Origin of the sequence: Pelagicoccus sp. SDUM812005, from assembly GCF_031127875.1 — a bacterium.
In the GTDB taxonomy this organism is placed as follows: Bacteria; Verrucomicrobiota; Verrucomicrobiia; order Opitutales; family Opitutaceae; genus Pelagicoccus.
In genome coordinates this window covers 57,672-115,342 of record NZ_JARXIA010000019.1, presented here as the reverse complement: position 1 = coordinate 115,342, position 57,671 = coordinate 57,672, and the positions used below count along the sequence as shown (strand labels likewise).

General features: G+C 56.8%; 33 protein-coding genes (2 of these 33 cut by a window edge). 16 read left to right on the top strand and 17 right to left on the bottom strand.

Annotated features, from left to right (window positions below; all coding sequences use genetic code 11):
• Window positions 1-825, top strand: partial view of a sulfatase gene (locus QEH57_RS19755; protein ID WP_309008515.1) — the 3' portion only. Its footprint begins 552 nt before the window's first position; the window shows 825 of its 1,377 coding nt (coding positions 553-1,377); the start codon falls outside the window, past its left edge; it ends in the stop codon at window positions 823-825.
• A gap of 70 nt (window positions 826-895) precedes the next feature.
• Here the strand turns inward: QEH57_RS19755 and QEH57_RS19750 are convergent, their stop codons facing one another.
• Both QEH57_RS19750 and QEH57_RS19745 read right to left on the bottom strand, forming a co-directional pair.
• Window positions 896-1,885, bottom strand: a complete 990-nt coding sequence (locus tag QEH57_RS19750) for a ThuA domain-containing protein (RefSeq protein WP_309008514.1) — start codon at window positions 1,883-1,885, stop codon at window positions 896-898.
• The gene (locus tag QEH57_RS19745; RefSeq protein ID WP_309008513.1) at window positions 1,878-4,478 is read right to left on the bottom strand and encodes a discoidin domain-containing protein; all 2,601 of its coding nucleotides are present in this window, start codon (window positions 4,476-4,478) and stop codon (window positions 1,878-1,880) included. The genes QEH57_RS19750 and QEH57_RS19745 overlap by 8 nt, the downstream gene beginning before the upstream one ends.
• 228 nt (window positions 4,479-4,706) lie before the next feature.
• On the opposite strand from QEH57_RS19745, the gene QEH57_RS19740 reads away from it, so the two are divergent.
• From QEH57_RS19740 to QEH57_RS19730, 3 genes are all read left to right on the top strand, one after another.
• The gene (locus tag QEH57_RS19740; RefSeq protein WP_309008512.1) at window positions 4,707-6,308 is read left to right on the top strand and encodes a sulfatase-like hydrolase/transferase; all 1,602 of its coding nucleotides are present in this window, start codon (window positions 4,707-4,709) and stop codon (window positions 6,306-6,308) included.
• A 241-nt stretch (window positions 6,309-6,549) separates the two neighbouring features.
• Window positions 6,550-7,047: a hypothetical protein gene (locus QEH57_RS19735; protein ID WP_309008511.1), complete on the top strand. Its 498-nt coding sequence runs from the start codon at window positions 6,550-6,552 to the stop codon at window positions 7,045-7,047.
• 125 nt (window positions 7,048-7,172) lie between these two features.
• On the top strand, window positions 7,173-9,977 hold the full coding sequence (locus QEH57_RS19730; RefSeq protein ID WP_309008510.1) for a LamG-like jellyroll fold domain-containing protein: 2,805 nt from the start codon (window positions 7,173-7,175) through the stop codon (window positions 9,975-9,977).
• Between the two features lie 39 nt (window positions 9,978-10,016).
• Here QEH57_RS19730 and QEH57_RS19725 read toward each other — a convergent pair whose 3' ends face one another.
• The gene (locus QEH57_RS19725; protein ID WP_309008509.1) at window positions 10,017-12,167 is read right to left on the bottom strand and encodes a response regulator; all 2,151 of its coding nucleotides are present in this window, start codon (window positions 12,165-12,167) and stop codon (window positions 10,017-10,019) included.
• A 292-nt stretch (window positions 12,168-12,459) separates the two neighbouring features.
• On the opposite strand from QEH57_RS19725, the gene QEH57_RS19720 reads away from it, so the two are divergent.
• The 5 genes from QEH57_RS19720 to QEH57_RS19700 all read left to right on the top strand — a co-directional run bounded on the left by QEH57_RS19720 (window position 12,460) and on the right by QEH57_RS19700 (window position 22,091).
• A complete protein-coding gene (locus QEH57_RS19720) occupies window positions 12,460-15,186 on the top strand; it encodes a hypothetical protein (protein ID WP_309008508.1) in 2,727 nt (908 codons plus the stop codon).
• Window positions 15,187-15,221: 35 nt separating this feature from the next.
• Window positions 15,222-17,531, top strand: coding sequence for a glycoside hydrolase N-terminal domain-containing protein (locus QEH57_RS19715; protein WP_309008507.1), 2,310 nt, complete (start codon window positions 15,222-15,224; stop codon window positions 17,529-17,531).
• An 88-nt stretch (window positions 17,532-17,619) separates the two neighbouring features.
• Window positions 17,620-20,022 carry a PDZ domain-containing protein gene (locus QEH57_RS19710; RefSeq protein WP_309008506.1) on the top strand — a complete coding sequence of 801 codons (2,403 nt, stop codon included), beginning with the start codon at window positions 17,620-17,622 and terminating at the stop codon, window positions 20,020-20,022.
• Between the two features lie 126 nt (window positions 20,023-20,148).
• Window positions 20,149-20,976, top strand: a complete 828-nt coding sequence (locus tag QEH57_RS19705) for a hypothetical protein (RefSeq protein WP_309008505.1) — start codon at window positions 20,149-20,151, stop codon at window positions 20,974-20,976.
• Between the two features lie 281 nt (window positions 20,977-21,257).
• Window positions 21,258-22,091, top strand: coding sequence for a hypothetical protein (locus QEH57_RS19700; RefSeq protein ID WP_309008504.1), 834 nt, complete (start codon window positions 21,258-21,260; stop codon window positions 22,089-22,091).
• A gap of 167 nt (window positions 22,092-22,258) precedes the next feature.
• Here QEH57_RS19700 and QEH57_RS19695 read toward each other — a convergent pair whose 3' ends face one another.
• The 11 genes from QEH57_RS19695 to QEH57_RS19645 all read right to left on the bottom strand — a co-directional run bounded on the left by QEH57_RS19695 (window position 22,259) and on the right by QEH57_RS19645 (window position 40,303).
• Window positions 22,259-24,133 carry a hypothetical protein gene (locus QEH57_RS19695; RefSeq protein ID WP_309008503.1) on the bottom strand — a complete coding sequence of 625 codons (1,875 nt, stop codon included), beginning with the start codon at window positions 24,131-24,133 and terminating at the stop codon, window positions 22,259-22,261.
• 63 nt (window positions 24,134-24,196) lie between these two features.
• A complete protein-coding gene (locus tag QEH57_RS19690; protein ID WP_309008502.1) occupies window positions 24,197-25,744 on the bottom strand; it encodes an arylsulfatase in 1,548 nt (515 codons plus the stop codon).
• Window positions 25,745-25,749: 5 nt separating this feature from the next.
• A complete protein-coding gene (locus QEH57_RS19685) occupies window positions 25,750-27,624 on the bottom strand; it encodes a hypothetical protein (RefSeq protein WP_309008501.1) in 1,875 nt (624 codons plus the stop codon).
• A gap of 366 nt (window positions 27,625-27,990) precedes the next feature.
• A complete protein-coding gene (locus tag QEH57_RS19680; RefSeq protein ID WP_309008500.1) occupies window positions 27,991-30,273 on the bottom strand; it encodes a TonB-dependent receptor in 2,283 nt (760 codons plus the stop codon).
• A 1,029-nt stretch (window positions 30,274-31,302) separates the two neighbouring features.
• Complete coding sequence (locus tag QEH57_RS19675) at window positions 31,303-32,355, bottom strand: FecR domain-containing protein (RefSeq protein WP_309008499.1); 1,053 nt, start codon at window positions 32,353-32,355, stop codon at window positions 31,303-31,305.
• A gap of 96 nt (window positions 32,356-32,451) precedes the next feature.
• Complete coding sequence (locus QEH57_RS19670) at window positions 32,452-32,979, bottom strand: sigma-70 family RNA polymerase sigma factor (protein ID WP_309008498.1); 528 nt, start codon at window positions 32,977-32,979, stop codon at window positions 32,452-32,454.
• Between the two features lie 177 nt (window positions 32,980-33,156).
• Complete coding sequence (locus QEH57_RS19665; protein ID WP_309008497.1) at window positions 33,157-33,981, bottom strand: hypothetical protein; 825 nt, start codon at window positions 33,979-33,981, stop codon at window positions 33,157-33,159.
• Window positions 33,982-34,011: 30 nt separating this feature from the next.
• Window positions 34,012-34,821: a hypothetical protein gene (locus QEH57_RS19660; RefSeq protein WP_309008496.1), complete on the bottom strand. Its 810-nt coding sequence runs from the start codon at window positions 34,819-34,821 to the stop codon at window positions 34,012-34,014.
• A gap of 470 nt (window positions 34,822-35,291) precedes the next feature.
• Window positions 35,292-38,309 (bottom strand): hypothetical protein, encoded by a 3,018-nt coding sequence (locus QEH57_RS19655; RefSeq protein ID WP_309008495.1) that lies wholly within the window; start codon window positions 38,307-38,309, stop codon window positions 35,292-35,294.
• A gap of 272 nt (window positions 38,310-38,581) precedes the next feature.
• On the bottom strand, window positions 38,582-39,103 hold the full coding sequence (locus tag QEH57_RS19650) for a thermonuclease family protein (protein ID WP_309008494.1): 522 nt from the start codon (window positions 39,101-39,103) through the stop codon (window positions 38,582-38,584).
• Window positions 39,104-39,220: 117 nt separating this feature from the next.
• Window positions 39,221-40,303: a M20/M25/M40 family metallo-hydrolase gene (locus QEH57_RS19645; RefSeq protein ID WP_309008493.1), complete on the bottom strand. Its 1,083-nt coding sequence runs from the start codon at window positions 40,301-40,303 to the stop codon at window positions 39,221-39,223.
• A 239-nt stretch (window positions 40,304-40,542) separates the two neighbouring features.
• Here QEH57_RS19645 and QEH57_RS19640 point away from each other — a divergent pair, with 239 nt between their 5' ends.
• On the top strand, window positions 40,543-43,251 hold the full coding sequence (locus QEH57_RS19640) for a PAS domain S-box protein (protein ID WP_309008492.1): 2,709 nt from the start codon (window positions 40,543-40,545) through the stop codon (window positions 43,249-43,251).
• Window positions 43,252-43,262: 11 nt separating this feature from the next.
• Here QEH57_RS19640 and QEH57_RS19635 read toward each other — a convergent pair whose 3' ends face one another.
• Complete coding sequence (locus QEH57_RS19635) at window positions 43,263-44,210, bottom strand: AEC family transporter (protein WP_309008491.1); 948 nt, start codon at window positions 44,208-44,210, stop codon at window positions 43,263-43,265.
• A 114-nt stretch (window positions 44,211-44,324) separates the two neighbouring features.
• Here QEH57_RS19635 and QEH57_RS19630 point away from each other — a divergent pair, with 114 nt between their 5' ends.
• The 3 genes from QEH57_RS19630 (at window position 44,325) to dapF (ending at window position 52,416) form a co-directional block, all read left to right on the top strand.
• Window positions 44,325-45,449, top strand: coding sequence for a hypothetical protein (locus QEH57_RS19630; RefSeq protein ID WP_309008490.1), 1,125 nt, complete (start codon window positions 44,325-44,327; stop codon window positions 45,447-45,449).
• A 72-nt stretch (window positions 45,450-45,521) separates the two neighbouring features.
• Window positions 45,522-51,548: a DUF3857 domain-containing protein gene (locus QEH57_RS19625; RefSeq protein ID WP_309008489.1), complete on the top strand. Its 6,027-nt coding sequence runs from the start codon at window positions 45,522-45,524 to the stop codon at window positions 51,546-51,548.
• A gap of 55 nt (window positions 51,549-51,603) precedes the next feature.
• On the top strand, window positions 51,604-52,416 hold the full coding sequence (gene dapF / locus QEH57_RS19620) for a diaminopimelate epimerase (RefSeq protein WP_309008488.1): 813 nt from the start codon (window positions 51,604-51,606) through the stop codon (window positions 52,414-52,416).
• Window positions 52,417-52,459: 43 nt separating this feature from the next.
• On the opposite strand, the gene QEH57_RS19615 is transcribed toward dapF, so the two are convergent.
• Window positions 52,460-53,524, bottom strand: a complete 1,065-nt coding sequence (locus QEH57_RS19615; RefSeq protein WP_309008487.1) for a quinone-dependent dihydroorotate dehydrogenase — start codon at window positions 53,522-53,524, stop codon at window positions 52,460-52,462.
• 240 nt (window positions 53,525-53,764) lie between these two features.
• On the opposite strand from QEH57_RS19615, the gene QEH57_RS19610 reads away from it, so the two are divergent.
• Window positions 53,765-54,535, top strand: coding sequence for a hypothetical protein (locus QEH57_RS19610; RefSeq protein WP_309008486.1), 771 nt, complete (start codon window positions 53,765-53,767; stop codon window positions 54,533-54,535).
• A gap of 94 nt (window positions 54,536-54,629) precedes the next feature.
• Here QEH57_RS19610 and hemB read toward each other — a convergent pair whose 3' ends face one another.
• A complete protein-coding gene (gene hemB / locus QEH57_RS19605) occupies window positions 54,630-55,655 on the bottom strand; it encodes a porphobilinogen synthase (protein WP_309008485.1) in 1,026 nt (341 codons plus the stop codon).
• 87 nt (window positions 55,656-55,742) lie between these two features.
• Here hemB and cysS point away from each other — a divergent pair, with 87 nt between their 5' ends.
• Window positions 55,743-57,176: a cysteine--tRNA ligase gene (gene cysS, locus QEH57_RS19600; RefSeq protein ID WP_309008484.1), complete on the top strand. Its 1,434-nt coding sequence runs from the start codon at window positions 55,743-55,745 to the stop codon at window positions 57,174-57,176.
• Window positions 57,177-57,289: 113 nt separating this feature from the next.
• On the top strand, window positions 57,290-57,671 hold the start of the coding sequence (gene thrS, locus QEH57_RS19595; protein WP_343224820.1) for a threonine--tRNA ligase. The gene runs 1,451 nt beyond the window's last position; the window shows 382 of its 1,833 coding nt (coding positions 1-382); its start codon is at window positions 57,290-57,292; the stop codon falls past the right edge of the window.

Below are 57,671 nucleotides of genomic sequence, written 5' to 3'. Positions count from 1 at the left end.
CGAGCTATCGACTTCCTCTCCCGCCAAGCGAAAGCCCAATCGCCCTTCTACCTTCAGCTCTCCCACTACGCCGTCCACACCCCCTTCGAGGCCTTGAGCGAGACCGAGGCGGAGTACCGCAAGAAGAGCAAAGGAAAGCGCCACAGCGACCCCAGCTACGCGGCCATGACCCAAAATCTGGATACAAGCATCGGACTGCTGCTCGCCAAGCTCGACGAACTCGGGCTCAGGGACGAAACCTATATCGTGCTCATGTCCGACAACGGGGCCGGCTCCAACCGACGCATCCAAGCCAATACGCCCCTGCAAGGCGGAAAAGGAACCTTCTACGAGGGCGGAATTCGCGTCCCGCTGATCATAAGCGGTCCCGGCATTCCACACGCCTACTCGCAGGAAAGCGTTTCCGGATGCGACCTCTATCCGACTTTCGCCGCCCTCGCCGGCATCGAGCTCGAACACCGCATCGCCGGTACCAGCCTGACGCCGCTGCTCGCAGACCCCACCGGCCGCTTGACCCGCGAGCAAACGCCCTTTCTCTTCCACTTTCCGCACTACGGGAAAGGTCCCCTCCAGAAGCCGCAGTCGGCCCTGATCGCAGGCGACTACAAATTGCTCAAGGACCTTGAAACCGGAACCCTTCAGCTCTTCAACCTGAAGCAAGACCTCGGCGAAACGAAAGACCTTTCCAAACGCCAAGCGGAGAAAACGGCCGAACTGGCGAAACGCCTCGAGCAACTTCTCCGGCAAGCGAACGCCCAAATGCCGACCGCCAACCGGACCTACGATCCCAACGCGGCCCCGCCCAACCGAAACCGCCGCAACTAAGCCGTCAATTCATAGAGGCGTGTACCAAAAAAATGGGCACCAGATTTCCTGGCGCCCAATGCAATAAATTCTATTTGCGAACGAATGGCCTAAACGTGGCCTCCGTCTCGCTTGGGAAATCTTCGGGGAGCTCCTGAGTGACCTCTCCCGTAGCTGCCCATTCCGCTCCGCGCTGGAGGGTGGCGATGAAGCCCGCCCCTTGGAAAGCAAGTTCGTCGTGCCCCAATGTCATATGGAAAACGCGGCCTTCTCCGTAGCCGATCGTCATCAACATCGGCTCGTGGCGTCCGGTCCCTTTCGTATTCGGATCTGAATACGCAGTCGCGAGGATTGTCATGTTTTCCGCCGGACCGCGCAACTTGCCGTAGCACTCGTCTTCGGTATGCAGCCAGCGAGCAGGCATGCCGCGCGTGATGGGGTGCTCCGGATCCCGGATTTCGATCAAAAACTCGCTGCGAGCTCCGTGGGTTCCACCCTTGCCTTCGGAGTGGTCGACCACCTTCTCGCCTGCCTCGTTATAAAAAACGTAGGGCCCGTGCGTCTCGTTGCGACCGCCCCAGCCACCGAGACCGATCATGCGATTGTACTCATCCCATTCTGGGAAGGAATTGTCGGCCGCGTGCACTACGATCAGGCCTCCGCCTTGCGACAAGTATTGCTCGAAGGCCGCTCGCGTCTCATCCGGCCAAAGCGCCGCTTTCCATCCGAAATTGGAAATCACCAAATCGTACTGGGAAAAGTCCGGAGTAAAGTCGGGATCGGGCTTGGGCTGCTTCACCGCCTCGCGTTCCACGCCGTCGTTCAAAGCGTACTCGGGCAAGAAGCGTTCGCCTTTCCAAACGTAGCGTACTCGATCGATCTCGGCTTCGAAAAGCCCCGTCTCCTCGAGATACTGCTTCATCATCTGCGAGGACTTGGGCCAGACGTCGTGGTTGTTTTGTCCATCCACGATCAGCACACGCATGCGCTCCTGACCATCGGCAGAACTGCAACCCGCTTGGAAAGCGAGAGCCAAAAGGGTTGCGGCAAGGGTAATTGTCTTAATTAGGGTATTAGTCATCGGTTTTGCTTCCATACAGCTCTAGTTCGTTTACTGCCCAACGTCGTTCTGGGGGGCCAGCCAGTAGAGTGACTTTAATGAAGCGCGCCGCAAGCCCCAAGGCTTCCACCGTCGAAACGGTTTGGCCCACTTCGTTCTCCTCCAAAAGCTCCCAAGTGTCGCCATCTTGCGAATACTCGACGCGGAACGCGCGAGCGAAGTCCCTCTTGGAGCGACCGCTGTTGAGGACGATCCGACTCAGACGACGCGGCTCCGGAAACTCGACCTGTAGCCATTGCCCGGAAACCATTCCCTCATCTCCCTGCCAAGCAGTACGAGTATCCCCATCCAGCAAGTAAGAGAGCCGATCCTCGCCGGAGCTGGCGCTGACCTCCCAAGTCTCGTCGGCGACCAGGCGCTTGCCGTAACGTTCCACCAACTCCTCGAGAGTCCACGGTTCGGAACGATCGGCATCCAAGCTCGCCACCTTCGCGATTTGCTCTTCGCGCACCACTTGCTCCAAGTCGCCGTATTCGGCACGTAGATACGTAAGCACGTTGGCAACCCACGCGTCTCCGTTGCTACCCATGCCGGCCATTACGCCCCCGCCATAGGTCTTGCCATCGATAGGGCCTTGCAGGCCATCCCGAATAATGCGGGCCAAGGTGCCGATACCCCCCTTTACCCGCGGACTATCAGCCAAAGAAGGTGCGAGCTTGCTGCCATCCGGCAACGCTACGCCTGTGCCGTCTTCGCCATGGCAGGTATAGCACAGGGTACGATATATCGTCTGCCCCGCCGCATAGGCCTCTGAAAACTCTTCGCCGAGCGCCGCCATTTGCGCTTCGCGCTCCTGCTCCGCCTTGATCCAATTTTCATGCTCCTCGATCGCAGCCAAGCCGCGCGCTTCGGGATTTCGGGCTTGCGCGTACTCCCGAATCTCGTTCCGCAAGTCCTCGCTCTTGTCCAGGTAGAATAGCGATAGAAGCACTTGCTGGCTAAGCTCCACGTCGTCGCCTTTCGCGATCTGTACCCAAAGCTTAAGTACATCCTCGTTTCCTTCTTTCACCAACGCTTCGGAAATGCGCACCGCTGCGGAACGCACGTCCGAGTCCGAATCGTTCAGCATTAGCTTGGTCAATAAATCTTCGTCGATCGCTCCTAGACCTTCCAAGGTCCAAAGCGAGTGCAAGCGGCCCAAGGCGTTTTCGTCCGACAATGCCTTGCGCTTCAGCGCCTCGACCACCGACAAGTCCTGCGAGAGCACGATCAGCTTTTGGGCAGTCATACGCCACCAGCCATTGGGATGCGAGAGAGCCGATACCATTTCCTGCGGCCTCATGCCGTAGAAGCGCGGCTGTTCGCCATACGCCGCTCCGTCCCGCGTCAAACGGTAGATACGTCCCCGGCCGATATTTCGGTCAAAGCCGTACTTGTCGATCACCTCCCGCAAGTAGCTGCCCTTCTTGGTCCAATTCCCTTCTTGGATAATGCCGCGATACATGTCTACGAACATCAAGCCGCCGTCGGGAGTCGTGCCGCTCCAAACCGGACGGAAATTCGCGTCCCGCGTTGCGATGAACTCCTTCTTTTCGTCCTGGTAGGGATGCGTCAGCTGCGTGTATCCGTTTTCCCGGTTCACTTCCGCGCGGCGAATCAGGTTACCCACTGGCTCCGGCAGGAAGAGATTCCCCTGCAGCTCAGGCATCGCGTCCCCCAGGTAGATGCTCTGCCCTCCCACTCCGGTAAACTTGTTCAAGGTGTTGTCATCGCGCAATCGCTTCAGACCACCCTGCACGTCCGGCGTTTGGTCCAAGGGAAAAACCTCGCGAAACCCCTTCGCCTGCTCGTCTTCCACCACTACTCGGCCGTACACGATGGGAAACTGGAAACCGAACGCCGGGTCCTCGCCGCCAGCGGTCGAGTAGTAGAGCCTTCCGGCCGCGTCCTGCGTCAAGCCCCATTGGCCGCCGCCGTACAAGGTCTCCTCGGTACGCATCCCCTCGCCATCGATCCGGTATCGACTTTTCGTATACGTTTCGTAAATCCAATTGTCGATCGACCAAAGCAAGCCACTGGGCTGGTGCTCCAGGTTTCCGCCGCGTCTACCGCCTTTGTAGAATACGCTTCGCTTGTCAGCTACGCCGTCGCCGTCCGTATCCTCGATCAGAAGCAGGTCCAAGGTATTCGTTTCACGAACCAAAATCCGCCCGTCCTCCAGGGTCAGGATCATGCGGGGCAAGAGCAGGTTGTCCGCGAATATCGTAAACGTATCCATCACGCCATCACCGTCCAAATCTTCTAGGCGCTTGATACGACTGGTCGATTGCATGGTCCCCGTACGGTCCGCGTCCTGCATGTACGTCAACATCTCCGCCACGTACATGCGACCGTTGCCGTCAAACTCGAACAGCACCGGCTCCTCCACCATCGGCTCGCTGGCTACCAACTCTAGCCGATACCCATCCTGCACCACCATGGAAGCAAGGCTGTCCTCGGCTTCCATAGGCTTCACCTGCTCGTGAAGCTCCGGATCGAAGTCGGCGAACGCCGCGGGAGCAAGCGCCAGCAAAGCGACTTTAGTACACTGTTCGAAAAAGCGTGAGAATAACATGATTGATAAAAAAGGAAGGGCAATGGGGCTGAAACGGGAACAGAGGTCGAAAGGGCCGCCGCTCGCTGCAGCAAGCTCGCAAGCTAGAGGAAACCTTCGAAGCAACCGAGCAACCGCCCCCCAGTTTACACTGGAAAGCGACTCAGGACCGCCACGTTACCAAGGTAAGCAAAGGAAGGATTGAAGGCTGTTCGGACACTGGGCCCAGTGGTAAGCGAATACACCCCGATGAAAAAACCTTTCCTTTCGCAAACACTCTTTTGGGGGGTAAACGTTTTCCTTGCCCCCTTTTTCCTGCTCTCTCTCTGCCTGTTCAGCAGCTCCGCCGCGCATGCCGCGGCAAGCGCTTCAGAGGAAATCGCACGCGACGCCTCGAAGCCGAACATCATCTTCCTGATGACCGACGACCAGCGCTGGAACCAGCTCGGCTGCTACGGGAATACGGAATTCAAGACTCCCAACCTCGACCGCCTCGCCGCCCAAGGAGTCACTTTTGACAACGCCATCCAAGCGGTCGCCATCTGCATGCCCAGCCGCGTCACCGTACTGACGGGACGCCACTACTCCAGCCACCGCGTCGGCTTCGTCGCCCCCAACGACTACACGCTTTCGCGAGCCGACTTCAACCAAAGCTACCCTGCCCTGCTCAAGGCCGCCGGCTACCGCACCGGCTTCATCGGCAAGGTCGGCTTCACCGTCACCGAAGAAGCCACCCGTCCCAGTACCCCCGCCCAGCACTTCTACGAAGAGAACATGCGGCACGTCTTCGACTACTTCGCTGGAGCCGAAACCGTCGAAAACAAGAAGTTCGAAATGTGGCCCGCCGAGGATCCCGGCCTGCAACGGATCTACCAAGGCGAGAAGCAGAAGGGTGAAACCCGAACCCTCAGAACCGGCAAAGCCATTCTCAACTTTCTGGATACGCAACCCGAGAACCAGCCCTTCTGTCTCTCCGTGAGCTTCTATGCGGTCAAGCACGACAGCAACGACCACGTCTACATGCCGCACTACGAGCTCTTCAAGGACCACGTCTTCTCTGCCCCCGAAAACTGGGTCGAAGGTGAAAACGAAGAGCTGCCAAAGGTCGTCAAGGAAAACGCCCGCGGCGTCCCTCTCCACAAGAACCGCACCTCCACCCCCGAGCTCTACCAACGCCAGGTCCGCCGCTTCGCCACCCAAGGCTACACCGTAGACCAGCAAGTCGGGCTCATGGTGGAGAAGCTCAAGGAAAAGGGCCTGCTCGAAAACACAATTATCATCTACACCAGCGACAACGGCCGCCTCATCGGCTCCCACGGACTCTTCGACAAATGCATCCTTTACGAAGAATCCGTCAAGGCCCCGCTCATCGTCTTCGACGGACGCGAGCCCGTATCCACGCCAGGCCGACGCGAGCACGCCCTCATCTCCTCCGTCGATCTCGCCCCCACCATCCTCTCTCTAGCCGGAGTCAACGCGCCTTCCCTTTCCCAAGGCCACGACTTCACCGGCCTGCTGCACCAAACCCAAGACCGATCCCAGTGGCGGGACGCCGTCCTCATGGAAAACCTCTTCCTCGTGGACCTGTTTCGCTCCCGCCACGATCCCGACGTGGACAAGATCAACCAGCAGCTCATCGACGCCAACAAATCCTATCGCTCCCGCGGCGTCCGCACCGACCGCTGGAAATACTTTGTCTACTACGAGCACACCCCACCGATCGAGGAACTCTACGACCTCGAACGCGACCCGCAGGAGATGAACAACCTGGTCGGCAATCCCGAGTTCGCCGAAGTTCTAAAGAAACTACGGCAGCGAACAGAGGAGCTATACCAAGAGGCCGCCCAATAGCCCGAAGGCGGCCACCCGCCACGCCGCGAGCAGCATCGTCATTCGAGGAATGCCTTCGACCGACGCTGCCAGCTAGCCCCCTGCGGAGCGGCGAATGGACACGCGTTTCGCCACTCCGCAATCGCAAATTGCATCCCTATCCGCAGCTAAATCCTCTCGCGTTCAAAAGCGCCTCCTTCCAGCATGGAGATCTATGGAAGAAGAAAACATATCACTTCCTCTACCGATATACCTCGCATCCATGCTCCTAGCTACGCGACTCGAGGGCCTTGTCCTGCAGGCTCCCCAAGAGGTCGTGCTCAAGGCGATTTCGGAGCGTCCCGAGCTTTTCCACTACCGGGCCCTCCGCAGCGGAAAGCTGCTCATGTGGGACCTCCAAATCGAAAACGCGCTTCCCGAGATCGAGGAATACGTCCCCGACCTAGCCGACGCCGTACGCGAGGCAGGACTCGACCAACAGGGCCCCTTCTACGCCTTCGAACAGGAAGGCACCATCCCGCACCAGATGTGGATGCAACGAAAGGCCAAGATCGAAGAGCCGATCGTCGACACCACCTTGCCCGATTGCGAGCCGATCTTCGGTGGCTCCGACCTCGAACTGGAGTTCATCGATACCGACACCGCCCTCGATATGCTCAACCAAGCCTTCGAAATGGCCGATGGCCCCGAAAAGGAGCACGCCATCGCTCGAGCCAAAGAGCTCTTGAAGGACGCCAGCAGCCAGACCGACGAGGAGTAGCGGAGCCGCGCGGCGACCGCTAGCAGCGCTCGCCGTTTCCAGTGTAACATCGGAACAGTTCGCCCCACACTTCCTCACTCGAGAGCCTGATCGGATCCCCCTAAATCATCCGACTTTCAGGCCCGATGAATACACGAACACGCCCCCTCATCACCCTCCTTTTCATTGCCTCGATCCTGACGGGCGCCGTATCCGCCCAGCGGAACTTCGTCCACCCAGGCATCTCGCACAAGAAGTCCGACCTCGACCGCATGAAGTACATGGTCGAGGCCAAGATCGACCCGTGGTACTCCTCCTACCTCGAAATGGTCGCCGACTCGAAGTCGAGCTACGACTACACCGTCCGTGGCGACAAATCCTTCACCGAGCTCGGCCGCGACAACAAGGTCAACTACAGCGCTTGGAACAGCGACATCCGGGCAGCCTACTACAACGCCATCCGCTGGTACCTATCCGGCGACACCCGCCACGCCGACAAAGCGGTCGAAATCTTCAATTCCTGGACCGGTCTCACCGCCGTCACCAGCGGCGGTACGGACGCCCTCAGCGGCGGCGTCGGCTATATCATGATCGAAGCCGCCGAAATCATCAAAAGCACCTACGACGGCTGGGCTCCGGAAGATATCGAAGCTTTCAAGGCCATGCTCATCTATCCTGGATATTCGAATACAGAAGTTCCACCCACCGTTTCTCGAACCAACGGAACCTTCTACTGGAAATCCTACCAAGGCGACTCCGGTCGCCACGGCAACCAAGGACTCTCCGGTTGGCGAACCGTTATGGCCATGGGGATTTTCCTGGACAACGAAATCATGTACGACCGGGCCTTGCGCTACATCCAAGGCCTTCCCCACCGCCCCGACGACTTGCCCTATCCGCCCGGTCCCAGTGAAAGCTCCGAGCTCCTCTCCTCCAACGAGTACGCCGACACCTATCGTCACAGCCAAGGAGACAGCATCGAGGATTATGGATACAACGAAGTCATGACCCACTACATCTGGGAAAACGGACAATGCCAGGAGAGCTCCCGCGACCAGCAGCACGTCTTCTTCGGCATCGGCCTGCTCTGCTCCATGTCCGAAATGGCATGGAACCAAGGCGACGATCTCTACAGCCACGCCGACGACCGCCTCCTCCTAGGCCTCGAATACAACAGCCGCTACAACGTTACCTACCGCAAATCGTATCCAGACCAGGAAACGCACTGGGTGCCAACCGTCGAATCCGGCGAATTCATACAACGCCTAGACCGCACCGGTCGCTGGTTTTCCAAAGCGATCAGCCCCATCGGAATCGGCGACTTTCCCAACGTCCGCCCAATCTTCGAAATGCCTATCGCCCACTACCTCGGCAGAGGGCTCAAAACCGAGGATGAACTAAAATGGATCCTGCGAGCTCGCGACATCGCGATCGAAGAAGCGGGCTATGAAGCCGCTGGCTGGACAAACGACGCCATCGGCTGGGGCGGACTCGGCTTCCGCCGCCCCGACAGCTGCTACGGCGATCCAATCGTAGGCTTTGCGAACGGCCTCCCTCAATTCCATCTGCACGTACTCCCTCAGAGCATCGAAGCTGAAAACTACGACCACTTCGCCGGCGATGCGGAAGGCCGTACCTATCACGATACCAGCCCGAGCAATACAGGAGGATCCTATCGCTCCGAGGAAGGAGTGGACATCGCCACGTGCTCAGAAGGTGGATACGCGCTCACCGACCTGCAAGATGGCGAGTGGGTCACCTACACCGTCGCAGTGCCCGCTACCACCACCTACGGTATCTCCATCCGCTACGCAGCGAGAGCCAACGGAGGAAAGATCAAATTCAGCTTCGGCGGAACGGACGTCACCGGCGAAGTTACTCTACCCTACGGAACCACAGGCTCCAACGGTCCCGACGACTGGCAGGACCTGACCGTCGCCACGGACATCCCGCTCACGGAAGGCGTACAGAGCATGAGAATCAGCATCAGCGGCGCCTCCAACGCCTTCGAACTCAACCGCATCTCCTTCGAAAAGGGCCCCGACCCTGTCGAGCCTCAACTCTCCACTCGGGCCCACTGGAGCCTCGACGACCGCAGCGGGTCCACCGCGCTCGACTCCTCGGGCAACCAGTTCCACGGCAGCGTCGCCGCCCCCAGCTGGATCGACGAGCCCGACCGCAGGGCCCTCGCCATGAACGGCAGCTCTACAAGCATTGAAATTCCCGCAGCTGTCTTCGACTCCATCGACGAGGAAATCTCCATCGCCTTTTGGGCTAAAGGCAGTGACTCGCAGCCACTCGCCGACTCGATCTTCTACGCCGTCAACGCATCCAACCAGCGGATACTGAACATCCATCTTCCCTTCGAAAACGCGACCGTGTATTGGGACGCCGGTTACGACGGTAGCTACGACCGTATCAACAAAAGCGCTACCGACGAGGAGTTCAAGGGAGCTTGGACCCATTGGACCTTCACCAAAAACGCCAGCGTGGGAGCCATGTTTATCTACCGCAACGGCGAACTCTGGCATTCCGGAACCGGAAAGAACAAAGCTATCACCGGCATCACCGCCGCTCGCATTGGCAGCGCCATCGACGAACGCTTCTACACCGGCGCCATCGACGACGTACGCATCTACGACAGCGCCCTCACTCCTAGCGAGGTGGTAGAGCTCTACAACATTAACGTGAACTCCTTCGAATCCCCGGTTCGGACCGGCCGTGTGGAGATAAGCCGCGACACGCTCGGACAGCAATACCTGCTGCTCTCCATTCCGGACTCGAAGCCCGAATATATCTACCAGGTAAAAATCTGCGAGGACCTCAGGAACCCCAGCTGGACGAAAATGCCTCTATATCAAACCGGAACGGGAGCCTTGCTACAGCTAAAAGTCCCGCTCCCCGCCCACAAGGACGAACGCTTCTATCAAGTTTTCGAAAAGCAATTGTGAGGTAGAGGGATCGACCGCAACGCTTTAGAAGCCAGAATATCAGTTGCAGTCGTTACCAACCCAGCGCTCCAAGGTCGCTTGGATTTCCTTTATAGAAACCGGCTTGGAAATGTGGTCGTCCATTCCAGCCGCTTTGCATTCCTTCTGATCTTCCTCCATCGCGTTCGCCGTCAGGGCGATAATCGGAATGCTCCGATTCTCCTCGCCCGCTAGGCCTTCGCGAATGGCGCGAGTCGCCTCGTAGCCGTCCATTTCCGGCATCATGCAATCCATAAGAACCATGTCGTAACGGTTGCCTCGCATGAGGCTTAGAGCGTCGAGCCCATTTTCCGCAGTATCCGCATCGATACAATACTTCAGCTTCAACAGCTTGGTAACGATCATACGGTTGGTCAGATTATCTTCCACGACCAATACGTTTGCCCCGCTGAAGTCAATTGTCCGGACGCTCGCCAACTCGTCGGGCGACTCCGCTTGATCTGTATCCACTTTTCGAGCGCAAACTGCCGCATGAAGTTGTCGAATCCTTAGCGGCTTATTCAACTTGCCCGAAGCCCAGTCGGGCATCTTCCGCAGGTCATCGCTGGTTAACCTTTCAAGCAGGGTGAAACGGGCGCCCGCCAACTTCGGTTCGTGCTCCATCATCCGCGTCCACTTGCTTTCGTCCGTTCGCCAAAGCGAGGCGTCTAGGAATACCGCCTGGATCGCTTCGCTATCGACCAAGCGCTCTCTGGCTTCGTCGAGGCTTTTGGCCAAAACCATGGGGCATCCCCAATGCTGCAACCAAGACTGCAGGTAGTCCAAAGTCTCAGCTGACCGGTCAACGACCAGTACGCAGGGGAGAGCCAACTCCGGATCTCGCTGCAGAAGTTCCCCATTGAATTCGCCATCGCCAAGCGGGAATCGTATCCAGAACTTGGATCCATTCCCTAATTCGCTCTCGACACCAATTTCCCCACCTAGGTTTTCGACGATGCTTTTGCAAATCGAGAGTCCAAGCCCGGTACCGCCGAACTTACGCGTCGTGGATTCGTTGGCTTGCGTAAACGCGTGGAAAAGCCGGTCCCGGCTCCCGGCGTCTAAACCGATCCCCGTGTCCTGGACGTAAATTTCCAATCGCTCCAAACCCGTTTCGCTTCGATCCATCCGCGATCCGACCACGACCGAGCCGCGCTCCGTGAACTTGATCGCGTTACTAACTAGGTTGGATAGCGCCTGCCTGAGCTTGTGCGGGTCCGTGTTTATCTCGATCAATGACTCGGGCTGGATACGGACGCTTAAATCCAAGCCTTTTTCGAACGCGTTGCTGGCATGGATCTCTACCCCTCGCTCGAGCAACTCGTCCAAGGCGACCTTCCGATACTTGAATTCCATCTTGCCCGCTTCGATCTTCGAAAAATCGAGGATATCGTTGATCAGAGCCAACAGATCGTTCGCGCTATTCTGGGCAATCTTCAGATACGAAAGATTCTCCTCGTCGAGGTGCGATTCGAGGATGTGCAACATGCCAATCATGCCGTTCATCGGGGTACGGATTTCATGGCTCATCGAAGCCAGGAAAAGGCTCTTGGAACGACTCGCCTCTTCCGCCGCAATTCGCGACTGCTCGAGCTCCGCCGCCACTTTCTTTTGCTCCGTGATATCAACGATAGTGTTGATCTCCTTAAAGCCTTTTCCGTCCGCGTCGTACAAGCGCTTCCAAGTCGTTTTCACCCAAACAAGCTCGCCATCGCTCCTCAAGTACCGCTTCTCCATCGAAACTTCCTTCTCCCGATCCGTGGCAAGCTGGGCGCGGACCTTCCGCTGGGCCTGCAAATCCGCCGGATGCGTGATCCTGGCAAAGGCCCCGGGATTCATCATATCCTCCTTCGTTAGCCCCGTTATCTGAAAATGGGCCGGATTGAACAGCCGGTCCTCCAGCCTGGGACTTTCACCCTCTCGGTGGTAAGACCAGTACAAGCCGATCGGTACCGAATCGAACACGAAGTTCAATTGTTCCTCCTTTGCCCGCACCTCCTGCTCGACGAGTGCCAAGCGGCTATAAACTCTCCAAAGCAGCAGAATTCCCGCTATCGATAGAGCGAGGGCCAGAGACCTTCCCAAACCGGAATCGACCACGCTCGCCAACCAGCCCGCATTCGCGATGGCGACACCGCCGGCTCCTAGGAGAAGGAAACGCGTCCGCGCCATTGATCGCGCGTACTTAGGTTGGCTTGATAACATTGGGGCGGGGTCAAGGGGCAGGTTTTGCAAGGATACTCATACGACCCATCGGCGCCCTAGGGTTTTCCTTTTGTAAAAAAAGGTTATTCTCACAAAGTTTTGGCGCGATTTATACAGATTTCCCCCAACGACTGCACCTACCGCTGCGACAGGTGCCGGCGTTGCAGCCAATCTGGGATCCACCTTTCATTTACCATGGTAAACAGCGCCGTCCTTGAGGAGCGAACAGGGATGCCAAGCCTATTACGGTCTCTCAATTATGACCCCGTTCAAACCCGCTTCCCTGTTTCATATAACAGCTTGGTTCGCCCTCGCCTTTTCAGCTGCGCACCCCATTTGGGCGGCGTCCGAGCACCCTTCCATCTACGGGGACGACTCCACTAAGGCCGCCCTCCAAGCCAAGATCGAGAACGTAGACTGGGCCAAGGGCGTCTACCAGCGCCTAAAGGAATCCGTCGATCCCTACGTCGACCGCCACCTCGACGATCCGGAGTGGATCGTCTCTCGCCTCCAGATGCACTGGAATACCCGCTACCAAAAGACCTTCGTCAACGGTTCCGTCTGGTCCCACGGGGAAGGACAGGCCCCCGTCCCCACCGTCAAGTTCGCCGGAGGCCGCGATTGGAATTCCGATTACAGCACTCCCGCCCTCGAAGACGTGCAGCCCTACTCCGACGACGAACGAGGCATGTGGCTGCAAAACCACACCAAACCGGGGCATCCCTGGGAATGGGCTCCCATCGACCAAACTGGGCACACCATAGAGCGCATCAACGAGCGCATCATGGAACTCGCCGAAACAGCGGCCTTCCTCTACTGGTACACCGGCGAAGAAAAGTACGCTACCTTCGCCGCAGACATCGTCTGGACCTACGCCCTCGGCATGTACCACCGCGAAAATCCGCAAACCTTCGAAGACCACAAAAGCGCCCGTATCATCGGCCTCGCCACCTTCGAAGTCATCCACGAGCGCATCACCCGCACCCTCGCCGTCAGCTACGATTACCTGCACGACTACCTCGTCGAAAACGGCAAGGACGTGCGAATCATCCAAGACCTGTTCCGACGCTGGGCCGACCGCATCGTCGCGGGTGGCGGATCCCAGGGCAATTGGAACATCAACCAAGCCCGCTACATCGTCTACATGGGCCTCGCCCTCGAAGACGATTCCCACTACGCCGACGGCAAAGGAAAGCAGCACTATATCCGCCAATTCACTACGGAATCCACCGAAAACCAGCGAGCCCTCAAGGACGTCGTCCCTGAAACCTACGACCCCGCAAACGGCGTCTGGCCGGAGGCCCCGGGCTACGCCTTCAGCGTCACCGACACCATTCTCGGCCTCGCTAAGATCATCCACAACGGCACTGGCCAAGACGTCCTCGAAGACTATCCAATCATCGTTCCCGCCGCCACCGTAGCCGCCCAGTTCCTCAACCCCAACGGCTTCATGCCAGGCTTCGGCGACACCTACCACCAAGCCCCCTACACCGCCTCTATGGAAATGCTGCTCGAACGCTTCCGCCGCCTCGAGCAGCCGGAAAAGGAATTGCAAGTCGCCCAAATCCTAAAGGAGCAAATCGAGCTCAACGGCTACGACCGCTCCCAGATCGACACCCTGCACGCCCTCACCAGCTACGTTGACGCCCTCCCCGAAGGCAGCCCGGAGGAATCCCTCCGCACCCGCACCTTCTACGCCGACAGCATCAATTTCCTCGCCCAGCGCAACGCCCAGAACGAGGAAAACGGCCTCATGATCTCTCTCGTCGGTACCCGCGGCGGCCACATGCAAACCAACGGCATGGCCATGGAACTCTACGGCAAGGGCCTCATCCTCGGCCCCGACGCCGGACGCGGCCCCTCCTACTGGACCACCAGCCACGGCGAATACTACATGCGCTACGCCGCCCACAATACCGTATCCGTCGACGGAAAATCCTACTATCCATCCCGACGCGCGGAAAATACCTTCGACATCGAAGCCATCGAACCCGCCCCCGGTAGCCACCAACCCGTTTCCGACGCGTATTCGTTTTCGGATACAAGCTTCGGCGATCCCGCGACCGACTCCCAACAGCGCCGCCTCCTAGCCATCGTCAAGCCGAGCGAGTCGACCGGCTACTACGTCGACATCTTCCGCTCCCGCCGCAAGGACGGCCGAGACAAGAAAAACGAATACATCTACCACAACCTCGGCCAAAGGCTCGCTGTCTCCGACCTATCCGGAAACTCCCTGAGCTTCTCCCCAACCGAAGAGCTCAGCGAAGCCGCAGGCGACGACGTCTCCTACAACTACTTCTCCGACAAACGCGCCGCCAAGTGGAACCGCGACTTCTACGCCCAGTTCGATGTGACCATGAGCAAACACCGCGACGTCAGCATGGGTCTGTGGATGGCGGGCAACAAGGAGCGTACGGTCTTCACTGCTAACTCCCCCGTAGCACGCACCCTCCAGCGCGGCTCCGCTCCCAAAGAGCTCTGGGACCTCCCCGTCCCCACCCTCGTCGTGCGCCAAGACGGCGAAGCTTGGAGCAAGCCCTTCGTCGCCATCTTCGAACCCTTCTACACCGACAAAGGCAGCGCTCTCCTATCCATAAAATCACTCTCACCGTCCAAGGCCGAAGGCGATTTCGTAGGACTCGAAGTCACCACAAAAAACGACGGCACCCAATACATTCTCAATAACACCGACGCCCACGCACGCACCGACGTAGCCGGCATCGCCTTCTCAGGCACCTACGCCGTCGTATCCGAATCGGATTCCGGCATCCAATCGCTCTACCTCGGCCAAGGCACCTTCCTGTCCAAAGGCGGACTAAGCATCGACGGCAAAGGAAAATCCGTGAACGCATCCCTTGAGAAATCGGGAGACCATTACCTCTACAGCGCCAACCAGCCGATCACCGTAACCATAACTGGCCGCACGCTCGACCTGCCTCCCGCTCACCGAGCACCCCTTTCAATCGCAAATCCCAGCAAGGACTAAAAACCAAGGACACCGCTTTGCAAAACAAGATCATAATGAAATATCCGGCCGCTTGGTTCGGAGAAAAATGGAAAGAAGCCCTCCCTTCGGGCAACGGCGTGATCGGAGCTGCCGCCTACGGCGCCGTACACAACGAAACCGTGCTTCTCACCCATGACGACCTTTGGCACGAAGTAGTGACCAATCCACTACCGGACGTCAGCGACAAGCTCCCCGAAACCCGCCGCCTCCTTCAGGAAAACAAGGCCTTCGAAGCCGATACCGTCCTTTCCCAAGCCCTCAAAGACGCCGGCTACCACGCCGACATCGGCGCCCCGCTCCCACTCGGCGACCTGCAAGTCGCCATGCCCGTCGAAAAAGGCTTCACCCACTACCGCCGCGCTCTCGACATGGAAACCGGCGAGGTCTTCGTCAATTGGACCGACGCCAAAACCAACTACCAACGTAAGCTCTTCGTCTCACGCGCTCAGGACATCGTCGTCATGGAAATATCCTGCGATGGCGAGAAATCCCTCGACGCCCGCATCGGACTCGACCTGCACGACCGATCCGACACCCGCCTCGGCGACGGCAACGATCCCAAGCTCCCCGGCGACCTCGAAATCCAAGCCTCCGAAGACGGAATCATCCGCTACGCCGCTCGCAACAACGACGATCAGCTCGACTTCGGAGCCGTAGCCAAAGTCATCTCGCCAGACGGAAGCCTGACCGTAACCGATAATTCAATACAAGTAACCGGCGGCCGCAAAGCACTCGTCGTCGTGAAACTATTCATCAAAGGCGAGCGCCAAAGCGATTGGAAAGCCGCCACTGCGGAGCTCGAATCTCTCGACTCCGACTACGACGCCCTCCTCGCTCCGCACGTCGCCCTTCACAGCGAACTCTTCAAACGCGTGCAGATCGACCTCGGGGCCCGCGACGCCGAACGTTCGCTCTCCAACGAGGAACTGCTTCTCGACGCCTACCAAGGCGAAGTTCCCACCGCCATGGTCGAAAAGATGTGGGCCTACGGACGCTACCTGCTGATTTCCAGCTCCCGCGAAGGCGGCCAACCTTGCCCCCTCCAAGGCAAATGGTGCGGCTCCTACCGCGGCTACTGGACCTTCAACATGGCCAACGAAAACCTGCAGATGAACTACTGGCAGGCCATGTCGGGTAACCTTACCGAAACCGCCCTTCCCGTCTTCGACTACTTCGAGCGTCACCTCGACGACGCCCGCGAAAACGCCCGCAAGCTCTACGGCTGCCGCGGCATCCTCATTTCCTGCATCACCACGCCTCCCTCCGGACTCTTCAAGGACATCCAGCCGCACATCCTGCACTGGACCGGAGCCGCCGCATGGATCGGCCAGCACTACTACGACTACTACCTGCACACCGGCGACCAGCAGTTCCTCAAGGAACGGGCCCTCCCTTTCCTCCAAGAAGTCGCCCAATTCTACGAAGACTTCTTCACCATCGGCGACGACGGCTACTTCCTCAGCGCCCCCTCCAACTCGCCGGAGAACAACCCGGGCAACCACACCCGCAACGCCACCGAACTGCTCGCCATGGAAACCACCATGAACGCGACCATGGACTTCGCCCTCGCCAAAGAAGTGCTCACCCACCTCATCGAAGGCTCGCAGCTTCTCGGCATCAACGAAAAGGAAGTGGCCAACTGGAAGGCCATGCTCGCCAAAATACCTCCGTATCAAATAAATGAGGATGGAGCGATCAAGGAGTGGATGCATCCCTTCTATACCGACAACTACCACCATCGCCACCAGTCCCACATCTACCCTGTCTTCCCCGGCATCGAAGTCACCCGCGAAAACGATCCCGAACTCTACAAGGCCTTCGAGATTGCCATCCGCAAGCGCCTCGACATCGGCATCGGTTCCCAAACCGGCTGGTCCCTTGCCCACATGGCCAACGTCTACGCCCGCATGGGGGAAGGCGACCAAGCCCTCGACGTGCTGAGCCTGCTCGCCCGCTCCTGCGTGATGGGCAACTTCTACACCACGCACAACGACTGGCGCAACAGCGGCATCGGCGTCGAATTCGACCCCGCCCCTTACCAGATCGACGCCAACTTCGGCTGGACCGCCGCCATCCAAGAGATGCTGCTCTTCTCCAAGCCCGGACAAATCAGCATCCTTCCCGCCCTTCCCGCTGAATGGAAAGCCGGTTCCGTATCCAAACTTCTAGCGCGCGGCGGCATAGAAGTCTCCATCGTTTGGAATGCAGGAAAAGTAGAAGTGGAGCTTCTTTCTAAGACCGAGCAGTCGATCGAACTGATTTGCCGAGGAACTAAGAAAACCCTCGCTCTCAACGAAGGCACGCCAATCCAGATAAGCTTTTAGAAAGCAGAATCTACCAGCTCTTTCCGCCACCCCCAAAAAATCAGGATACACGAGTGAAGACATTACAGCTATACTCATCCGCTCAACCATGAAAAACGCTCTTAAGATCCCACTGTTCCTAGCCTGCTCCGCAGCCCTTAACCTCAGCCTTGGCGCCGCTCGCGACTTCTATGTGGCCACCGACGGTTCCGATTCGAACCCCGGTACGCTCGCGAAACCATTCGCTACCCTGGAAGCCGCTCGCGATACCATACGTGCGCTGAGGCCTTCCGAAGCCGTGACTGTGCACCTACGCGGCGGCACCTATTACCTGCCGGATACTTTCGTGCTCACCCCGGAAGACTCCGGCGACTTCGCTCGCCCTATCGTCTACCAAGCGAAAGAAGGCGAAGCGGTTGTCCTCAGCGGCGGCAGCGCCCTCGACCTTAAGTGGACCGCATACCGCGACGGTATCATGAAAGCCACTACTCCCAAAGGCCTGGAGATCGACCAGCTTTTCATCAACGGTCAAAACCAACGCATGGCTCGCTATCCGAACTACGACGCCAGCAAGCCTACCGCCGCCTACCAAGGCTATGCCGCCGACGCCTTCTCCAAAGAACGCGCCGCTCGCTGGGAAGATCCAACCGGCGGATACATTCACGCCATGCACCGCGCTCGCTGGGGCGGCTACCACTACCGCATCACTGGCAAGGATGCGAACGGAGAAGTCACCTACGAAGGCGGGTGGCAAAACAACCGCCAAATGGGCATGCACGACGAGTTCCGCATGGTGGAAAACATCTTCGAGGAACTGGACGCACCGGGCGAATGGTACCACAACGCCAAAACCAACACCCTCTACTACCTGCCGGAAAAAGGAACCGACCTCAACAAGGCCACCGTCGAAGTCGTACGCTTGCGTCACCTCGTCGAATTCCAAGGCAGCGTCGACAAGCCCGTCAGGCACGTCACCTTCCGCGGCTTCACCGTCCGCCACGCCGCCCGCACCTTCATGGACACCAAGGAACCCATGCTGCGCTCCGACTGGGCCATCTACCGCGGCGGAGCCTTCATGCTGACCGGCACCGAAGACGTATCCATACTCGACTGCGAATTCGACCAAGTCGGCGGCAACGCCGTATTCGTCAACAACTACAACCGCCGCACCGTCATCAAAGGCTGCCATATCCACGATACCGGGGCCAGCGGAATCTGCTTCGTGGGCGACCCCGACGCCGTACGCGATCCGCTTTTTGAATACAGGGAAAAGAACGACCTCGACAAGATCGACCGCACAGTTGGTCCCAAAACCGAAAACTACCCCTCGCACGGACTCGTAGAAGACTGCCTCATCCACGGCATCGGCCGCACCGAACGCCAACCCGCCGGCGTACAAATCGAGATGGCCATGAAAATCACCATCCGCGATACCTCCGTCTACGACACGGCCCGGGCCGGCATCAATATCGGCGACGGAGCTTGGGGCGGGCACCTCATCGAACGCTGCGACGTGTTCGACACGGTCCTCGAAACCCACGACCACGGCTCCTTCAACTCCTGGGGCCGCGACCGCTTCTGGCACGCCGACCGCTCCGAGTCCCAGCGCGTCATCGACAAGGAGCCAAACCTTCCCTTCCTCGATGCCATGTACACCACCGTCATCCGCGACAGCCGCTGGCGTTGCGACCACGGTTGGGATATCGACCTCGACGACGGCTCCTCCAACTACGACATCTACAACAATCTCATGCTCAACGGCGGCCTCAAGTTCCGCGAAGGCTTCCGCCGCCGCGCCTGGAACAATGTCATGGTCAACAATGGCTTCCACCCGCACGTCTGGTACGAGAACAGCGGCGACGAATTCTATTCCAACATCGTCATGCGCGCCCCGCGCGGAGCCAACACCCCGCGCGAAAACGCCACCGGCAAACGTGTCGACAGCAACCTCTTCTTCAGCGACTACCCCGAAGAGCAGAACCGTTACCTCGTCTCCCAATGGGACGTGAACTCCGTCACCGCAGACCCGCAGTTCGTCGATCCCGCCAACGGCGACTTCCGGGTAAAGGAAGGGTCTCCCGCCTTCGACATCGGATTCCAGAACTTCCCCATGGACCAATTCGGCGTCAAAAAGCCCGAACTCCGCGCCATCGCGCGTACGCCCGTAATTCCCGAGCTCGTCATTGCCCGGACCAAGCCCCGCATGCCGCCGGAAAACTCAGTCGGCGGCGTCTACTGGCTCGGAGCTCGCTTGCACGGCATCGAGGGCGACGAGTTTTCAGCGTACGGCGTTCGCCAAGAAGACGGTGGCGTAGCCCTCTTCGAGATCGTCAAGCAATCCGAGGCAGCCCTAGCCGGCCTCAAGAACGGCGACCTCATCCAAAAGCTCAACGGCAAGCCCGTCAGAACCGCTCAAGAGCTCAAGCAAGCCCACCGCCAAGCCGGCAAAGGCAAGATCACCCTGCTAGTCGTACGCAACCAACAGCCCATCAGCATCGAGCTGAAACAATAATCGCTAAAATACAGGCGTCGCTTCCCTGAAGCGACGCCACCAGAGCTTCAAGCGATCGCATTCCCTAACCGAGTTAAAACGTATTACCTTGGAGGTTATTGCCAACTCCACCAACCCCAACACCCAATGAAGTTTACCCTTATCCCAGCTATCTGCCTGCTACTATTCCCAAACGTTAGCATCGCTCAGAGCGAGAAGTCACAAAGCAGCGGCTACTATCAATTCCAGGGCGCCACTATTTTAACCCACTTTAAAGGAAAAGCAGCGCCGATTATCGAAGCCAGCCCTAAGGGTTTCTATGTTCAGAAAGGAAAAAGAGGAAAAAAGCGGATGAGCTGGGGTACCCCCTGCATAGCGCAGCCTGTATTCTCTGTTTCCGATAAATTGATATCGATCGAAAATTTAAACTACCGATTCTTCTATCGCAAAGACGCTTACCACGAGGAAGCGGCCTACCACGAAATGCGACTCAAAAACCGAGAAACGCAGCACAAAATCGGCATGCTCCAAGGCACAGGCAACGAAACTGCAATCGCTTCTTTAATTGAAGAGCAGGCCGAATTCGAGGACAACATGGAAGCCCTAATTCAAGATGGCGAGCTGAAGCAACAGGGACACGCCGATTCAATTGAACTCAAGATGACACTACGCCCGAACTCCGATATAAAAGGAGCATACATGGCAATAATGGCAACGCACCTCAACAACGAAGGAGAGTTACGCGTGGCAGTAAAAGTTGAGTGGCTCGGGGATTTGCTCAAAAACATCCCGGAAGAAATAAGCTTCCAGAAATTGCTCGGAGAGGGAGATTACCGAAATTCTCGTACCGAGTTTTACTTTTTTACCAAAGATAGCACTCCGATCCCCAGTAACGAATCGAACGGACTGAAGGAGCTGAGCTTGGAGGAATTGCAGCGAGTCATTTCCGCGACCGAACGATCTCAGTCGAACTAAGGAGATCCTTTAACGGCTACGAATCCATCCTCTGGCAGAAACAGCACGGAGGATCGATAAAACGACGGTACGATTGAGCTAGCGTAGCTCCGCTTTTCCAACAGACAACGCTTCTTAAACTTCTATTAACACAATAGCAGCCCCCCCCCCGGATCCAGCTGCGCTATCGAAGCTCAACGCAGCGGCACTGCAATCCATCAACGAGTTGATAGACTAATAAAAAACTCGTTTACCCCTTGCATTATACCTAGATATAATTACATATCAACTACCCTAAAAATATGAAAAAGACACTAATATCCATACTCTTTCTTTGCACGATAACAACCCTGTCGTTCGGACAAGACATACCGCATTCTAGTAGTGGTTACTATAGATTCTTTGGTGGTGAGGTACTGGTTCGATTCAAAGGAAAGGCAGTTCCTATAGAGGTCGCCAAGGAAAAGGGTCTATTTGTTAATGCGGGACAAAGACTAAAACGCCTACCTTGGGCCACTCCAAGTACGATACAACCGCAAGTGGGTATTTCCGACCGCTTCGTATCGATACAAAATTATGAGTACTCCTATTCCTACCAAAGCGAAAGCAGCTGGGAAATCGATGCCTACAATTCTGTAAGTACGCGACAACGCTCAACAAATATGGCGATCGGTCGACTGTCTACGCCCGGACACACACCAAGCACCAGCCAGTCCGCGCAAATAAATGACCTTATTAATCAACAGATGGAGTATGAGAATAGTATTGATGCCTCGGTCACTGACGGGGAACTGAAACCCGAAGGTTTCGCCGACTCTATCCAGATGCGCATGACCCTGACCCCAAATATGGATATCCCAGGAGCCTATTGCGCAGTTCTAAGCGACTACTACAGCGCAAACGGAGAACATTTCGCAGTCACCCAAACAAAATGGATCGGGGATCTACTCGCGAATATTCCCGAAGAACTCGCATTCTCGATAAAGTTAAAAGAGGGAGATTACTCAAAATCTCGCACCCACTTCTACCTATTTTCCGAAGACGGAAAGCCCTTGGCTACAAATCTATCAGCTGGGCTCAAAGAATTAAGCGTAGAGGAGCTCAGGTCTATAATTGAAAAATCGAAAAGGAACTGACCCATCCAGCGCAGCGGAAACGTCGAGCCAAAGAAAAAGGGAAACACTTACCTCTGCTACAGAGCCGGCTTTAGAATTACCAGATCCCTAACATCCGAATCTATTCAAATTCGATAGCCGTATCGATAGCCCAATAAGCAGTTTCAGTCTTTGGTTCGATCCCGCAATCAATGTCTCCACTCATCGAGGCTCAATGCTTCCAAGAGCGCTTTCCCATAGTAGGACACGGTTTCGGTATCGACGCCGATAGCATCATGACGGCTATCGGTGCCAGGCTTTCCCAAGGGACCTACAATACCGCCGCGTGCCACTGCGTCCTCGCCATAATTCTGCTGCCCCCTACACCGTTCGATCGCTTTGCTTCCCGTATCGAGGTATCGCCTATCGCCGGTTGCCTTATATAACTTCATGAAAAGGTAAGCCCACATTGCGGTCGCCCTATCCTCAGCGGCGACCGCCCCATTGCCGCCTTCCAGACGCTCCGGCCAAGCCCCATCGGCTGCTTGGAAAGCAAGTACCAGCTCAGCGACCCTAACGCTACGCTGCAGGTAATCCCGTTCCGGAAACAACGAATGGGCCCTGAGCAGACCGTCTACGCAATTCCCTAATGTCTCAACAGAAGTACGCATCCACGGGGCTGGGTCGTCCTCGCTCGGAAACGCATCCAACAATACCTCGAGTTCCCGCTCTAACCCTTCCTTGTATCCTCCCTGGCCCGTCTCGCTGTACAGTTCAGCAAGGCCAACAATCTTGTTGGATGACGCCAAAATCGACGCTTCGTCCCAGCTCGTCTCTCTCTGCGCAACGCCCTGAAAAGCCTTCTCCTTGCTATGCCACGCGCTCAGAGCAGCGCTTGCCTCGACCACTCTTTCGGAAGCTTCAAGGAAACCTTCGTTTGCGGTAGCCTGAAACAATGGCATCCACCCTACCCCCACCAAATGCATCGAATCAGCCAAAGCCTTCCCCGTATCAAATCCGTTATCCCTCGAGGCATGCCAATTCGCTTTCCTTGAAACGATACCGCAAGCGGGATGCTCCGGATCACGGATCTGATGCCTTAAACTTGCCATCCCCAGATCGACAGCAGCCGCCTTCAGTTCGACTCGCGACACCCCTAGCTCGACTCCTGGCAGCCGGGAAGCTTCTATCAGGAAGCTGACTGCCCCTCCCCAAGCGCAAGGTCGGCCGGATCCTAGCCTCGTTTTGGCCGACAGATCGTAATAGGAATAATATCCGCCATAGCTCGGGCTCGTCGCATCGAGGTTTTTGCAGCCGAGAAGATACTCAGTCGCACCTACTAGGGAACGAACCATTGCCTCGCGGGTCAGGCTTGTTTCAGCAGGGACGCGTGCAGCGGCGCTTCCTCTTGATATCAACGCGCTAGCAATCAATTCATCCGTACTCGCATCGTAAAGAGAGAGGCTACCTCTCCAATCGTCCCGAAGCGTCTCTACACGATAGCTCGCTTTCGAATCCTTGATGCGAGCGTTTCCCGCCAAATAGAAACTCTGGATCGAATTCGACTGCGGATTCAACACAAGCGCGTTCCCCCAATGCTCGATTTCCGAAGCTGGAATCCGCGCCTCTATTTGGTTCGGATCCACAATTCGCCACCGATCGCCATTGATACAATACCCTCCCGGCTCCTCTACATCGAAAGCCAGCACAGCTTCCATTCCCTCTACGATAGCAACGTCGACAACAAGGACTTGAACCTTCCGTTGCGAACCCGCGTCCAACTGATGCTTCATCCCCCGCTGAGCATCGAATGCCATTCCAGAATGCGGCGCTCTCGCTCCCCACTCATACAGAGCGACTTCGTCGTATTCAGCAATCGTGTCGTTCGCGCGACTGACGATACGCACTTCGACTTCCTCTATGTCGGCTGAAACAGGGTGTTCGATCAGGAACGATCTCCCCATGCGACTGAACCCTAACTGGGAGGTCTCGACAGCAACGCCGCCGCCGGCCCACTCAGGCACTCCAGCAGCCCCGCTAAGGACAACCGATTGGACGCAAAGGAGCGTGAGCGCCGCTTTCATGAATCGTCCACACAACATGCTATACAGCAGAAACCAGCTACTGCTTCAGGGAAGAAACCTAATTCATCGATCTGTATCGAGAAACTCAATATGCTGCCAGGTTTTCGGTCCATCGTTCTCTTGTGGCGGTCCTTGAGTGCTACGCCCCTGGAAAACGATATTCCTCATATTCTCCCGAAACTGCTCGACCAGCTCAGGGTACATTGCCTGCAAGTTGTTTGTTTCACCGGGATCCTCCGCGAGGTTGTAGAGCTGTACCTCCGGCAACTTCGCAGCGGCGTCCGACCCAGGCCTCGGGAAACTCCATCCTCCAGAATGATTGCTGAAAAGGACTTTGTAGTCGCCCTTGCGATAGGCGAAGGATCCATCGAACGAATGCATCACCAAGCTATCGCGCTCCACCGAGCTAGAGGCGAAGCCCAACGCCGGAGCGAAGCTGAAGCTGTCTTCTCCCGCATTTTCGGGAAAAGAACCGCCTAGAATCTCCGCGAAGGTGGCCAGGAAATCGGTCGTACAAACCAATCGGTCCGACTTGCCCGCCTCAACCCGATCGGGCCAAGTCATGATAAAGGGTACGCGATGTCCCCCTTCGTACAGGTCAGCCTTGAAGCCACGATAAATGGAGCTAGGGAAATGTCCGACACTGGCAAGTTGCTCGAAATCCGCCTGGTTGGAACAACCGTTATCGCTAACGAAGATCAGTATCGTGTTATCGAATACGCCTTGCTCCCTTAAGCTGTCTTCAACGGTCCCCACCAAATCGTCCATCATGATAACGAAATCGGCATACGGGTTGCCCAGACCTCCCCGACCTTTGTATTCCTCCGTCGGCAAAATGGGATTATGCGGAGCAGTCAGAGGCAAATAGAGGAAGAATGGCTCTTCCTCGTGTGCTTTCGCTTCGATGAACGCCACTGCTTCGTCCTGGATTTGAGGCAAAACTTGCTCGTGCACGAAATCCTCCGAAATCTCACCCTCCAGCCAGATCGACTGTTTCACCGTACTTGATGTTCGCCCGCTGGGCACCATCGTAGGCATATCGTCTCGCACCCACACGTAGGGCGGCATGCTGAGAGATCCCACAATCCCGTAGAAACTGTCGAAACCGACCGAGGTAGGACCATTAGCGATGGGTTGGCTGAAATCGATGTTTTCCGCACCCGCGTCTACGTTGGCCCAGTCCCAGCCCAGGTGCCATTTTCCAATACAAGCGGTTTCGTAACCTTGGTCCTGCAAGAAGCTGGCTACCGTTAGACGCTCGGGAGGAATCAAAGCCTTATCATATCCGTATAGAACCGTTTCCTTGAGTCGAGTACGCCAGCTATACCTGCCCGTAAGAATTCCGTAGCGCGTGGGAGTGCATACCGAAGAATTCGTATGGGCATCCGTAAACTGTAGTCCCCGAGCAGCCAAAGCGTCTATTCGAGGTGTCTCGATCTTGGACTCCGGATTGTAGCAAGAAATATCACCATATCCGAGATCATCGGCCAAAATCAGAACGATATTCGGTTTTCGCTCGAGAGCGCTCTGCTTGCCGATAGCCGCCTGCACCAATCCGACCGCGAAAACGGCCGAAAGGATACGCAACAATAGTACCTGAGGTTTATTCATCCTGCCTACTTCCATTCGTCCAGCGAAAGCGCTTCAGAAACGGCATCCCCGAAGAATGAAACGCTGTAGGTGATAACAACGGGCCACCAATGACGGAAGTTAATGCCAGACGCCCAGTTCTGAGCGACGAACCCACCTCTAGCGACAGGATCGTCGCCGAAGTACTGATGGTCCATGCACCACTCGATAGCGCGCATTCCGGATTCATAATAGGCCTTGTTACCCGTCATCTTATACAGGCGAATCATCATTCCTGCCCACAGCGTAGTAGACTTATCGCAAATCCCCACGTACTGAGCCTCTCTGTCAAATCGGAGCGTCCAAGCGCCCTCCGGCAACTGCGCTTTAAGCACATGGTCTGCAATTCGTCGGCCCTTTTCTAGGTAGCCCTTTTCCGGAGCTGCCTTGTGCGCTTCGATCAATCCATCGACAACATAACCTAAGGCCTTGGTCCAATAATTAACGGGAACGGCTTTGCCTGTTTCCTCCAGATAGAAAACCTTCCAAAGACCGTCTTCTCGCTCGAAGACCCTGATGAGCATATCGGCCAGCCTGATCATCGTCTCGCGATAGACTTCTTCTCCTGTTTCCAAGTAGAGATGGGCAAGCCCGGGAAGCCCCATCGAAGTTTCGAAGCTCATTATTTTCGCCCAATCCTTTTCCTCCAAAATATACTTTTGCGGGAGCCAGACGTCGTTGTATTTATCAAGTAATTTCTTGCAGGTATCGCCTACCTTCTTGCCGGCTTCCAAGAAGCGGTAATCGCCCGTCGCCTTGTAGAGAGGTATCCATCCCCAGCCGACTAGAAACAAGGAATCCGCCGTGCTTGCCTCCGTACCGATCGTTCTAACCAATCCGTAGGCAGGATGAGAAGGTTCGAGAATCTGCTGCCGCATACTCGCATACCCCAGATCGATCGCTCTCCTCATGAGCTGTCGACTGGTCATTCCTGCATCCACTCCTTCAATACGCGAGGCATTTAGCAGCATTCTCGCTGAGGGTCCCCAAGACCAAGACCAATCAGCGCGCAAGCGGGTTTTCCCCGCTAGATCATAGTGCAGAAACTCTCCACCATAGGTATCGCTGTCCGGATTCGTATCCTGACATTCCAAGATATACTTCGTTCCCCACGACAAAGACTCGATCATCCGTTCGCGACTAACACCTTTTCCAGTGGAAACCTTCGGAAGCGTCTGGTTCCACGTGACCGGAACGCTTGCAAGCTGCTTTTTGCTTTCGAAATCATGAACCGAAACGGTACCCGTCCAATCGTCGCGCAAGGTATCGAATTCGAACTCGATCTCCGAATCCTGCTTGGTAACCTTTGCCGCCATATAGAAGGCTTCGATTTTATTGGTCTTGGGATCCTGTACGAAGCGGTTCCCCCAATGTCCGACCTGCTCGTCGGGAATACGGATCTGTTCAGTAAGCGGCTTCCTACCGTTGGCATTGAACTCATACTCGCCCGCTTCCTTCAGCTTCATCTCGAAAACCGCTTCCATTCTCGGCTGTATTACAAAATCGACCGTCGGGAAACGCTCCTCCTGACTCGAATTCATGAGTTCCTCGATTCCTTTATCGAAGCTCTCCATCCAGACGCCTCGAGTTTGCTCATGATCCACCTTCGGCGCATCCGGAGAAATATCGCTATACTCCCAAATATAATCATTCGCGGAACTATGAATCCTGATCTCTACCGTCGAGACACTGGAAGGTGCTGGCATGCGAACCGTAATCCTCCTACCCTTCCTGTCCCACCTCAGGGCTCCGCTTCGCCCCTTCGCATTGGCAGTACCGATTCCAGTCATGGTAAACGACAATCCTGCCGATGCCGCTACCGTTTTCTTCAAAAAGTTCCTTCTCGAATTAAGCTTATCCATATCAATTCCTATCAATTCTAAAACACCGCAGACACCTAGGGCTACCTGCTTCTCATAAAGTTTACGATCCCTTCGGACTTAGTACGCGAGAGACCTTAGATATTCCAGTTCCCATCCCCAGCAAACGACACTCCCAGATTTCTCCATTCCCTTGCTAAAATTTATTCCGCGCCCGAGCGCTTCGAGAAGCAACGTAGCCTTTGCGCAATGAACAACACAATCGACTCCGCTCCCTCAAGCGCCCCGACAATTTAGCCTATTCAACTAACACGCAGCTGATTCATAGAACCGAGCTACGATCCCCTCAAAAAAATAGGCGAAAGAGGGACGAGCGCAGACTCGGACGCGGAAGTTTTACCCTATAAACTAAAAATCAATTCTGCTGCTGAAAGTGATTTGACGTGGGTTGTTCGTACCGCCTCGCGACTGCAGATACAGAATGTCGGTCGCATTGCTGACGTTCAAACCAAAGGAAACGGGATACTCGTTAAACTCGGTCTCGTAGCGAGCGAACAGGTTCACTTCCGTATAACCGTCCTCGTAAATGAGTCGATTTACGCTATTGCCGTATTGCTGGATCCGCCCCTCGGCGTGGATAACCCCGCCTCCAAAGCGGAAACCGTTATCGAAGCCATAACTTGTCCACAGCGTGAACTTGTGCGGAGCCGCCCCCTCTAGGTTGAGCCCAACCGCTGTCGACTTCCCGTTGACGACCTCCGCATCGAGGTAACTGTATCCCACTAGGGCCTGCCACGATTCCGTCAGGTTCATGTTCAGCTCTACATCGACTCCTTTGGATTCGTCGTCCGTGATGTCTACCAACTGTCCGAAAGTGTCCGGGTCAAAGTCGCTGCGGACTACGTTTTCCTTTTTGATCTTAAACAGAGAGATAGATCCAGTAACTCTGTTATCCCAAAGGCCGTTGAACTTGATTCCAATTTCCTGGGCAGTCGATTCCTCAGGCTCGAAGAAGTCTCCTGTACTCGCATTCAAGCCGTTTGGATTGAAAGCGGTTGCCGCGTTTCCGAAGAGCGTCAAGTAGTGGTTAATATCATAGCCTGCTCCGAATTGGTAGCTGGTATCGGAGCGGTTGTTCGTCAACCCCACGACCGAACCGTTGGAGTCAAGGGTCGAAGTGCTAATATCCGTGTAGCGGATGCCTGCGAGTAGCTTCAAGTCTCCATCCATCAAACCAATGCTATCGGTCAGGTACAAGGAATCCACTTCCGTCTCGCTGAACTGGTCAACCAAGGGCGCGCCGAACGATTGAATTTCCGCCGCAGATGGAATTTCGTCGTCCACGTGCGGATAGATACCGTTTAATATATCATCGTAGCTAATCAGAAGCGTGATGTCGCGACCATCGGCGATCCAGTCATCTAGGATAGCTCGTTCTTCAGCATTGTTCGTGCGCATGAACTTCAATTGCTGTTCCAGGTAGTCACGCGTTGTTCGAGCCCCGATCAAGAAGCGGTGCGTTACCTGATCGCTCTCCAAGACTACGGCCGTCTGCAAGGTATGCGCTTCCGTGGTATCGAAATTATGCTGGTAAAAGAAAGTCGGCGCAGCTCCCAGCTCTCCGTCGAGTTCGGCGGTCGGTTGAAACGTGTTAATGGAGCTAAAGTTCATCGACTGATATTGCTCTGTATTAACATAGTTGTAGTTAGTTACAATATTGTCGCTAAACTTGTGCTTGAAGCCAGCTCCCAAATACCACCGATCGTTGCCGAAGCGACTCGCTGGGGAGGCTGAGGTGTAATCAGCCGGCACCTCGCTCGAGTTGTAACGAGCAGTCGATTCTGTCACCCCCTGAACCACAGTGTCGTCGATAACGCCATCTCCGTTCAGGTCCGTTGGAATTCGCACGAACGGATGAACCGCGCGCTGGGCGGGAATGCCTTGGGTTTCGTCTCCCATCGCATCGAAAAAGATCGTGGTCCGCTCCGAAGCCTTCAAGGAACCGAGCACACCGGCATAGCTTGTATTGTCGCCATCCGCAGCGCGGTAACCATCCGTTTCGTCGTAGCCAGCGAGGACTCGCAGGCCGAGCGCGTCGTTCGCCGCCAAAGTGTTAACATCTAGGTCCAAGCCTAAACGTCCATTATCCCCAATCATCGTTTTCACGCTTGAGGCTTCAACATCCTTGGGGCGTTTCGTGATGATGTTTACCAAGCCGCCCGGATCGCTCTGTCCATAGAGCGTATTCGGGCCCTTGACGACCTCGACACGGTCGATCATCTGCGGAATGACGAGGTCTCCGGACTTCACTCCGTTGACCAACACGTTCCGGTTCATGAAACCTCGGATAGACCACGAGGCGGTACGATTCACGACAGGATGGCGATTCGTTTGCGTCATGGATGAATTAATCTTCATCACGTCCTGCAAGTCGATCGGAGCCATGTCCTCGACCAACTCGGAAGTAATCACGTTGATCGTCATCGGAACGTCCCGCAAGGGCGTGTTCATAGCGGTGCCAGATATCGTGTTGGTCGCAGTATAGCCCGTTGAAGTACCGGCGACTTCAAACGGATCGAGAACGAAAACAGAGTCGTCATCCTCCAAGCCTTGAGAGCTTGCATTAGTGGCGGCTGCAATGGCGAAAAGCGACGCCAGGGATCTAAACAGATTCTTTTTTTGAGATTTCATGTCAGCGTGTTCGATGGATGCATCTCCATCATTGGGGATTTTCGGTTTACCGGTACCGCCCTTTATAGAGTAGATACCGGATTTTTCATGTCGAAAAACGACAAGTGTGGTATCCGCCAACATGAGACGAAAGGCTTCGAAGGGTATATAATCCCCCTTGATCGCCTTCGTCCTTACACCACGCAGCAAACCTGCCGAGAAGATAAAATCCACCTCCGCTTGTTTTGTTGCTTCCTTCAAGGTATCGATCGCATACCCCTCCGAAATATCGAAGCTTCGCTTCACAGTGTCTGAATCGGCGGCGGCACACTGGCCGCTGAAACCTATCGCTATAACACTTATAAAAACGAACCAAAGACCGCGTCGACAACGTGTCTGCAAAGTCATTAATAGTTAGATAAGGCGTCATAGTAACAGTTTTCGTATACTATGACGAATGGGAATATATGAGGTAGTTAAAAGAGATTACAAAAAAGTTAGAAAAAGAGCATCCTCCTGCAGTGCCTGAGGCGAATGCCCATTTATCACCCTAAACAAGCACCGCGCCGGAGCAATAGGAAAGCACAACATAGCATGCGGGTGGCGCAAACCACCAATCTCGTGTTTCTGCAGCAAAACCACAACCGTAGAAATACGGCACTTACCCCAAAAGGAATAGGGAATGCGCAAGAGACTACCCGCTTTCCCTGGATCCGCTTAAGGTATAGGAGACCATTCCTCCCCCAAAAGCAGGAAGCGGTCCCGCTAAAGCCAAGCAGAAGAACGTGAAACGAGCGGCATTGGGGGATCTTTCTTGAGTTCATCACCACGCTACAAGGAAGCGATCTCGACAACTACGCGAGATCCGCACCGCGGGACTGTAGCTTGTCGCCACAAGCTTCAGCTCAAAAGGGAAATGCAGCATTGCCTAGCGACGATTCCTCAGGCGCGCTCAAGGAACGAACTTCGATACTAACGGTAATAAACTATTTTCAAAGGGGTATAACAAAGAACAAAGGCACCACCTAATCCCAAGGTAGCGCTAAAAGATCAATTCTGCGGCAAGGGAGCGTACAAGGTGATGAGACCTTCCTTTTCGTTGCGCTCCACCCGCAGGCCGATGGAAAGCTCCAGCAATTCGACAAAGTGGTCCACATTGGCCGATCGAAAGGACGCAACGAGCGGGTAGTTGCCGATCTGGGAATCGCCGATGACCAGATGCGTCTGGTTGCGGCGGTTGAACTCCTCGACCACCTTCGCCAGCGGCGTGGAATTGAATACGAACATCTGTGGCTTCCACGAAAGCAACGAATTCATGTCCCCCAAGGACACGGCTTTCACTTCCACCACAGGATTCTCCTCGGTCAAAAGCACCTCGCTCATCTGCCCCACCGATAGCTCCCGCGTAGTAGATGAGACCTTTTTCTCGGCGTCGGGGGCCTCTCCGCCCGCGGGCCGCGAAACCAACGCAACCCGCCCTTCCGTCACGATAACTCGGACGCTGTCGCCTTCGAGGTTGACGCTGAACGCGGTTCCTACCGCCGTCACCTCTACTCCACGGACGACAACGACAAAAGGTCTAGACGGATCCTTCGCCACACTGAAATGGGCTTCGCTTGAAACAAGCTCAACCCTTCGAAATTTCGGAGTGTAATCCACCCTGAGAGCCGCCCCAGCATTGAGCTCGATTACGGAACCATCAGGGAGCTCATGGCTCTCGTACGCTTTGGCCACAAAGTTCTGGGTCCCATGCTCCGAGCCGGAAAAGCTTTCGCCCAAGAACAGAAATGCCGAGAAGGCGATCGCGATGGCTGCAGCGAGGCCCCCTATCCAGTAAGCCCCGAAACGCGCCTTGCTGCTCTTGAGCAAGTCCCTGTTTGGCTCCTGGCTGTGCTCCGGCATCCACAGCGAAAGCATGTCCATCTTCTTCCACAGCTTGAGATGCCGCTGGTACCACTCCCCGTGACGGGGATCCGCCGCGAGCCAATCAAAAAACGCGTCCTGGTCCTCGGCGCGAAAGCCGCCTATGCGCTTCGCCACCCATTCTGCGGCTTCGCGATCGATGCGCCCTGCCTCGTTCGATTCAAAATCTTCCTGTTTCATCTATTCGCGTTCTCCACCTTCGATCCTACCGCACAGCCGCTCCGGACTAACCTTCCCAAGCTCATCGCATTCCTAGCCGTTAATCTTTCCGCAGCTTCAATCCTGTCCATATTTCCTCATATACTCGCTGCACTTCGAGAGCCCTATCGAAATCTGGGCCGATACGGTGTGAAAGGATATGCCCATCCGTTCCGCAATTTGGTCGTAAGTCATACCGTACACCTTGCTCAGGGTAAAGACCTGCCGGCAACGATCCGGGAGCGACTGGATCGCCTCGGTCAATATCTCGAGCTCATGGTTTCGAGAAACCGTCTCCTCGACGTCTTCCGTTTCGTCGATCAGGTCGATCGACTCGTGGTAAAGCAGCGATTCGTCGAATATCACCTTCGCTCGTCGCACTTGGTCGACGGCAAGATTTCTGGCAGTGGCGAAAAAGTATGCCTTCGGCGACTTCAAAGCGCCCTGTTCCCTAGCCCTAAGAACCTTGACTAGGGACTCCTGAATGACGTCGTCCACATCCAGCTGCTCGGGGTAGCGCTGGCTCAGCCAAGAGCGCAGCATCGCCTCATGCGGCAGCAGATGCTCTCGATACCAGGTTGCCTGCTCAGAATCTTCGGTGGACATCGTTAACTTTCATTGGGGGGGTGGGTTCTACAAACGGTAGCGAACCGTTGCGTTTTTGCGAACAAGATCCCCCAGATCGAACTGGAAAGAGCCGCCGCACACTCTGGGACGAGCGAGCAAACAGCTATTCCCTAAAACAAATTCGAAAAAAACGCCTCTCCCTTGGGAGGCAGGGGATCAATCGATCTCCTTCTCGTCCCTTGCGGATTCGATCACCTGGAGTTCGCCCATCGTGACCTCCCCGCTGCCAAAATTCGTCTTCTGGCTCGCAATCCCCTTGAGGTCTACGCCATAGAACTCTCGGGCTCCCCGAAACAAGGCCGGAAAAGAATCCACGAAATTGGTGCCGATCGACTCCAGGCTAAACTTGGTGGTCCACAACAGCTTCGTCTCGCCGGTCTGGCGCTTCAACTGCCAGTCGTAGGCCATGAGAATGAAGAAATAGCGCTCGGTGTGGTACTGGGACAGCAGGATCTTCTCCTCTACAAGCGAAAGCCCCCCTTCCTTGAACGCCTGATCAAAACCGAGGACGGCTTCGTTTATCCGGCGCGGATTGAGAGCGGAGGATTCGTCGAAGGTTTGGTCGACGCCCACATCGGCGGCCGCATCCGAACCGAAGTCTTCTTCCAAGTCTTCCGGAGGCACTGTCGTTCCCCAGTGGATGACAATCAGCAGGTCGCCGTCCTCGAATTTGCGAGCCGGGTAGTACTCTTGCTTCACCAACTCCATTTTCAAGGTATCCGCCAAGGTTTGGAAATCCGTGTCCTCGAGGCTAGCGTCCTTGGTGTTCCCTCCAAAATGCAAGCCGCGCATGATGTGGTAGCTTTGCGGAAGCAAGCCTTCGTCGGACTTCCGGCTCTCCTCGTAGCCTTCTGCCGCCTTCGCGTACACGAAGACTCGCGCCAGCTCTTTCTGCCTAGCCTCCCCAACCGTGTGGCAGGCAAGCATAGCGATACAAAAGGAAGCAGCTAGGCGAAGGCCTAGAGGTACGGTCGAATTCATACGCTTTGATCTCTGTCGATGCGCGAGACGCTAGTCGATATCCCTCTCGTCTTCCGCGGACTCCAACACTTCAAGCTCGCCCATGGATACCTCGCCATCGCCGTAGTTCGTTTGAGTGTGTACCATCTTGTCGAGCTCAACCCCGTAGTAGTCCCTCGCGGCCCTCAGCAAAGCTGGGAATGATTCGGTAAAGTTCGTGCCACTGGAATCCACGCTGAAACGGGTCACCCACAAAAGCTCGCTTTCACCTGTCTTCAGCTTCTTCTGCCAGTCATACGCGTTCACAATTATGAAGTAGCGGTCGCCATGCATCTGGGCAGCCAACTTCTTCTCTTCCAGCAGGCTTGTCCCCTTGGCTTTCATTGCTCGCTCAAAGCCCAACATACGCAGCGCCTCCTCTCCGCGCGTATATTCACGGTCCAATTCCGAGAGAGATGTCCAAGTCGGGTCCGCGATAGCCTCCTCTTCCGCCAATGCATCTTCCTCCTCATCACCGAAACCAATATCGTTTTGCGGATCATCCGGATCGTAGTCCTCATCCGTGATCCCCCAATGCACTACTAGCAGAAGGTCTCCGTCCTTAAATTCCTTGGCTGGATGGAAATTCCTTACCTTAAGCTCCGCCCGAAGCTTGGCTGCAATCTCCAAAAAACTTGTATTTTCTAGACTGGGATCGAGACGGGAACCTTGAAAGTGCCGACCCTGCATAATATGGAAAGTTTCTGCCTTCAAGCCTCGGTTCGATTCCTTGCCAGCAAGATAGTCCTCACCAGCTTGAGCATCGACATATACGTTCGCAAGCAAGCCCTTCCTTTCGGCGGAGGCGCTGCTGAAAAGCATCAAAAAGCAGGAAACTAAGGTTAGCCAATTGCCGGCTAAACTAAAGGAGAGGGAACAGGATTTCATCAGGATTCTTGGAAGCCACTGTCCTAAGGACAAAGAGGCTGCATTCAGTGGTTATCGGATAACAACACACACAACTTCCAAGGACTCCAGCCAAACGACCAGAACCAAAGGGTAACACACACTGAGAGTCCTAGACACCGAGAGACAAAGCCAAAGCCCTTTCTAAGCTTACACTGGAATACAAGCCTGTTCCCCTCACAAAAAAAGTCCCTGCAGCGTTTGGCGCTACAGGGACAACTAACGTTACCTATAATTTTTGTCATAAGCTGAAGTCCAAACCGCAACTACGGCCGGGAATTCAACCTAATAACAAGTGGAAGGGGCATCGCTGCCGCATTCCGCTTTCTAAGCCTCCAGAACTCTCACGTCACGCGGAGGCTCGAAAGTCATTGCATACAACCCGACTAGAAGGAGAAGGTGTTCGTCAACGACGCTACCCGCCCTGGGCTGCTACGCAGAGAAGTCGCGATGACGGGAGAATCTTCGTCCCCGTAGATCGTGTTGTAGAAGTTGCGCTCCAAGGTCGTATCTTCGTTGAACACGTTGTTGACGTTGAACTGGATCTTCCACTTCACGTCGCGGTCGGCGATCTTGATCTTCTTGGAGTAGTTCCAGAAGATGTTGGTCGTCTGCCAGTCATCCGTGTAGAACGGACGGTCGAGATCCGACTCGCCTCCCGCAGTACCGTTGTCGAGCTTGAAGTATTGGGACTTCTGCTTGCCCTTCCAAGAGTAGTTCAATCCAGCTTCGTGCCCTTTGAGGAGGCCGTCCTGGAAACGGTACTTGGCAATAAACTTGGCAGTCCAAAGCGGAGAATTGATCTCTGGCTGGCCTTCGAGGTCCTCGCGCAAGCTGAGCGTGTTCAGGGCGTTATCCCAATGCGTCTGGGCGGAGTCAGGCGTAGTGTCGTCGTCCTCGAGGTTAATAGCCGTAGGGTTCGCCGCAACGAAGGCCCGAATCTCGTCAACGTGGGCGTTCCACCATGGCATGAAGCTACCGCCAATATTGCTCGAAACCTTCTCGTTGTACGAGACGGCAAGACGCAGATTCAAGCCACGCACGGGGTCGCCGGTTACGGTAACCTCATGGCCACGCGAAACGAAGTCGCGCGTATCCCAGTTTTCGCCGCCCGCGAACACGTCGCGCTCGCCGGAGCCAGCTTGGATCATCATCGCCCAAAGGTCCTGGGCATTGGTGAAGGGCACTCGGATCGATCCACCGGTCGCTTGTACCGCTTGATTCGTTACGGAAGTCTTGTAGCGCGTGTACTCGAAACGGAGCTTCTCCTCGAACAGGTTGAAACGGATTCCGTAGTCTTCGCTACGGCCGCTTTCGTTCGGTAGCGGAATTCCGAATACACCGACACGACCTGGACTACCGGAAATGTTCTGCGAGCGGTTTCCGACCAAGGCGATGTCTGGCGTGATCTTGAAGATCAGGCCTTGGTTCTTGGAGAGGCCGCTAATGGACTCCCAAGGGACCGATGGCATCGAAGTCGGCACCACGTCATTGGTTAGCACCCGAACGTAATCGGGATCCTCCGATTGCTCCTTGGTGAAGTGTTCGTAGGCGGTGTACAGATTCCCCATGGCGGGGTTCTGGCCAAAGTTAACCACGAACTGGTCTACGTCTTCGGTACGGTAGCCTAGGTTGGTGATTAGGCGGCTACGGAAGAAGTTGCTCTGCAGCACGAACATGTTCGAATCTGTATCGATTCGACGATGACTTCCCGATCCTGCCCCTTGCACGACTTCCCAGCGGTAGCCGTCCTGCTCGTAACCATCCCAGTAAGTGTAGCGATAGTCAGGCATCATGTCGGCAGCAGTGAGGTTCGACAGATCGTCGCCAATGTAGTGCCGGACATAAAGCTTGTTAATCGCATCCGCGTAGTTGGTGAACGAATACGGTCCGTCTGGCGTTTCCGTCAAGAGCATGCCTTCGCGAACGTTGTAGTTCAGAACCGACTCCTGCGAATGCATCAAGGCGATGTTGTGCTTGCCGAGGTACTTGTTACGTTCCTCCAGATCCAACTCGTACGCAGCGGTCAAGGTGACGGTCTCCGCATCGTTGCCAGTGTTGTTGTACAGGCCTCCGATCTGCATGTCGGAATAGTATTCACCGAAATGCGGATTCACGGTCACTCCGTCGGGAGCGTAGTAGTTCGGGTCGCGACGCAGCTCACGTACGCGGTTCGGGATCATCAAGCGAGTCATGTCGGACTTACCCGCAGCCAGCATCAAGTAAAGGTCGTCCGTAACTTTTTGCTCGATATTGATATCGAACGCTTCGCCGCCGACTTCCGCGCCGCTATTCAAGCCGGTTGGACCGAGATGGCGCGGCCAAGCATAGGCAGGGAAACTGCGTTGGTTAGCTGTCGCGGCCGATGCGGGAACGCGATCCGTGATCGCTCCGACCGTATAGCCTACTAGCTCGCCGTCTATGATCATCCTGCGAGCCGAAGCGTCGCGAGCCATGCCCCACTTGGCCAAGTCCGTGTCGGCATTGGGCCCGATCACCGTTCCGTCGGCGAGCTGAAGCTGTACGCGGCGGTTGCTCGGGATGGTGGTAGAAAGCACCGCCGGCATGTCGTAGCCTTCCCAGGTCGTGTGATAGTCGACTAAGGTCGTGTAGTCGGAACCAGGGCGGTAGGTATGCTCCGCACGAGTTTCGTAGCTCGCGGATACGACCGTATTTTCGAACGGGCGAAAAACTGTATTAATATAAATTCCGTTCCGATTTTCGTAGGATGGCTCGACCTCGTACTCCTTCTTTTCGGTAAACAAGGATACGTTCACGCCCCACTTGTCCTCGATCAAGGCTCGGTTCAAGTTCAACTCGCCGCGGTGTGACCCGTAACTGTCGATCGAAGTCTTGAAAGTCGTCGAATCGCGGCCTCCCAAACCGTAGCGCTTGGTGAAGAAACTGACCGAACCGCCACCTGGGCCCGAACCAAACAGAATGGAGTTCGGTCCCTTGGTCGCCACGAAGCGAGTCGAGTTGTAGCTGTCGAAGGTCATGTTGCTCGCCGCAAAGTTGCGCAAGCTCTTCACGCCTACGAATCCACGAATTCGATACGACGCGCCGGACTCGTAAACGCCGGACAGGAAGCTGTCGTCACGCTCCTCCATGTTGGAGACGATGTTGAACAAGTCCTCCTGGCGCGTGATGTTAAAGTCGTCCATCATCTCCATAGTGATGATGTCCATCGGCGTGCTGATATCGTCGAGACTCAGCTTCATGCGCGTGCCGTCTAAGGAATGCTTGGCGCGGTAGCCAGTCTCCTCAGAGGAACTAATTGTGAACGGGGACAACTCGAAGATTTCTTCTTCTTCGTTGGAAACTGCGAGATCTTGAGAAAACGCAGTAGCGAGGGGCGTGCTCAAAATCGCAACATGCGACAGCACCAGGGATAACCTATTCATTAATAAGCCTTTGTAATGTTGATAAATATCCGCTCCACGGAGGCATTACATAGTCCTCAACGCCGTGGGGTGGTTGCGTTAATTGTGCGCAACAGGCCAAACACGCACAACAAACTCGATGCTTACGCTGGTAAACGTCTGAAACAATTTTCCGTGGCCATAAACCAAGGGCAAATCCCGCCGAATCCGTGCCCCCTACGCAAGGGTTCCCGCTTGCGCCTGACTTGCTGATTCGACCTAAACCCCACTCCTCCAGCCGCTCGAAAAGCGCCTCAATCCTCTACGGACAGGGAATCGACATCCACTCCTTCTGCCTGACCGCCGGCCAGGTGGCGAAAAAGCGCTCGGTTCTGATCCCAGACTCCGATGCCTTCGTTGCGGGCCTTGGTTTCGGCCTCTACCAACTTCCCGATAAAGCCAACCCCGGTAGACTCGTAGCGGGCGAGCCCCTTCCTCAGCATCATTTCGTTGAGGCAATCGCCGTTCGAAGAGTTCAGGGTCACGTAGCGGCAGCCGCTGATCTCCTTGAAGACTTCCATATAGAGGCGGCGGCCCATCACCACCTCCTCAACGACTTCGGCGCAATCCTGCTCCGATCGCGGGTCGCCCGGAGGAAAGCCAATCCCAGCCAGGATCACCCGCTCCTTCACCTTGTTCACCAGCACCTCCACCGTGCGTCCATCGACTGTTCCTACTACGTCGACAATTTGCGTGCTCGTCGTGCTGGAGCTCCGGAGAGTCAGGTAGATGAGCCCGATGGCTAATGCGGCGATCGCTATGAATCCGAGAATCATGAGAGGAAAAGACGAGACAAGAGGTACAACCCTTGGATATATCGTCCCTCCTACTCACTTCGTTAGGCGATTCGTCCTAAATTGGCGGTTATTTAACCGCCAATTTCACCCTAGTCGCTACCGCCCCGAGCCTCCGAGCAGGAACGATTCGAGAATACGCAGGCTGCGAAGCATTTGCCCCCTCTCGATGAACTCGTCGTTCTTATGGGCTTGAGCGATATCTCCCGGTCCAAATACCACAGCCGGAATGCCCGCAGCCTCATAGCAAACCGCATTGGTCATATAAGGGACCTCACGCTCGCCGATCTCAATGTCCGCCGCCCGGGCCGCAGTCCGTAGCCTAGCCACGAAGTCCGCCGACGTTTCCCCGCGCAGCGGCGGGCGTTCCAAAAAGGTCTTCAGCTGAGAACCTTCCTCCTTCCGGCAAATCGCTTCGAGCTCCGCTCGAGCCGCGTCCGCCGTCTCCGAGGTTCCCAAGCGACGGTCGACGTCGATCTGGCAGGAATCCGGCACCACGTTGAAGCCGATCCCGCCCTTGACCAAGCCCACGCTAACGGTGCCGCGCTCGATCTCTCGTTCCCGCGGCCTCGCCTTCAGCTCTTCCTCCAAAGCCTCCAAGGACTGGCAAATGCGGGCTGCCTTGTAGATCGCGTTCTCGCCTAGCTCAGGCGTGGAAGCGTGGGCCGCTCGCCCCATCGTCGTCAGCAGGTAGCGCCCCACTCCCTTGTGCCGAGCGATCACGTCGCTGCAAGTGGGCTCGCCCGTGATGGCGAAGGACAAGCCGAGCTCCTCCTTCTTCTTGGCCAAGCAAAACGCCCCTTCCTGCTCGCTTTCCTCGTCAACGGTCGCAGCAAAGGCGAGACCGAACGCGAGCTCCTCCTCCCGTCGGGAGAAACGCTCCAGCACCAGCATGAAAGTCGCCAAGCTCGCCTTCGTGTCGCAAGACCCGCGGCCGTAGAAACGCTCGCCCTCCTCGCGCAGTTCGAAGGGGCTTCCTTCCGCCCACCCCTCCACGCCTACCGTGTCCATGTGGGCCTCCAACAATAAGGTCGGCTTGTCCGCCGGTCCGATGCGGGCCACCACGTTACAACGCCCCGGCAGCGCTTCCTGAACTTCGTAAGCGATGCCGCGGTCGGCCAGCCATCCGCAGACGAATTCGCTAAGCTCCCGCTCCCCCGGGCCACCAAAAACAGGGTTCACGCTATTAATACCTACCAATTGGCCTAGCAATTCGAGGCCTGCGTTTTCGTCTTGAAAGTCACTCTTCATATCCCCACTGAAGCCGCTACCTATGCCGCCTTGGAGGACAATTGCAAACGCCAATTAAAACCTCATAAAAGTGGGCCAACCGCTTGTACGGCCTAAGCTTTTGACGTAGCCTTCCAACGCCTCTAGGTAGATTTTCAAAGTATCGAAAGGCCCAACTCATCGATAGCTACATGCCAGACAAGAAGCACACTACGACTTCCTCGCAAGTGAACGAAGACGCGAAGGACAGCGCCCAGCTGGAGCTCGAGATCGCTCGCCCCCTGAACCGACTCCAGGAAAGTTCGGGCAATCCAGTGTTCGTGGTCGACGAGCTTTTTAACGTAGTCGCTTTCGCAAACGGGGCTCGATCCATACTCGGCTCGACCCGATCCACCGATTTTTCCTTGCTGGACTGCGATTCCCTTTCCCCCGAGCAGCAAGCGCGCCTCACCGAGGAAGTCCGCAAAGTCCTCGTGTCCGAGGATCCCAAGCTGCAGCGCTTTCTCCGCTTGGAAGTCGAAGGCGAAAACGGCGCCCGCGTCTTTTGCCTGACTTTCGAAAAGGAAGCCCTCTGCGGTGGGCGCGACGGCGTTCGCTGCACCGCCGAACCGCTCCTCGCCAAATCGCCCCCGCATTCGCCCCCCGCCATCACCAAGGGCGCCGAGGAAGCGATCATCGGATGGACCTTCGACAAGGATACCAAGGTCTTCGAGCACTTCGGCAACGACGACGTCGGCGAAATGGGAAACGTCCACCTCTCCGAGTGGCTAACCTGCGTTTCGGAAAACGAGCGCTCCCTCGTCGAAAACGCCTTCAGCGACATCCTGGAGGGCGACGCCTCCGAGATTAATATCCAATACCGCGTCACCCTCGCGACCGGCGTCACCCGCAAGGTCTCGACCCTCGCCAAGTGGGCCCCCGCCACGAACGGCCAATCTCCCTCCGCCCTCATTGGGATGCACCAATACAACTTCGACAACCAAAGCGTAGTCGAAGACCTCAAGCTATTCTCCTACCTCGCCCGCAAGGTCCAGCTCTCCATCCTCGTCTACGACCAGTTCGGAAACATCAGCTGGTGCAACAACGCCTTCTCGGAATGCACCGGCTATAAGTTCGAGGACATCGTGGGGCGCGACCCCAACGACCTGCTCAGAGGTCCGCTCACCGAAACCAGCTCCGTGCGGCACATGCGAGACCGCATCCGCAAAGGCAAAGCCTTCCACGCGGAATTGGTGCAGTACAAGAAAAACGGGGCCCCCTACTGGGTCAGCATCGACGGAAACCCGCTCGTCGACGACTCGGGCAAAGTCACCCGCTTCATCTCCTTCCAAACCGACATCACCGAAACCAAGAAAACCCAGAGCGCCATCCTGCGCAGCGAGATCAAGTTCCGCTCCCTCTTCGACAACTCGACCGACGCCCTGCTCCTGCTCTCCCCCAAGGACGGCGTCATCATCGAAGCGAACATGTCCTCCTTTAAGCTCTTGGATACGGAGCGGCTCGTCGGGCAACGCTTCGAGGAAATCTTTCCCGAACACCCCGACTTCCGAGTCGACCACCTCAACACCCTCATCGACGAAAACAACGGCCACCAGCGCCACAGCGCCGAATTCATCACCACCTCCGGACAGGTTCGCCCCGTCGAGATGACTGTAAGCCGCACTCCCATCGGAGAATCCATCGCCCTATTCGTAACCCTGCGCGACGTATCCGAAAAACGGTTACTCGAGGAACAGCTCCGCCACACCCAACGTATGGAAGCGGTCGGCCGCCTAGCCGGCGGCATCGCCCACGACTTCAACAACCTGCTCGCCGGACAAAGAGGATTCAGCGAACTGCTGTGCAACTCCCGCGACCTCAGCAAAAAGGACCACGTCTACGCCAACGAGATCCTCAAGATCACCGACCGCGCCAGCAAGCTCACCAGCAGACTGCTCTCCTTCAGCCGCGGCAAGAGCGACCGCCCCGTCGTCGCCAACCTCAACGAGCTCATCGGCAACATGATGCCCATGCTCTCCCGCATCCTCAAAAAGGAAGTCCGCTTCACCTCCCAGCTCGACCCGAGCCTGAGCAACGTAAAAGTGGATACGAACCAGATCGACCAAGTCATCATGAACTTGGTAGTCAACGGCCAGGAGGCAATCACCAGCCACGACGGAGTCGTCACCCTCAAGACCAGCATGATCCAGCTCACCGGGGCCGAGATCTTCATCACCGGAAAGCCCAAGCCCGGCAAGTACGCCAAAGTCACCGTGCGCGACAACGGGCAAGGCATCCATCGCGACGTCCTGGAAAAAATCTTCGAACCCTTCTTCACCACAAAAAAAGGCGCCGGCACCGGCCTCGGCCTTTCCATCGTCTACGGAATCATCCAGAGCAACGGCGGACACCTCATGGTCGACAGCGAAATCGGCAGCGGCACCGAGTTTTCCTTCTACTTTCCCGAGGTGCTGGAAGAGGTCAAACGCGAGGACTCGCCGGACCTGCTCGAACGCATGCCCAGCGCCGAGTCCTCCAAGTCGGGCGCCACGCCCACCATTCTCGTGGCCGAGGACCAGGAACAAGTGCGCGAGATTCTCGAGCTCGGACTGGGCCAAAGCGGATATAACCTGGTCATCGCCAAAGACGGCCTCGAAGCCATCGAAAAGGGCAAGAACTACGACGGCACAATCGACCTCCTGCTCACCGACTCCATCATGCCAGGCGCCTCCGGCGCCACCGTCGTGAAGGAGATGCAAAAGGCCTACCCGGATATCAAGATCGTGCTCATGTCAGGCCTACCGCAACAGGAAAGCGTCGAATGCCAAGAGCTGGAAATCGATGCCTACGTCGACAAGCCCTTCTCCATCCGCAAGCTCTTGGAGCTCATCCAGGACCTCGTCGCCGTACCGAAGAACTAGCCGGCCCAGTCCTAGGATCCGACCAAGTCCAAGCCGAAGCGAATCCACAAAGGCATGGTCAACAAGCCGATCGCGGTTGTCGCCATCACCACCCGTACCGCTACGATCGGCTGCCCGCCATAGTGCTTGGCAATCAATATCGGCATGATGCCAGCCGGCATGGCCGATTGGAAAACGAGCACCCGCTTCAATTCGATTGGAAGCGGAAAATACCAGGCGATCGCCAGCCCCACGCACGGCAGAAGCCCCAGCCGCAACACCGTGCCCAACAGGCTGTCCCGCGCCTCCCAAAGCCGTTCGCCGGAGCGAATATGGTCGAACAAGTTCGTACCGATAGCCAAAAGTCCCAGCGGCACCGCGCAGCCCGCCAACAGCGAAAGAGTACGGGTCGCCACCCCCGGCAAACTTTCCGCCAAACCGCTCATGTTCAGAGCCAGCCCCACCACCAGCGCCATCACCATCGGGTTCGCGATCTTGCGAAAGCCGTCCCGCAAGGAGCCCCCTGCCAAGAACGAAATCCCCACCGTCCAGATGCCGACCTCGATCCCCACGTTGTGGATGAACAGAACCGCCAGCTCGTTCGGTCCAAACATGCTCTCCATCAGCGGGATAGGCAGATAGCCATAGTTGTAGATCCCCGTCGAGAAAGCAAAGGTACGCAAGCCCCTACCCTTCTTGATCCCAAAGGCTCGCCCTACCAAGGTCGCGACCAGAAAGCCGAAGGTCACCGTGCCGAAACCGATCACCGGCCCCCAGAGCGAGCCGGAGCTGGCCCGAAACGGCTCCGCCTTCAGCATGGCGCTCACGATCAGGCAAGGGTAGAAAACGTTTACTACCAGCAGGGTCATGCCCTTCTCCACCGAGCTGTCCAGCCACCCTTTCCACCGCAGCGCCATGCCCACCGCCAACATGGCAAACACGGGCAGGATGAGCAGAAAGATGGAAAGGTAGTCGTTCATTTTCGGACTCCTGAACTGACTCGCGCCCCTCAGCCCGTCAAGCCAGCCCTCGGCCTCGCTATATATTCCAGTGATTGACAAGAGGCGCCACCCACCAAAAATTGCGCCTAATTAATGGCTTGGCGCATAGATAAGTACGTTGTTCGTGGTCTCATCCAAAATATAGTTCCGGGGCGAGTCGTCGGCACAGTTTGGCTCAAAGGCCTCAACCAGCCCATCGAGCTCAACCTCAAGGGCAATTGCTACCGCGACCTCGCCGGTTCGAGGCTCGAGTTCCGCAACCCGAACGCCATCGAAGGCGACTACACCGGCTTCGACATCTTCCAGGAAGGCACCGTGGGCGACATGACCGCATCCAAGAAAGTCAAGATGCCGCCCGACTTCGAGGACCTGGAGGAAATTCCGGAAAACCCGCCCGCCTTCACCCTCGCCAACTGCCTCTACCTCGAATGGTTCAGCGAGTCGAACGGACGCGTCCTTATCGAATCCCTCGACTTCACCTGGAAGGTCAGCCTGCCCAAATGGTCCCTGTCCGAGGACGCCGAACGCGACCAGCAGGAAGCCAACAAGCAAGCCATGTTCAATTTCATGGACGAGCTCTCCCGCGCCCTCGACCCCGCCGACCGGCGCGAAGAGCCGCTCGACGAAGACATGGACGAGTTCCAGTGGGAAGCCTACCTCCAAAAGACCGACGCCCGCAGCGACATGCTCCTCGAGCTCTTCGAAAAGTACGAAAACGCGCCGGACTGCGAGGAGATCATCGCCCAAGCCATGGGTTGGGAAATCGACTCCATGGAAGTGACCGAGGAATTCTTCGAGGACTGGGACGAGGACGAAGACGAAAAGGCCGACCCCAGCTTCGATTACCTTCCCAACCACCCGCTCATCCTTTCCATGATGGAGATCACCTCCAAGCTCTACGACGAATCCGAGTCGAGAGACCTGCTGAGCGACGACTCCTCCAACCCATGGAACCAGCTGATTTGGCACGGCCAAATGACCGTCAGCAAACTCATCGCCGCCCTCGAGCAAGTGTCCGAAGGCGTCGAGACCGAGCCGGGCTTCGTCGTCGCCGCCCTCAAGCGGGCCCTGCACCTGCTCCATCTCACCATCGCCACCATGGAAGCCTGCATTTCCCTCAAGCCAGACCAACACCGCTGGACCTCGGATATACGCAAGGAACTCTTCACCCTGCGCGAGTCCATCATCGATTTGATGCACAGCTACCGCCAACGCTAGCGCGAAGCGTTAGTCGGTAGTTTTACGCAGATTGTAATTGCCAGCGGCCACGCTTCGGCTTTTCCAAGAGGCATGCGCTTTTGTCTCCTCCTCCCGCTACTCCTCAACCTTTCCCTCAGCTCTCTCCACTCCCAAACCGCTCCCCAACACTTCGAGCCGATCCCTTTCTACAACGAAATCAAGGATCGCCTCACGCCCCTCGAAGAAGTCACGGCCGGCATCGAGCGCTTCAAGGACGCAGCCAAACCGGGCATCGTCCTGCTCAACGAACGCATCGAGTACGTAGCGAAGGACAACGAGCGCTACCGCGTCGACCATGGCATCTTCTACGTCCTCGAGCAATCCGGCGTAGACCCCATCGGCAAGGATACCTTCAAGTATCGCAAGGACCAGGAATCCATCCACCTCGTCCTCGCCCACGCCATCAAAGCGGACGGCACCGTAACTCCGGTCGCCCAAAACGCCGTATTCGTCCAGTCACCACAGGACGAGGCAGACTCCAACCTCTACACCGACTACGAAGAGCTCGTGGTCATCTATCCCGACATCGAGGTGGGCAGCATCACCGAACACATCGTCATCACCAAGGAATTCGAGCCCATCGTAGCCGACCAACTCGTCAACAGCTTCTATTTCCAATTCAATTGGCCAATCTACCTCACTCGCTACGAGATCGATGTCCCGGACTCCTTCGCCCAAAGATTCCACCGAGCTCAAATCGGAAGCGGCGTTCCGGAACCTCGCATTACCGCCGCCAACGGTCGCACTCGCCTTTTCTACGAAGACCGAAACCGCGACGGCCGCGAATGGGAAACGCGACGCGAACCCGCCAGCGACACTGGCCCCGTGGCACGCGTTACAACCTTCAACAGTTGGGATGACGTTGGATCTTGGATACGTGGACTGATCAACGAAAGAAATACCCTAAGCGACGAACTAAAAGCGGAAATAGACGCTTGGACAGCCGGCCTCACAGACCGAAACGAAATCATCCAAGCAATCCTCGACCCCATCGCCAACGAGGTCCGCTACACCGGCCTGGAGTTTGGCCTCGCCGGATACCAGCCCTACGACTGCAACCTCGTCTGGAACCAGAAATACGGCGACTGCAAGGACAAGGCCAACCTCCTCGCCGCTGCCCTGAAATACAAAGGCATCGAAGCGAACCTCGTCTTGATCGATACCGATAGCTTCGGGAAATTCGATCGCGACTTCCCATCCCCCTTCCACTTCAACCACGCCATCACCGTCGTCCACAACGACGATGGATCGAAGCTCTTCCTCGATGCCACCGTTGAAAACCTGAAAGTCGGAGACCTGCCCCGAGGCGACGTCAACCGCGACGTGCTCATGATCCTGGACGACCGAGCCGAGATCGCACGAACGCCTCTCGTATCCTCTGGCCAAATACACTTCGCCTTCGACCTCAGCCTATCAAGCGACCTCACCCTCTCGGGATGGCTCCGCATGTACGTGGACGGCTCCTACGGAACCTGGTACGAAACCTCCTTCAAGGAAAAGACCGAGGAAGGCCTCCGCTGGAACATGCACGAAAGAATCGACGGCTTCTTCCCGGGAGCCGAAATGGCCGATGTCACTTTCAACCCTGACTACAATTCCGAGAAGCCGATCGCCAGCGCCTACTTCACCTTGAAAAACGAAGCCAGCGACGACGCCAGCAACTACACCTTTCCGCTCCCGAACCTCGCTTGGATGCTTCCCTCCCCCGGCGACAGCTCCGACGGACGCTCCACTGAATTCAGCTTAGACAAGAGCGAATCGAACGTATCCATCTCCCTTAAACTGCCCGGCAGCGTCCGCCCCAACTCACTCCCCAAAGGCCTAAATCTATCGACTCCAGATTATCAATACAGCGGTCAATGGTGGCAGGAAGAAAACAAGATCAATGCCACGGTATCCGTCGTTCACAAAACCGACCGTATCACGCCCAAGAACTTTGCCCAGTTCCACAAGGCCGTCGGCGCCGCGAACCGCTGGTGGAAAACGCCCGTCACCTTCTCCACGATCGAAGCTCTCGCAGCAGCCGAAAGCGAAGTCGATGACCCTTTCCCAAAACTATCCTCAGCCGTCGCCCAACTCGCCCTTGTCGACGACCTCTACCCCAGCGGCGAGCCCGACAAGCGACGCAAGGCCCTCCAGCAAGTAATCGAATGGTTTCCGCAGGAACGAGGCGAACTGTACGAAGCCCACATGGAGATCGTCCGCCTCGACATCGACAGGGTCGAACCACGAAAGCTGGCCAGACGTATCGAAAATCTAGTTACGGAATACAAAGAAGACATCACCCATGAATACCTGGCTTGGGGTGAATACCTGCTCGCCCAAGAGCTCGAAAAATTCGACAAGGAGAAGGACGCGCTGAAACTGTTCCTTCGCCTCGCCGAAGACGAAGCCCTATCCTCCTACCGCAGAGGCTGGTCGGCCTACAATGCCGCTCGCATTCTACAGAACTCCAAAGCGAAAGACGTCCTCCCCGTTATCAAACTAGGGATGCTCAACGAATCGGGAGCCCTCAACGACCTCGCTCACTTGCTCGTTGTCCACCACCTCAGGACCGGCAATGCCAAAGCCTTGCAGACCGACATCGCCGAAATCGAAAAAACGCATCCGCAAAAGTTCAAGGAGCTGGTCGAGTACGTCAGCAGCGAACTCGAGGAAAACCACGACATCAAAGACTCGAAGGCGCTCAAGGCCTGGCAACGCACCATCGAACCGATCTGCAAAGAGTATCCAGATTTATCCGACTGCCTCACTTCGCTCCAACGTATCCAAGCGACCTTGCTGCTCGAAAGCAAACTGGTCGAATCCGGGAAGGCCATCGAACAACTCCTGAAAAAGCAGGACGCGTCTTGGTACAGCAAGCACCTCCCCTCCAAAAAAACTTCGGATCGCAAACTCGACGAGATGATCCAAGCCACCGAAGAGGCCGAAGAATGGGAAAAGCAAGCTGCCCTCAGCCTCGCCTATCTGATTCGACATCCAGAGAACGTCGACCTCGCCAGCAAATACATCTACTGGGCCATTTGGAGCATCACCAACCACCTCGAAGAACCGGAGCTCGAAGCCGCCTTGTTCGAAACCTTGCTCGAGCTGGCGCCTGCCAATACGAACCTCGTCAACGCGAATATAAACCTAGCCAAAGCCCTGCGCCAAGATGCCGCCCACGAAAAGGCGATCCAACTGCTGCAGCACCTCGTCTCCTTCCCAGCCTTGGAAGACAGCTCCCTCAGCGTCGCTCACGTTCGCTACGCCGAAGCGCTCGAGGAAATGGGCCGCGCCGAAGAAGCCATCGAGCGCTACCTCAAAGGCGGTGAAATGCATTTCTCGAACTACCGCGTTCACACAGGTCTTTTGCGCTGCTTCTTCCTTGCCCAAATTAACGGCGACACCGCTTCCGCCCTTCAAGCCCTGGACTACCTCTCCCAGGGCGACTCCGAAAAGCTCAAACAAGCCGACGTATCCGCCCAAGCGCGGAACATCCTCGCCATGAACCAAGACGCCGCCTTCCGCGACCAATACTGGAAGCGAAGCCGCGAGCTCATCTCCAGCGCCTACGAAGCCATGGACAAGCTCGGCATCGACACCGCCGACCTGCCCGACCGCCTGCCGCTCATCGCTGACTACGAAACCTTCTCACAATCCGTCAAGGACGCCAACGCCGAAGGCGACCTCCGCACCTACCACGCGCACCTCATCAGCGCCGCCCTCTCAGCTGCGTCCAACCAGACCGACCTCAAGCTCACTCTTTCGCTCATTTCGCAGAACCTCCAAGAAGACATCGTAACGCTCGATCTCTTCGCAGCCCTCGCAGACCTTGCCCAGTTCGCCGCCTACGAAGGCAGCTACCTGCAATCCGAAGAGCTGAAGCGCCTCGTCGTACACGCCTACCTGGCCAACAAGGATCTTCCCAAACTCAAGGCCTGGACCCAGCGCATCCTTAGCGATGGCAGCTCCTCCGCAGAAACCATCGACTTCGCCCTCCTCATGCTCGCCGGCCACATCGCCAGTACGGGCATCACGGAGGACGAATCCTTCGAACTGCTGAAGACCCGTCTCGACACCTCGGAGATGCCAACCCTCAGGCCCCAATCCGTAAACCTCGTCGCCGCCCTTTACACCGACGCTGGAAAACACAGCGACGCCAAGACGCTGATAGCGAGAGAACTCGAAAACCCGCTCGTAAGCTCCAACGCCACCATCGTCGACAACCTCAACTCCTACCTGGACATCATCAAGGAACAAAGCGCCGCGAGCGAAGCCCTCAGCGGAATCGTCAACGGCTTCGTCGAGTCCGCCAAACTCAGTTGGTGGAACCATATCCAACCTCTGGATACGCAATCGCTCTATAGCGACGGCATCCCGCTGCATGAGTTGCCCAACCTATTCGACAACTACAGCTACGTGGAAATGGTCAAACACTACCTGCTGCTCGCATCCACGGACCGCGAAAGCAACCAAGACCGCCAAGCCGCCATCGTGGAAGGCCTGCGCTATTGGCAGTACATCCACTCCGACCCGGAATTCGTCTTCCAGCAAGTCAGCGCCGTCGCCAACCACCCGGAACTCGACCCCATCGTACGCAACGACATCAAAATAGCCCAGCTTTACTACCTTATCAACCTACGCCACACCGAGCTCCTGGAAACGCTCCTCGCCGACGCGTCCTTCCTCTCGGAAGCCTACCAAGCTGACTTCAAACGCATCCTGAAGTTCATCAAACTGCCCACCGACGACCTCGAGCAATCCCTCGCTGCCATTCGCTACCTGCTTGAAGGCCCCTTCTCCGACGCCGGAAAAGAACAGCTTCGTGGCGCCATCACCAACGTGGTCGCCCGCTTCGGACCGGACGCCATCGAGCCCATCCTCGACGAACTTCCCGAGATAGAGCTGCTGGACGGAGCCAATTTCGACCACACACGCCTCCGCCTCGACGCCTTGCAAGCCAAGCGCTCCGCCCAAAAGGTGCAGCCCTTTTTCGAGATGATAAGCAAAGCGGCCCAGCTTCCTTCCGCCCAAGCAAGCAGCTACCTCATAAGCTCCGACGCCGTTTCCTTAGAGCAACTTCCGGGCACCCTAGCCTACCAAGTACAACATTTTGGATACAGCGCCGACTACCTCGGACACCTCTCAGAACTCATCTTCTACCTCAATTCCATTTCCCCATTAAGTGACAAGGAGCTGCTCTCCTCGATCTTCGAGCAAATCCTCAGCTTGGATCCCTCGATCATCGCCTCCGCCATCGTCTACTCAATCGGTACCGGCATCGACCAAGACGACAGCGAGCAACGCGAGCCTTTCCTCCAAGCCATCCGAGATTTCGCGACCGAAAATTCCGACGCCTCCTTCGCCGACATCCACAACCAGCACCTCCTCCACTTCAACTCAACACCGAGCTCCAACAGCTCCCAAGCAGGCTCCGCCTTCCTGCAAACCCGAGGAGCTTCTCCCAAGTACCAGACCACCTACGACATCATTCAAGCCGCCCGCGACGGACAGGAAGCCAAGGCTCTTTCCATGCTGCAAACGCTCGATAGCGAAACCCTCGTCGATCCCGAGCTCAGTTTCCTCTTCTACTCCCTCGCCCATGAACTCGGCGACTCGGAACTCGCCGAACTACTTGCCGAACAAGTCGAGCAAAGCCTCGAAAAGCAGATCGCCTGGTCCATCTCCAACCTCAGCTGGATACCCATCAACTTCATCTCCGTCATCGTCTCCTTCCCCGAAAAAGCCGATAGCCTCGACTGGTACTTCGAACTCGTCGCCGATCAAAGCCGCAACGAACTCATCCTGTCCCACAACGATACCGCCCGCGCCCTCGCTAAATCCGATTGGCCAGGCGTCCTCGAAGCCGTACGCCGCGCCGACGCCATCGTCCCGACCTTCTGGGACCTCGACCTCGCCGAAGGCATCGCCCAGTTCAAGCTCGGCAACTTCGACGCCGCCAAGGAATCCCTCGAAACCTACCTGCACTACCGCCCCCGCTCTCCCGTCAGCGGAGCCGCCCGGAGCTACCTCGAGCAGATCGACTCCAAACTCGCTGCCTCGCTCGCCGACGACTCCCAGCAGCCGATCCGTTAAACGAATCGTTGCATTTTCTGAGCGCTGCGCCATTCCAGCCAGCAAAATTACCGCTATGGAAATCGCTTTCACAAAGATGCACGGAGCCGGCAACGACTTCGTAATGATCGAAAACCTCGACGGAAAGATCGAGCTCAGCTCCGAACAAGTCGCCAAGCTTTGCGACCGCCGCTTCGGAATCGGAGCGGACGGACTGATCCTCCTCAATCCGCCCGCGGACGCCTCGACCCAAGCGACCATGGTCTACTACAACGCCGACGGCGGACGCGTGGACATGTGCGGCAACGGAGCCCGTTGCTTCACCTCCTTCGCCCTGCAAAACGGGGTCGGAGACGGATCGAGCGTCGCGTTCAAGACGGACGCAGGCCCCATGACGGCTACCGCGAAGGACGGGCAATTCACCATTCGCCTCACTCCCATGCGCGACCTCAAGCTCGACCAAACCTTGGTCACGCCGCACCGCACCTTCACCTACCACTTCATGAATACCGGAGTGGAGCACGTAGTCGCTTTCGTCGACGACGTCAGCGCCATCGACATCAAGCCCGAAGGCAGTGCCGTCCGCTACCACCAGGACTTCGCCCCCAAGGGCACCAACGCGAACTTCGCGCAAATCCAGGACGACGGCATCATCAAAGTCCGCACCTACGAGCGCGGCGTCGAGGACGAAACCCTCGCCTGCGGCACCGGTGTCACCGCCGTGGCGATCGCCGCCAGCCTCAAGGGACTCGCTCAAGCCCCTGTCTCCCTGCTCGTAGCAGGCGGCGACGTGCTCACTATCGACTTCGACCGCGACGGAGAAAAGGTCAGCAACGTCACCCTCACCGGCCCGGCCAAAAACGTCTTCACCGGCACCGTCGAGGTCTAAGCTGCTTCTTTGTAATAGATAGCGGCCCAGCGCCGCTGTCTCGCTAGAGGTCTCCGCACTTTTCCGCCAAGCCACGCGCCACACGCTTCGCCAGCAGCGGCCCCTCGAAAATCATGCCGGAGTAGACCTGTACCAAGGTCGCTCCCGCGTCCAACTTTTGGGCGGCTGTATCCGGACTGGTGATACCGCCAACGCCGACGATCGGGAACTTCCCATCCACCAGCTTCGCGATGTGGGCAATCATCTTAGTCGACATGTCGCAAACCGGAGCTCCGCTGATCCCTCCCGCCTGGTCGATGTCCTTGAACGGACCCTCGCGAGCCATGGTTGTATTCGTTGCGATAATACCGTCCAAATGCAAGTCGTGCAGGATTTGCACGATGTCGCTCACTTCACCCTCCGTCAGGTCCGGAGCGATCTTCAAAAGGATCGGCTTGCGGCTGCCGGCTCGCTTCGTCTCGCGCTCCTGGTTCGCCGCGACCAGCTCGCCCAGCAATTCGCGCAGCCGATCGCCTTCCTGCAGCTTGCGCAAGTCCGGCGTGTTCGGGCTGCTGACGTTTACCACTACGTAGTCCGCATGGTCCGCTAGCAGGGCGAAGGACCCGAGGTAGTCTTCCACCGCCTTGTCCAGCGGCGTCACCTTCGACTTGCCGATGTTAACCCCGAGCGGAATCCGCCGCTCGCCCGGCCCGGGCTGGCCAGCCAAGCGGGCCGCCACCGATTGGGCTCCGTGGTTGTTGAAGCCCATCCGGTTCAGCACCGCGTCGTGTTCGGGGTAGCGAAAGAGCCTGGGCTTGGGGTTTCCCGGCTGCGCCTTGTGCGTGACCGTTCCGATCTCCACATGCCCGAAACCGAATGCCTCGAAGGCCTCCCAGCAAACGGCGTTCTTGTCGAAGCCCGCAGCCAAGCCGATGCGATTGGGAAAGGTGACGCCGAAGGCCTCCACTGGCTTCGCGGCGCTCGGAAGCTGGTTGAAGGCGCCCAGAAAGCGCGTCAATCCCGGGATCGAGCGGAGAACCCGCAAGGAGTCCACGGTCACTTCGTGCGCCCTTTCAGGGTCGAGCTTGAAAAATAGAGGTTTCAGTAGGTTCTTGTAGACAGCGCCCATGCTATCCGTAAAAGAAGGCAATAAGTCACGTATTGGAAATCAAAAACATACGCATTATCCGCCTTATCTAAAGGGATCGCACAAGGGATGTCTCCGAGCCGACAATTTCCACTTGCAATGACCTCGAAAGATGCCCTTCAAAATTGCCTTAAAGCCCCTACAACATTTCGTCGTTTTTAGTCTTTCATTGATTGACTTAGCAGCCGCAGGAGCTTTTTGGATAACCGTAATTCGTAAAATATGCCAAGAGCAGCAAAACAGTTAGAGTGGTGCACCGTTCGTCTCGGAGAAGATTCGAACTGGTGGGTAGTGGAAGTGAGCGACGATGTCCATTGGGACGTCGACGGCCTCAGCATTGTCGACCCGCGCCAAATCTCCCACATCCTAGACCTCCTTGAGCCGCTCCAAGAGTACAAGCTCGACCAAGACCTTTTCGATTCGGCCTTCCTCCCGTTTCGTATCCAAAGAAACTTGGGGGACGGACTCATCCGACTCACGCGCTCCCAGGAAAGCTTCGCCGACGCCGAGGAGCCGCTCTTCGGCCTGCCGAACATCGTGGACGACGAAAACAGCCCCTACGCTGACTTCATCAACCACATCACCAAGATTCGCGTGGCCATGCTCAACGACTTGATCGACTTCGAGCAAAAGCTCACCATCGACGAAGTCGAAGACGACATCCGCGAAGAGGAAAACAACAACTTCATCGAAGGACGCGCCGTACACCTCTTCAACGAGGTCACCAACATCCTCGACTACGTGCCGGCCGGCTGGGAACTCGACGACGACGATTCCGCAAGCAAGTCCGACGGCGAAGAAGACTTCGAAGACCTCCCCGAGATCGAAGAGGAAGACACCTCCGAAATCTCCAAGGACGAAAGCCTCAAGTGGGACGAAGACGACGAAGACGAAGACGATTCGGACGACACCTACGAAGGTCCTCCACCCGACGACGACGATGACGACGACCTCGGCGACGACGAAGAGGAAGACGAGGACGAAGACAAGTAACCACTTTCCAACTACAAAGCCCGCTCACTACCGAGCGGGCTTTTTCGTATTCGGATCGAGGGCCGTCGCCTGCGACACGTCGCTAAAGAAGCGACTATCCGCGCAACTTCTTCGCAACCTCCTTCGCGAAGTAAGTCAAAATCACATCCGCCCCCGCGCGCTTGATGGCGAGCAAAGACTCGTCGCGCGTCTTCTCGTAGTCGAGCCAGCCGAGCTGAGCCGCTGCGTGGATCTGAGCGTATTCTCCAGAAACCTGATACGCCGCCACAGGCGAGGTAGCCGCATCCCGCAACTCGCGAATGATGTCCAAATACGCCCCAGCCGGCTTCACCATCACGAAATCCGCACCCTCGTCCTCGTCCATCAAGGCATCCATGATCGCCTCGCGACGATTCGCCGGGTTCATCTGGTAGGTCTCCTTGCCAAGCAAGGTCGTGCCCGCCGCCTTGGCGCTGCCCACCGCCTCGCGATAAGGCCCGTAGTAAGCCGAAGCGAATTTCGCCGAGTACGCCATGATCGCCGTGTCGATAAACCCTCGCTCGTCCAAGGCCTCGCGAATCGCACCCACGCGGCCGTCCATCATATCGGAAGGAGCCACGATATCCACTCCCGCTTCGGCCTGCAGCACCGCCATCTCGCAAAGGCGGCGCACCGTCTCGTCGTTCACCACGTAGCTGCCATCCTCGTTGAGCACCCCGTCATGGCCATGGGTCGTGTAAGGGTCCAAAGCCACGTCCGTGATCACCGAGAGCTCCGGCACGGCAGCCTTGATGGCTCTCACCGCCCGCAAGGTCAGCGTATCGGGATTGCCCGCCTCCGAGCCGAGCGCGTCCTTCAAGCTCGGGTCCATGTTCGGAAAAATAGCCACCGCCGGCACGCCGAGCACTGCCAATTCGCGGCACTCCGCCACCAAGTCCTCGATATTTAAACGAAACAGACCCGGCATCGAACCCACCGGCTCCTTTTCGCCCGCCTCCTTTACGATCAAAGGCGCGATCAGGTCCTCCACCCGCACGTATGTCTCCTGCGTCATGCTTCTCAGCGACGCGGTCCGACGCAAACGCCGCGGGCGGCGCGGCAAATCCAGCTTGAAATCCTCGGTCTTATCGAAACTCTTCATGGCTCTTTCCCGCGAAGCTGTGGATTCGCCCGCAACACGCAATCGAAACCTAAGCAGCTTCTTCATTCATCCTTCAGACCTCATCCTTTGAAAACAGTCACATTCCACAACACCCTTTCCCGCAAGGCGGAACCCATCGTTCCCACCAAAGGCAATGTCGTCGGCATGTACTGCTGCGGCCCCACCGTCTACGCCCAAGCCCACATCGGCAACTTCCGCACCTTCCTCAACCAGGACGTCATGCGGCGCGTTCTCCAAGTCGCCGGCTATAAGGTCATCCACGTGCGCAACCTCACCGACGTGGACGACAAGACCATCGCACGCTCCATCGAAGAAGGACGCGAGCTCTCCGAATTCACCGAACACTGGACCGACGTCTTCCACCGCGATTGCGAACGCTTCAACATGCTCGCGCCGCAAATCGAGCCCAAGGCCACCGCCCACATCGCCGAGCAAATCAAGATGATCGAAGACCTCATCGAACGCGGCCACGCCTACGCGTCCGAGGACGGCTCCGTCTACTTCCGCGTGTCATCGTTCGATGGATACGGAAAGCTCTCCCGCATCAAGGAACGCGAACTGCTCACCGACGCCGCTCCGTCCGAAGACGAAGGCCCCGTCGACTCCGACGAATACACGCGCGACTCCGCAGCCGACTTCGTCATGTGGAAAAGCCGCAAGCCCACCGACGGCGACGTCTACTGGGACAGCCCCTGGGGCGAAGGCCGTCCCGGCTGGCACCTCGAATGTTCCGCCATGGCCATGAAGTACCTTGGCAACAACCTCGACATCCACTCCGGAGGCGTCGACCTCACCTTCCCCCACCACGAAAACGAGATCGCCCAATCCGAGTGCTCCTGCGGCCACGACAAGCAGTTCTTCAAATACTGGATACACGCCGCCCACCTCTTGGTCGACAACGCCAAGATGTCCAAGAGCCTCAACAACTTCTACACCGTAGACGACATCGAGGCCAAAGGCTACCCGCCCGTCGTGCTGCGCTACGCCCTCACCTCCGGCCACTACCGCCAGACCATCAACTTCAATTCCGACTCCCTCGTCGCCGCCCAAAGCGCCCTGGTCAAGCTGCGCAAGTTCTCCGACGAGATCCTCGCCGCCGCCGGCCTCAAGCGCGCCGCGGTCTTGAAGGAAATCAACAAAGGCAAGCACCTCCACGACGACTGGGGCCCCTTCGCCGACGCCTGGGAAAAGCTCACCCACGACATGAACATCCCCGGCGCCCTTGGCGGCATCTTCACCGCCCTAAAGAGCAAGCCCGGCCCCGAAGCGGTCGTCCCCTTCCACAAGCTCATCTTCGCTCTCGGCTACGACCTCGACCAGGTCGTCATCGAAAAGCCCAAAGTCGAAGCGCCCGAAGAGATCAAAGCCCTCGCCCAAAAGCGCTGGGACGCCAAGCAAGCCAAGGACTGGGCCGCCGCCGACGCCCTGCGCGACAAGCTCGCCGCCGCCGGCTGGAAAGCCCTCGACCGCAAAGACGGCTTCGACCTCGAAAAACTGTAGGGCGCGGGCTTTACGCCCCTCCCGCAGAGCCCACCTGCAAGACCACTCCCGCCTTTAAAAATACTTCGTGACCTCAGCGCCCTTCGCGGGCAGAACACTCCCCTTACTTTTCCATGAAAGAACAAATGACTCCTCTCGAAGAGATCCGACACTCCTCGTCGCACGTTCTCGCCACCGCAGTCCTTCGCCTCTTCCCAGACGCGAAGCTCGACATCGGCCCGCCAACCGACACCGGCTTCTACTACGATTTCGACTTGGATCACAAGTTCACCGCCGACGACCTCGAAAAGATCGAGGCCGAGATGAAGAAGGTCATCAAGGAAAACCAACGCTTCGAGCGTATCGAGGTTTCCCGAGAAGAAGCCGTCAAGATGATCACCGAATTCGGCCAAGCGGAATACAAGCTCGGCCGCCTCGACGACATCCCCGAAGGCGAGCAAGTCTCCTTCTACCGCAACGGCGAATTCCTCGACCTCTGCGCCGGCACGCACGTCA

Coding starts and splice junctions, on each gene's coding strand:
- QEH57_RS19750 (WP_309008514.1), bottom strand. CDS start 1,885: ATGACTAATACCCTAATTAAGACAATTACCCTTGCCGCAACCCTTTTG.
- QEH57_RS19745 (WP_309008513.1), bottom strand. CDS start 4,478: ATGTTATTCTCACGCTTTTTCGAACAGTGTACTAAAGTCGCTTTGCTG.
- QEH57_RS19740 (WP_309008512.1), top strand. CDS start 4,707: ATGAAAAAACCTTTCCTTTCGCAAACACTCTTTTGGGGGGTAAACGTT.
- QEH57_RS19735 (WP_309008511.1), top strand. CDS start 6,550: ATGCTCCTAGCTACGCGACTCGAGGGCCTTGTCCTGCAGGCTCCCCAA.
- QEH57_RS19730 (WP_309008510.1), top strand. CDS start 7,173: ATGAATACACGAACACGCCCCCTCATCACCCTCCTTTTCATTGCCTCG.
- QEH57_RS19725 (WP_309008509.1), bottom strand. CDS start 12,167: ATGGCGCGGACGCGTTTCCTTCTCCTAGGAGCCGGCGGTGTCGCCATC.
- QEH57_RS19720 (WP_309008508.1), top strand. CDS start 12,460: ATGACCCCGTTCAAACCCGCTTCCCTGTTTCATATAACAGCTTGGTTC.
- QEH57_RS19715 (WP_309008507.1), top strand. CDS start 15,222: ATGAAATATCCGGCCGCTTGGTTCGGAGAAAAATGGAAAGAAGCCCTC.
- QEH57_RS19710 (WP_309008506.1), top strand. CDS start 17,620: ATGAAAAACGCTCTTAAGATCCCACTGTTCCTAGCCTGCTCCGCAGCC.
- QEH57_RS19705 (WP_309008505.1), top strand. CDS start 20,149: ATGAAGTTTACCCTTATCCCAGCTATCTGCCTGCTACTATTCCCAAAC.
- QEH57_RS19700 (WP_309008504.1), top strand. CDS start 21,258: ATGAAAAAGACACTAATATCCATACTCTTTCTTTGCACGATAACAACC.
- QEH57_RS19695 (WP_309008503.1), bottom strand. CDS start 24,133: ATGAAAGCGGCGCTCACGCTCCTTTGCGTCCAATCGGTTGTCCTTAGC.
- QEH57_RS19690 (WP_309008502.1), bottom strand. CDS start 25,744: ATGAATAAACCTCAGGTACTATTGTTGCGTATCCTTTCGGCCGTTTTC.
- QEH57_RS19685 (WP_309008501.1), bottom strand. CDS start 27,624: ATGGATAAGCTTAATTCGAGAAGGAACTTTTTGAAGAAAACGGTAGCG.
- QEH57_RS19680 (WP_309008500.1), bottom strand. CDS start 30,273: ATGAAATCTCAAAAAAAGAATCTGTTTAGATCCCTGGCGTCGCTTTTC.
- QEH57_RS19675 (WP_309008499.1), bottom strand. CDS start 32,355: ATGAAACAGGAAGATTTTGAATCGAACGAGGCAGGGCGCATCGATCGC.
- QEH57_RS19670 (WP_309008498.1), bottom strand. CDS start 32,979: ATGTCCACCGAAGATTCTGAGCAGGCAACCTGGTATCGAGAGCATCTG.
- QEH57_RS19665 (WP_309008497.1), bottom strand. CDS start 33,981: ATGAATTCGACCGTACCTCTAGGCCTTCGCCTAGCTGCTTCCTTTTGT.
- QEH57_RS19660 (WP_309008496.1), bottom strand. CDS start 34,821: ATGCTTTTCAGCAGCGCCTCCGCCGAAAGGAAGGGCTTGCTTGCGAAC.
- QEH57_RS19655 (WP_309008495.1), bottom strand. CDS start 38,309: ATGAATAGGTTATCCCTGGTGCTGTCGCATGTTGCGATTTTGAGCACG.
- QEH57_RS19650 (WP_309008494.1), bottom strand. CDS start 39,103: ATGATTCTCGGATTCATAGCGATCGCCGCATTAGCCATCGGGCTCATC.
- QEH57_RS19640 (WP_309008492.1), top strand. CDS start 40,543: ATGCCAGACAAGAAGCACACTACGACTTCCTCGCAAGTGAACGAAGAC.
- QEH57_RS19635 (WP_309008491.1), bottom strand. CDS start 44,210: ATGAACGACTACCTTTCCATCTTTCTGCTCATCCTGCCCGTGTTTGCC.
- QEH57_RS19630 (WP_309008490.1), top strand. CDS start 44,325: ATGGCTTGGCGCATAGATAAGTACGTTGTTCGTGGTCTCATCCAAAAT.
- QEH57_RS19625 (WP_309008489.1), top strand. CDS start 45,522: ATGCGCTTTTGTCTCCTCCTCCCGCTACTCCTCAACCTTTCCCTCAGC.
- dapF (WP_309008488.1), top strand. CDS start 51,604: ATGGAAATCGCTTTCACAAAGATGCACGGAGCCGGCAACGACTTCGTA.
- QEH57_RS19615 (WP_309008487.1), bottom strand. CDS start 53,524: ATGGGCGCTGTCTACAAGAACCTACTGAAACCTCTATTTTTCAAGCTC.
- QEH57_RS19610 (WP_309008486.1), top strand. CDS start 53,765: ATGCCAAGAGCAGCAAAACAGTTAGAGTGGTGCACCGTTCGTCTCGGA.
- hemB (WP_309008485.1), bottom strand. CDS start 55,655: ATGAAGAGTTTCGATAAGACCGAGGATTTCAAGCTGGATTTGCCGCGC.